36 protein-coding genes and 4 tRNA genes (1 of these 40 running past the window's edge) are annotated in these 57,671 nt (G+C 62.6%); 26 read left to right on the top strand and 14 right to left on the bottom strand.

The window, feature by feature from the left end:
• Positions 1-1,108: the 3' portion of an HDOD domain-containing protein gene (locus V6M87_RS24180; protein ID WP_332879230.1), read on the top strand. 431 nt of this gene lie to the left of the window's left edge; 1,108 of the gene's 1,539 nt are visible here — the last part of the coding sequence; the start codon falls outside the window, past its left edge; it ends in the stop codon at positions 1,106-1,108.
• A gap of 187 nt (positions 1,109-1,295) precedes the next feature.
• On the opposite strand, the gene V6M87_RS24175 is transcribed toward V6M87_RS24180, so the two are convergent.
• The gene (locus tag V6M87_RS24175; protein ID WP_332879229.1) at positions 1,296-4,541 is read right to left on the bottom strand and encodes an EAL domain-containing protein; all 3,246 of its coding nucleotides are present in this window, start codon (positions 4,539-4,541) and stop codon (positions 1,296-1,298) included.
• 174 nt (positions 4,542-4,715) lie between these two features.
• Between V6M87_RS24175 and V6M87_RS24170 the strand changes: the two genes are divergently transcribed.
• From V6M87_RS24170 to V6M87_RS24100, 15 genes are all read left to right on the top strand, one after another.
• Positions 4,716-4,800 (top strand) — tRNA-Tyr (locus V6M87_RS24170).
• Between the two features lie 40 nt (positions 4,801-4,840).
• Positions 4,841-4,914, top strand: a tRNA-Gly gene (locus V6M87_RS24165).
• A 34-nt stretch (positions 4,915-4,948) separates the two neighbouring features.
• Positions 4,949-5,023: transfer RNA gene (locus V6M87_RS24160), tRNA-Thr, on the top strand.
• Between the two features lie 80 nt (positions 5,024-5,103).
• A complete protein-coding gene (tuf, locus tag V6M87_RS24155) occupies positions 5,104-6,303 on the top strand; it encodes an elongation factor Tu (RefSeq protein WP_332877721.1) in 1,200 nt (399 codons plus the stop codon).
• A 129-nt stretch (positions 6,304-6,432) separates the two neighbouring features.
• A tRNA-Trp gene (locus V6M87_RS24150) sits at positions 6,433-6,508 on the top strand.
• A gap of 37 nt (positions 6,509-6,545) precedes the next feature.
• The gene (secE, locus tag V6M87_RS24145; RefSeq protein ID WP_332879228.1) at positions 6,546-6,935 is read left to right on the top strand and encodes a preprotein translocase subunit SecE; all 390 of its coding nucleotides are present in this window, start codon (positions 6,546-6,548) and stop codon (positions 6,933-6,935) included.
• The gene (gene nusG / locus V6M87_RS24140) at positions 6,935-7,600 is read left to right on the top strand and encodes a transcription termination/antitermination protein NusG (RefSeq protein ID WP_332879227.1); all 666 of its coding nucleotides are present in this window, start codon (positions 6,935-6,937) and stop codon (positions 7,598-7,600) included. Before secE ends, nusG begins: the two co-directional genes overlap by 1 nt.
• 108 nt (positions 7,601-7,708) lie before the next feature.
• Positions 7,709-8,140, top strand: coding sequence for a 50S ribosomal protein L11 (gene rplK, locus V6M87_RS24135; RefSeq protein WP_332879226.1), 432 nt, complete (start codon positions 7,709-7,711; stop codon positions 8,138-8,140).
• On the top strand, positions 8,140-8,835 hold the full coding sequence (rplA, locus tag V6M87_RS24130; protein WP_332879225.1) for a 50S ribosomal protein L1: 696 nt from the start codon (positions 8,140-8,142) through the stop codon (positions 8,833-8,835). The genes rplK and rplA overlap by 1 nt, the downstream gene beginning before the upstream one ends.
• 266 nt (positions 8,836-9,101) lie before the next feature.
• Entirely contained in the window at positions 9,102-9,650 is a 549-nt protein-coding gene (rplJ, locus tag V6M87_RS24125; protein WP_332879224.1) for a 50S ribosomal protein L10, read from the top strand.
• Positions 9,651-9,722: 72 nt separating this feature from the next.
• Positions 9,723-10,094 carry a 50S ribosomal protein L7/L12 gene (rplL, locus tag V6M87_RS24120; RefSeq protein ID WP_332879223.1) on the top strand — a complete coding sequence of 124 codons (372 nt, stop codon included), beginning with the start codon at positions 9,723-9,725 and terminating at the stop codon, positions 10,092-10,094.
• Between the two features lie 239 nt (positions 10,095-10,333).
• On the top strand, positions 10,334-14,440 hold the full coding sequence (gene rpoB / locus V6M87_RS24115; protein ID WP_332879222.1) for a DNA-directed RNA polymerase subunit beta: 4,107 nt from the start codon (positions 10,334-10,336) through the stop codon (positions 14,438-14,440).
• Between the two features lie 167 nt (positions 14,441-14,607).
• Positions 14,608-18,849, top strand: a complete 4,242-nt coding sequence (gene rpoC / locus V6M87_RS24110; protein WP_332879221.1) for a DNA-directed RNA polymerase subunit beta' — start codon at positions 14,608-14,610, stop codon at positions 18,847-18,849.
• Positions 18,850-19,095: 246 nt separating this feature from the next.
• On the top strand, positions 19,096-20,103 hold the full coding sequence (locus V6M87_RS24105; protein ID WP_332879220.1) for an alpha/beta fold hydrolase: 1,008 nt from the start codon (positions 19,096-19,098) through the stop codon (positions 20,101-20,103).
• Positions 20,104-20,212: 109 nt separating this feature from the next.
• Positions 20,213-21,286, top strand: a complete 1,074-nt coding sequence (locus tag V6M87_RS24100; protein ID WP_332879219.1) for a phospholipase A — start codon at positions 20,213-20,215, stop codon at positions 21,284-21,286.
• Positions 21,287-21,340: 54 nt separating this feature from the next.
• On the opposite strand, the gene V6M87_RS24095 is transcribed toward V6M87_RS24100, so the two are convergent.
• Positions 21,341-22,123, bottom strand: a complete 783-nt coding sequence (locus V6M87_RS24095; RefSeq protein ID WP_332879218.1) for a DUF2145 domain-containing protein — start codon at positions 22,121-22,123, stop codon at positions 21,341-21,343.
• A 2-nt stretch (positions 22,124-22,125) separates the two neighbouring features.
• Positions 22,126-22,551: a hypothetical protein gene (locus tag V6M87_RS24090; protein WP_332879217.1), complete on the bottom strand. Its 426-nt coding sequence runs from the start codon at positions 22,549-22,551 to the stop codon at positions 22,126-22,128.
• A gap of 236 nt (positions 22,552-22,787) precedes the next feature.
• Here V6M87_RS24090 and V6M87_RS24085 point away from each other — a divergent pair, with 236 nt between their 5' ends.
• From V6M87_RS24085 to sodC, 3 genes are all read left to right on the top strand, one after another.
• On the top strand, positions 22,788-23,042 hold the full coding sequence (locus tag V6M87_RS24085; protein ID WP_332879216.1) for a hypothetical protein: 255 nt from the start codon (positions 22,788-22,790) through the stop codon (positions 23,040-23,042).
• Positions 23,043-23,077: 35 nt separating this feature from the next.
• Positions 23,078-25,543, top strand: coding sequence for an SEL1-like repeat protein (locus V6M87_RS24080; RefSeq protein ID WP_332879215.1), 2,466 nt, complete (start codon positions 23,078-23,080; stop codon positions 25,541-25,543).
• A 92-nt stretch (positions 25,544-25,635) separates the two neighbouring features.
• Positions 25,636-26,163: a superoxide dismutase [Cu-Zn] SodC gene (sodC, locus tag V6M87_RS24075; RefSeq protein ID WP_332879214.1), complete on the top strand. Its 528-nt coding sequence runs from the start codon at positions 25,636-25,638 to the stop codon at positions 26,161-26,163.
• Between the two features lie 186 nt (positions 26,164-26,349).
• On the opposite strand, the gene V6M87_RS24070 is transcribed toward sodC, so the two are convergent.
• From V6M87_RS24070 to V6M87_RS24055, 4 genes are all read right to left on the bottom strand, one after another.
• Entirely contained in the window at positions 26,350-27,978 is a 1,629-nt protein-coding gene (locus tag V6M87_RS24070) for a M28 family peptidase (protein WP_332879213.1), read from the bottom strand.
• Positions 27,979-28,033: 55 nt separating this feature from the next.
• Complete coding sequence (locus tag V6M87_RS24065) at positions 28,034-30,304, bottom strand: M28 family peptidase (RefSeq protein WP_332879212.1); 2,271 nt, start codon at positions 30,302-30,304, stop codon at positions 28,034-28,036.
• A gap of 11 nt (positions 30,305-30,315) precedes the next feature.
• A complete protein-coding gene (locus tag V6M87_RS24060; RefSeq protein ID WP_332879211.1) occupies positions 30,316-31,287 on the bottom strand; it encodes a S41 family peptidase in 972 nt (323 codons plus the stop codon).
• 74 nt (positions 31,288-31,361) lie between these two features.
• Positions 31,362-32,018, bottom strand: a complete 657-nt coding sequence (locus V6M87_RS24055; protein ID WP_332879210.1) for an energy transducer TonB — start codon at positions 32,016-32,018, stop codon at positions 31,362-31,364.
• A gap of 179 nt (positions 32,019-32,197) precedes the next feature.
• On the opposite strand from V6M87_RS24055, the gene V6M87_RS24050 reads away from it, so the two are divergent.
• From V6M87_RS24050 to V6M87_RS24035, 4 genes are read left to right on the top strand one after another with little or no spacing between them, the layout of a single operon-like run.
• Complete coding sequence (locus tag V6M87_RS24050) at positions 32,198-32,848, top strand: response regulator transcription factor (protein ID WP_332879209.1); 651 nt, start codon at positions 32,198-32,200, stop codon at positions 32,846-32,848.
• A 6-nt stretch (positions 32,849-32,854) separates the two neighbouring features.
• Positions 32,855-33,751, top strand: coding sequence for a hypothetical protein (locus V6M87_RS24045; protein ID WP_332879208.1), 897 nt, complete (start codon positions 32,855-32,857; stop codon positions 33,749-33,751).
• A complete protein-coding gene (locus V6M87_RS24040) occupies positions 33,748-35,250 on the top strand; it encodes a HAMP domain-containing sensor histidine kinase (protein ID WP_332879207.1) in 1,503 nt (500 codons plus the stop codon). Before V6M87_RS24045 ends, V6M87_RS24040 begins: the two co-directional genes overlap by 4 nt.
• A 27-nt stretch (positions 35,251-35,277) precedes the next feature.
• Complete coding sequence (locus V6M87_RS24035; RefSeq protein WP_332879206.1) at positions 35,278-36,966, top strand: M14 family zinc carboxypeptidase; 1,689 nt, start codon at positions 35,278-35,280, stop codon at positions 36,964-36,966.
• 68 nt (positions 36,967-37,034) lie between these two features.
• Here the strand turns inward: V6M87_RS24035 and V6M87_RS24030 are convergent, their stop codons facing one another.
• Genes V6M87_RS24030 through V6M87_RS24020 form a run of 3 tightly spaced genes read right to left on the bottom strand, consistent with a single transcriptional unit; the run spans position 37,035 to position 40,487 of the window.
• On the bottom strand, positions 37,035-38,837 hold the full coding sequence (locus V6M87_RS24030) for a DUF885 domain-containing protein (protein ID WP_332879205.1): 1,803 nt from the start codon (positions 38,835-38,837) through the stop codon (positions 37,035-37,037).
• Positions 38,837-39,961: a branched-chain amino acid ABC transporter substrate-binding protein gene (locus V6M87_RS24025; protein ID WP_332879204.1), complete on the bottom strand. Its 1,125-nt coding sequence runs from the start codon at positions 39,959-39,961 to the stop codon at positions 38,837-38,839. Before V6M87_RS24025 ends, V6M87_RS24030 begins: the two co-directional genes overlap by 1 nt.
• A gap of 46 nt (positions 39,962-40,007) precedes the next feature.
• Positions 40,008-40,487, bottom strand: a complete 480-nt coding sequence (locus tag V6M87_RS24020; RefSeq protein WP_332879203.1) for an Lrp/AsnC family transcriptional regulator — start codon at positions 40,485-40,487, stop codon at positions 40,008-40,010.
• A gap of 91 nt (positions 40,488-40,578) precedes the next feature.
• Between V6M87_RS24020 and V6M87_RS24015 the strand changes: the two genes are divergently transcribed.
• The 3 genes from V6M87_RS24015 (at position 40,579) to V6M87_RS24005 (ending at position 52,712) form a co-directional block, all read left to right on the top strand.
• Positions 40,579-42,096, top strand: a complete 1,518-nt coding sequence (locus V6M87_RS24015) for an aminotransferase class V-fold PLP-dependent enzyme (RefSeq protein ID WP_332879202.1) — start codon at positions 40,579-40,581, stop codon at positions 42,094-42,096.
• Positions 42,097-42,286: 190 nt separating this feature from the next.
• Positions 42,287-51,055 carry a GH36-type glycosyl hydrolase domain-containing protein gene (locus tag V6M87_RS24010; protein WP_332879201.1) on the top strand — a complete coding sequence of 2,923 codons (8,769 nt, stop codon included), beginning with the start codon at positions 42,287-42,289 and terminating at the stop codon, positions 51,053-51,055.
• Between the two features lie 124 nt (positions 51,056-51,179).
• Positions 51,180-52,712, top strand: coding sequence for a CehA/McbA family metallohydrolase (locus V6M87_RS24005; RefSeq protein ID WP_332879200.1), 1,533 nt, complete (start codon positions 51,180-51,182; stop codon positions 52,710-52,712).
• 159 nt (positions 52,713-52,871) lie between these two features.
• Here the strand turns inward: V6M87_RS24005 and V6M87_RS24000 are convergent, their stop codons facing one another.
• The 4 genes from V6M87_RS24000 to V6M87_RS23985 all read right to left on the bottom strand — a co-directional run.
• Complete coding sequence (locus V6M87_RS24000; protein WP_332879199.1) at positions 52,872-53,135, bottom strand: PAAR domain-containing protein; 264 nt, start codon at positions 53,133-53,135, stop codon at positions 52,872-52,874.
• Between the two features lie 35 nt (positions 53,136-53,170).
• Positions 53,171-54,646: a virulence factor gene (locus V6M87_RS23995; protein ID WP_332879198.1), complete on the bottom strand. Its 1,476-nt coding sequence runs from the start codon at positions 54,644-54,646 to the stop codon at positions 53,171-53,173.
• On the bottom strand, positions 54,643-56,868 hold the full coding sequence (locus V6M87_RS23990) for a T6SS effector phospholipase Tle3 domain-containing protein (protein WP_332879197.1): 2,226 nt from the start codon (positions 56,866-56,868) through the stop codon (positions 54,643-54,645). The genes V6M87_RS23995 and V6M87_RS23990 overlap by 4 nt, the downstream gene beginning before the upstream one ends.
• A gap of 44 nt (positions 56,869-56,912) precedes the next feature.
• Positions 56,913-57,671 (bottom strand): DUF2345 domain-containing protein (locus V6M87_RS23985; protein ID WP_332879196.1); only part of this gene is annotated, 759 nt, incomplete at its 5' end.

Below are 57,671 nucleotides of genomic sequence, written 5' to 3'. Positions count from 1 at the left end.
CCCGTTCCAGGGTGTCGAAGAAGCGTCGATCGGCGCGCTGTTCAAGAACCTCGGGCCGCTGCTGGTGGCCTCGCACGAGCACGAGCGTTACCGTGAAATCAAGCAGCTGATCGCGGGCGGGAAACATACACCCGGGCAGGCGTCGCAACTCATCCTTGGCTGTAGTTATGAGGCGCTGGCCGAAGCGGTGCTGGCCGAGTGGAAGATTCCGGACGTGATCGCGCGCTGCCTGTCCGCCTTGCCGAGCGGCGTGCTGAAACCGGCGGCCAGCCGGGGCGAGTGGATGCGCCTGGCGGCGTCCCTGTCGTTCGACGTGGCTTTGCTGCTGGGCCGTGCCGTCTCGCCAGGCAAGACGCCGGAAGGGCGGGCCTTGCTGCTGCGCTACGGCGGCGCACTCGGCCTGGATGAGGCAAAGCTGGACGAATTGTTCAGCGCGGTACAAGCCGATATGTCGGCGCTGCTCGAAAGCATGAACCTGGAACCGGCGCGCCACTCCGAACCGGAACATGGCTTACCCAACGTGCTGCTGCTGGCAACCATGGACAGAGGCGGCGACTTGCCGGTCGGTTTTTATCCCAGCGGCAAACCGTACAACGCCAGCGAACTGTTGCTGGCCGGCGTGCAGGATGTGACGCAGATGCGCGCGTCGGGACAGGGCAAGGTCAACGAGGTCGTCCTGGCGGTGCTGGAAACGCTCTACAGCAGCATGGGTTTTCGCTTTGCCACCGTGTGCCTGCGCGACGCCCGTACCGGCCAGTACCGGGCGCGGCTGGCGTTTGGCGCCGACGACGCCAGGCTGCGCACCGGGTTCACGTTCCCGGTAAGTTCCTCGCGCGACCTGTTTCACTTGGCCATGGAAAACAATGCGGATTTGATGATTGCGGACGCCACCGGCACCAAGATCCGCGATTTGCTGCCGGCGTGGCACCGCGCCCTGCTGCCTGATGCCGCCAGCTTCATCGTGCTGCCGCTGGTGGTGGGCAAAGTGCAGCTGGGTCTGTTTTACGCGGACCGCACCAGACCGGCGCCGGAGGGCGTGGCGCCGGAAGAAACGGCATTGATCAAGGCGCTCAAGGGGCAGGTATTGGTCGCGTTGGCGCCGGGGTGATTGTGTGCATCGCGATGTCTTTATCGCTCATCTGCAGCGTGTGAGTCGTCATCCCGGCGCAGGCCGGGAGCCATAAGCCGCTTGCGACTTCGGGTAGTCAGCATGGGCCCCGGCGTTCGCCGGGGTGACGTTTTGCACGCGCCGGGGTGACGTGCTTCAACCGCCGTGGTGAACGCAAACATGTACGTCACTCCACCTCCACCCGCTCCCGCATGAACTCGCAGAAATCCCACTGCGGCATCGGCCTGGCAAACAGAAAACCCTGCGCCTCATCGCCCTGTTTGTCGCGCAAAAAATCCCACTGCGCATCCGTCTCGACGCCCTCGGCCACCACCGCCAATCCCAGCGAATGCGCCAGGGCAATTGTCGCAGCCACAATCACCGCATCGTTCGGATTGGTCTCGATATCCTGCACAAAACCCCGGTCGATCTTGATCCGGTCGATGGCAAACAATTTCAGATAGGCCAGCGACGAATACCCGGTCCCGAAATCGTCGATCGCCAGCGTGAAACCGCGCGTGCGCAAGTCGCGCAACAGCTGGCGGGTGTGTTCCGGATCCTGCATGGCCGCCGTTTCCGTGATTTCCAGTTCCAGCAGGGTCGGGTCGATGTGGTGCTGCTCCAGCAACTGGTCCAATCTGGCCAGCAGCGCGCCGCCGCTGAACTGGCGCGCCGACAAATTCACTGCCAGGCGCAGGCGGCTCATGCCGTTGCCCAACTTTTGCCAGTCGTCGAGCAAATCCATCGTGCGCGCCAGCACCCAGTCACCCAGCGGCAGGATCAGGCCGCATTCTTCGGCGATGGGAATAAACCGGCTCGGTTCAATGGCGCCCATCTCGGGATCCATCCAGCGCAGCAGCACCTCGGCGCCCACCACGCGGCCGCTGTGGATATCGACCTGGGCCTGCAAATAGATGTCGAAGTCGCCATGTTCGAATGCCGCCCACATGCGGTTTTCCAGCATCAGGTGTTCATGCGTGGCGGCGTTCATCGCCTCCGAAAAAAACTGGAAGTTGCCGCGCCCTTCGCGCTTGGCGGCGTACATGGCGGTGTCGGCGTGGCGCAGCAGGGTGGCGCTGTCTTCGCCATCGTCGGGGTACATCGCCACGCCGACGCTGGCGCCGCTGTGAACGTTGGCGCCGCCCAGCTGGTACGGGTTCGACAGCGATTGCACCAGCCGCACGGCGATCTGGGTGACGCTGTCCGGGGTCAGCGGGCCGCCCAGCACGATGATGAATTCGTCGCCGCCCAGGCGCGCCAGTGTATCGACGTCACGCAGCAGGTCGCGCATGCGGTTGGCGGCGGCTACCAGCAACTTGTCGCCCGCTTCGTGGCCCTGCGAATCGTTGATCTTTTTAAAATGGTCGAGGTCGATGAACAGCACCGCCAGCGGGGTACGCATGCGACGCGCGTGCGCCAGTTGCTGCTCCAGGCGCAGGTTCAGCGCAAACCGGTTTTCCAGACCGGTGAGGGCGTCGGTGTGGGCCAGCCGGTGGATGTCGGCCTGCGAACGCTGCTGTTCCGTCAGGTCGCGCAGGATGCAGACATACAGGTATTCGTGCGGCATCAGTACGCGGCTGACCGACATATCCACCGGAAAGCTGGCGCCGCCGCGCTGCAGTCCGGTCTGGATGCGCTCGCCGGCGGGATCGCGCGCCAGGCGCTGCAGCAATTGCACGAGAGTTTCATCCGCGGGCGGCGGCACCAGTGCCGAGAGAGCCAGTCCCGGCAAGAGCTGCGGCGGATAGCCGAACAGCGCGGCAGTGGCGGTATTGGCCGACACCAGCATGCCGTCGCGGTCGACCGTGACGATGGCGTCGGCGGCGTTGTCGAGGATCGCTTGCAGGCGCGCCTCGCGGTCGCGCAGGCGCGCGGTGCGGTCCAGCACCAGCGCTTCGATCTGGGCCCGCTCGCCGCTGATGAGCAGCATCAGCGCACCCAGCAGGCCGGTCATGAGCAGGCCGCCGGTCAGCACGCTCCAGCTGGCCCAGCCGCCGGCCTGCAGCAGGGCGGGCGCCGTGGGCGCAAAGCGCAGCAGGTAGCGCCGTCCGCCGTAGGTGAGTGCAATGCGGAACACCTCGTCGTCCGCGGCCACGCTGGCCGATTGCGTCAGGGTCAGTGGCACACCCGGCTCGGTGACATCGGCCAGCTCCACGGCCGCCTCGTCGAAGTCGGCGCGTCGCATGGCCTGGCGCACAAACTCGTCGCCTGCCATGACCAGCATGACCTGCGCATCGGGTTCCTCGCTGGTGCCGATCGACTTGAACAGGAGGATGCCGGGACCTTCTCCCGTGACCAGCAGAACCGGCGCACTGGCGACCGCGCGGCCGCTCGCTTCGGCCTGGCGCAGCGCACGCAGACGGGAGGGAAAGCGCAGGAAGTCGAGGCCCAGCACGCTCGAATTCGTCGGCGGCATGATGTAGGTCAGCGGAAAATAATCGTCATGCTGCCGGGCCGGCGCCAGTTTGCCGTCCGCACCCGGCTCGCGGATGGTGAAGTCGGGCGGCCCCTGGCGCCGTACCCAGGCTTCGAACGCGCTGCGCTCTTCATCGCGCACGTAGGCGGCCCAGTTGATGCCCCGCAGTTCGCGCCGGTTATCGATGTAGCCGCCGGCCACCACCATGAAGCGGTCGCGCTCGAGGCGGTTGCCGGCGTCGCCCAGCGAACGCGCGAGGGTGCCGACGAATCGTTCGTGTTCATAAAACTCGCCCTGCATGATGTCGCCTGCCTGCTGGGCTTTCAGGCGGAAGGCCTGCAACTGTTGCCCGCGTTCCCATTCGACGGCCATCTCGAACATCGCGAACACCGACCCGGCCAGCAGCAGCAAGGGTACGGCCACCAGCCCCTTGCGCCGCCGCCACAAGGCACGCGGTTCGCCGCAGACGATCCATACCAGGGGCGCGGCCAGCAGCACACCGATGCTGTCGCCGGTCCACCAGCTGAGCCAGGTGCTCCATTGCGCACTGCGAGGTACCAGGCCAAGCAGCACGAGTGCCGGCACGGCGATCGTCGCGCTGATGGCGCAAACCAAGGGCGTGAGCATGAGAAAGCGCAGCACGTCACGCCCCGAGTCAATGGCCGGATGAATCCAACGGCGCACCTGGCCAGCGCCCACCCAGGCTTGCAGCGTCGAGCCGAAGGTGATGGCGGCGGCGGCGACGATCGTGGCCGCGCTGACGGGCGTGGCGAGGCCTAGCCAGACATCCAGCAAATTGAGCAGCAGGGCACCGAGCGCCACGCCCGGCAGGATGCGCCAGCCAGCCACGACGGTGAGGGCCAGCCCGACGCCTGCTGCGGGAAACAGCGGCACGGCAGCACCGGCCGGCAAGTCAAGCAGTTCGCGCATGGCGCGGGTGGCAAGATAGCTTGCCACCACGATCAGGTTGGCGAAAAAAATGCGCCACCACGGCCAGCGCGCCGGATCGGCGTTCATTTGAAGCCTCCATTTGTCGATTTTTTCAGAAACTTTCGAAACGACCCTTGCATACTGCGCCTCCCTGCCGTTACAATTGCGCCCCGAAGCAACACCAACTGTTTGAATTGGATCAGATCCATTTGAAATAGTTGACAGTATTTTTTGTGTGCTTCATACTCTGCGGTTCCTCGCGGAGGGGTGGCCGAGTGGTTAAAGGCGACAGACTGTAAATCTGTTCTCTATGAGTACGCTGGTTCGAATCCAGCCCCCTCCACCAAGTTTTTTGCATGATGATGTAGCGGTAAGTGAAGTACCTCGCGGGTGTAGCTCAATGGTAGAGCAGAAGCCTTCCAAGCTTACGACGAGGGTTCGATTCCCTTCACCCGCTCCAGTGTCATGCAATGCATGTAGTGCATCGCAATAAAGCCCTTTTAGCTCAGTGGTAGAGCACTCCCTTGGTAAGGGAGAGGCCACGTGTTCAATCCACGTAAAGGGCACCAGAATTGAGTATAGATAGTTCCGCAGCATAGTCATCGATGGCCCGGCGTTCTGGGCAAAACACATTCGTTAGGAGTCTAAAATGGCAAAAGGTAAATTCGAACGGACCAAGCCGCACGTCAACGTCGGCACCATTGGTCACGTTGATCACGGCAAGACCACCCTGACGGCTGCAATCGCCACCGTTCTGTCGAAGAAATTCGGCGGCGAAGCTAAAGCATACGACCAGATCGATGCTGCACCAGAAGAAAAAGCGCGCGGTATCACCATCAACACCGCCCACGTCGAGTACGAAACCGCTGCACGTCACTATGCACACGTTGACTGCCCAGGCCACGCCGACTATATCAAAAACATGATTACCGGTGCTGCCCAGATGGACGGCGCGATCCTGGTTTGCTCCGCAGCTGACGGCCCAATGCCACAGACCCGCGAGCACATCCTGCTGGCCCGTCAAGTTGGCGTTCCATACATCATCGTGTTCCTGAACAAGTGCGATCTCGTCGATGACGAAGAGCTGCTGGAACTGGTTGAAATGGAAGTGCGTGAGTTGCTGTCGAAGTATGAATTCCCAGGCGACGACCTGCCAATCATCAAAGGTTCGGCACGTATGGCACTGGAAGGCGACACTGGCCCAATGGGCGAGCAAGCCATCATGCAACTGGCCGATGCCCTGGACACCTACATCCCTGAGCCAGAGCGCGCAATCGACGGCGCCTTCCTGATGCCAGTGGAAGACGTGTTCTCGATCTCCGGTCGCGGTACCGTGGTAACCGGTCGTGTTGAGCGCGGCGTCATCAAGGTCGGCGAAGAAATCGAAATCGTCGGCATCAAAGACACCGTCAAAACCATTTGCACCGGCGTGGAAATGTTCCGCAAGCTGCTGGACCAGGGTCAAGCTGGCGACAACGTCGGCCTGCTGCTGCGCGGCACCAAGCGTGAAGATGTGGAGCGGGGTCAAGTTCTGGCCAAGCCAGGTTCGATCAAGCCACACAACCATTTCACCGGCGAGATCTATGTGCTGTCGAAAGATGAGGGCGGTCGTCACACCCCATTCTTCAACAACTATCGTCCACAGTTCTACTTCCGTACGACTGACGTGACCGGTTCGATCGAATTGCCAGCAGACAAAGAAATGGTCATGCCAGGCGATAACGTGTCGATCACCGTCAAGCTGATCAACCCGATCGCGATGGAAGAAGGTCTGCGCTTCGCTATCCGTGAAGGCGGTCGTACCGTCGGCGCCGGCGTCGTTGCCAAGATCCTGAGCGACGGTAAGTAATATCGGACGGGACGGCGCAGGCCATCCCTGATGAGTTCGGACGCAACACACGCTGCGTCCAAAAAATCACTATTTGCCAGTGGTCGGCAAGTGCTGGTAAAATAGTCGATTCAACTGAAAAGTTTACGTAGGGACGTAGCTCAATTGGCAGAGCGTCGGTCTCCAAAACCGAAGGTTGGGGGTTCGATGCCCTCCGTCCCTGCCACCGATTCTGGTGCAGGGCACCGAAAGTAAATAAAAGTATGTCTAATCAATCCGTGCAAACCGTCAGCACCTCGAATGACAAGTTCAAGGTCGTCCTGGCGGCCGTTGCCATGATTGCAGGTGTCGTCGGGTTTTTCTACCTGAAGGGCCAGAACAAACCAGCTTTGATGTGCGCAGGCGCACTCGTGGCTGGTTTAGTTATTGCTCTCCTGCTTTTATGGGCTTCCGCCACCGGTCGCGACTTCCTGAATTTCGCCAAAGAGGCCGTCCGCGAGACCAAAAAAGTCGTCTGGCCGACGCGCAAGGAAGCAACGCAAATTACCCTGGTGGTATTTGGCTTCGTGCTGGTGATGGCCCTGTTCCTGTGGGGTACGGACAAGCTGCTTGAATTTTTGTTGTACGACGTGATTCTGGGTTGGAAACAATAATGAGCGAAAATGTGCAAGAGAACACTGGCGAAGAGCCAGTCGTAGACGCTCCCGAAGATCAGGAAGCGGCCAGCGCGCCGGTGCCTGCTGAATTGCTGCCAGAAGCTGCTGCACCGGTGAGTGTTCCCGTCAGCAACAAGCGCTGGTATGTCGTTCACGCCTATTCCGGCATGGAAAAAAGCGTCATGCGCGCCCTGACCGAGCGCGTTGAACGCGCCGGCATGCAAGAACAGTTCGGCCAGATTCTGGTGCCGGTCGAAGAAGTCGTCGAAGTCAAGAATGGCCATAAATCGGTCACCGAGCGTCGCTTCTTCCCGGGCTACGTATTGGTCGAGATGGAAATGACCGACGAAACCTGGCACCTGGTGAAAAACACCGCGAAAGTCACCGGTTTCATCGGCGGCAAATCGAACAAGCCAACCCCGATTCCTGCGCGCGAGATCGACAAGATCATGCAGCAGATGCAGGAAGGTGTTGAGAAGCCACGGCCGAAAGTGCTCTACGAAGTGGGCGAGCAAGTCCGGATCAAGGACGGCCCGTTCACCGACTTCAACGGCAACGTCGAAGAAGTCAACTACGAAAAGTCGAAGGTACGCGTTTCTGTTACAATCTTCGGCCGCGCGACTCCAGTAGAGCTGGAGTTCGGGCAAGTAGAAAAAGTATAAACGCTCCCGGAGCGTCGCAGCGATAAGGCGGAATCCGGAACAGAGGAGCCCCGCCAGAGCAATAGCGTTGGTGGGGCGCTACTACTCAAACCAAGATAGGAGCCAATCATGGCAAAGAAAATCATTGGTTTTATCAAGCTGCAAGTAGCAGCTGGTAAAGCAAACCCATCCCCACCAATCGGACCTGCACTCGGTCAGCGCGGCTTGAACATCATGGAATTCTGCAAGGCGTTCAACGCCCAGACCCAGGGTCTCGAGCCAGGCATGCCTATCCCGGTCGTGATCACCGCGTTCGCAGACAAGTCGTTCACCTTCGTGATGAAGACGCCACCTGCAACCTACCTGATCAAAAAAGCTGCCGGTATCACCAAAGGTTCGCCGAAGCCACATACCGACAAAGTCGGTTCGCTGACCCGCGCCCAAGCTGAAGAAATCGCAAAAACGAAACAGCCAGATCTGACCGCTGCCGACATGGATGCTGCAGTGCGCATCATCGCCGGTTCCGCGCGTTCGATGGGCATCACGGTGGAGGGTATCTAATGGCCAAGCTGTCCAAACGCGTCAAGGCGATCAAAGCCAAAGTTGACCGCAACAAGTCGTACGCCTTCGATAGCGCTGTTGTGCTGATCAAAGAATTCGCTACCGCCAAGTTCAACGAGTCGATCGACGTCTCGGTGCAACTGGGTGTGGACCCAAAGAAATCGGACCAGGTTGTGCGCGGCTCCGTCGTGCTGCCAGCTGGCACCGGCAAAACCGTTCGCGTTGCTGTGTTCGCAACCGGCGAAAAAGCTGAGCAGGCTCGCGCCGCTGGCGCCGACATCGTCGGTATGGAAGACCTGGCCGAGCGCGTCAAAGCCGGCGACATGCCTTTCGATATCGTCATCGCTTCGCCAGATACCATGCGTATCGTCGGTACCCTGGGCCAGATCCTGGGACCACGCGGCCTGATGCCTAACCCGAAGGTCGGCACCGTCACCCCTGACGTCGCTACCGCGGTGAAAAACGCCAAAGCCGGTCAGGTTCAATACCGTACCGACAAGGCAGGTATCATCCACGCCACGATCGGTCGTAAATCGTTCGCTGATGCAGACCTGAAGTCGAATCTGGTCGCTCTGATCGATGCACTGAACAAAGCCAAGCCAACGACCTCGAAAGGCGTGTACCTGCGCAAGATCGCTCTGTCGTCGACCATGGGCGCCGGCGTTCGCGTCGACCAGGGTTCGCTGTCGGCTTAATAGCACTGAATTAAGTCCTCACGGTTTTTCGTGGGGCGCATCTTTGGGCTGGTCGGGGTTTTCCCGGCCAGACAATCAAAGACCGTTGGGCCGAAGCCGCAGTCAGGTGGAGGTTAATAGAACTTACCCAACGCAGATGGTGTACCCGAGCAAGTTTTGTAGTCCCGCTGCGTGAATTCATCCGCCCAGTTGTACTTCTTGACGTCGGACGCCGTTGTTCGAACCGATGCAAGGCATTTGCCGCGCATTATTTAAGGAGGTTGACCGTGGGTCTCAATCTGAATGACAAAAAAGCTGTCGTCGCTGAAGTTTCCGCAAAAGTAGCAAGTGCGCAAACGATCGTCGTAGCTGAGTATCGTGGCATCCAGGTTGGTCACTTGACGCAACTTCGTGCCAAAGCGCGTGCCCAAGGCGTGTACCTGCGTGTGTTGAAAAATACGCTCGCTCGTCGCTCCGTTGAAGGTACGCAGTTTGCATCCCTCGCCGATGCCATGACCGGCCCGCTGATCTACTCGATCTCGGACGATGCCGTTGCAGCAGCTAAAGTCATCGCTGACTTCGCTAAAACCAACGACAAGCTGGTCATCAAGGCAGGTAACTACGCAGGTAAACAGCTCGATCTCGCAGCTGTTACCGCGTTGGCAAGCATTCCATCCCGTGACGTTCTCATCGCGCAGTTGTTGGGCGTGATGCTGGCTCCGGTTTCGGGCTTTGCACGTGGTCTGGCTGCTCTGGCAGCGAAAAAAGGCGAAGGCGCCGCACCAGCAGAAGCCGAAGAAGCTCCTGTTGCTGCAGAAGAAGCCCCAGCAGCTTAATTCCCTCCGGGAATCAAGCAGCTTTTTTCACAAGTACCAACCCTACACACACTAAAATATTTGGAGTTTCAAATGGCAATTAGCAAAGACGACATCCTGAGCGCAGTATCCGAAATGTCCGTCATGGACCTGAACGAACTGGTCAAAGCTTTCGAAGAGAAATTCGGCGTTTCCGCCGCTGCAATGGCTGGTCCAGCAACCGGCGGCGCTGCTGCTGCTGTTGTTGAAGAGCAAACCGAATTCAACCTGATCCTGTCGGATTTCGGCGCGAACAAGGTTTCGGTCATTAAAGCAGTTCGTGAAATCACCGGTCTGGGCTTGAAAGAAGCGAAAGACCTGGTCGATGGCGCGCCTAAGACCGTTAAAGAAGCAATCTCGAAAGCAGACGCAGAAGCCGGCAAGAAAAAGCTGGAAGATGCAGGCGCCAAAGCCGAGATCAAGTAATAGCATTAACAAAGGGCGCAAAGCATCGCGCCGGAGTCAAAGCTTGCGGTTCTTATCCGAAAGGAAAGGAATTGAGCTTTGGCTCTTTTGTCGTCCCTGCAGCAAATGTCAGAGCAGCTCAGCAGTACGGTTGTCCATCTTATCATCTGGCGGGCAGTTCGAGAATTGAGGCATGCCCAGTGGTCCGCGGCACGGGTCATGCCTGAATTCTCATCCTTTCTGTCACTCACGGAGTGTCCATGCACTACTCATTTACTGAGAAGAAACGCATTCGCAAATCATTCGCGAAGCGCGCCAACGTTCACAACGTTCCCTACCTTCTGGCTACCCAGCTGGAATCCTACGAGAATTTCCTGCAAGAGAGTGCTGGCCCGACTACTCGCAAGAATGATGGCCTGCAGTCGGCTTTCACCTCGATTTTCCCTATCGTGTCGCACAATGGTTTTGCGCGCCTCGAATTCCTGTCGTACGTGCTCGGTGAGCCAGCGTTCGACGTCAAGGAATGCCAACAGCGTGGTCTGACGTTCGCGTCGCCACTGCGCGCCAAGGTTCGCCTGGTGATTCTGGACAAGGAATCGCCAACCAAACCGGTTGTCAAAGAAATGAAAGAGCAGGAAGTGTACATGGGCGAATTGCCGCTCATGACCACCACCGGTTCGTTCGTTATCAATGGCACCGAGCGCGTGATCGTGTCGCAGTTGCACCGTTCCCCGGGTGTGTTCTTTGAACATGACCGCGGCAAAACGCACTCGTCCGGTAAATTGCTGTTCTCGGCACGGATTATTCCGTACCGCGGCTCGTGGCTGGACTTCGAGTTCGACCCGAAAGACATTTTGTTCTTCCGCGTCGACCGCCGCCGCAAGATGCCAGTAACGATTCTGCTCAAAGCCATTGGCATGACGCACGAACAGATCCTGGCGAACTTCTTCGTATTTGATAATTTCAAACTGCGCTCGGAAGGCGGCGAACTCGAATTCGTCGCTGAACGCCTGCGCGGTGAAGTTGCGCGTTTCGACATCGTTGACAAAGACGGCAAAGCCCTCGTCACGAAAGACAAGCGTATCAACGCCAAGCACGTGCGCGACATCGACGCAGCTGGCATCAAGCACATTTCCGTGCCTGAAGACTACCTGCTCGGCCGCGTGCTGGCTCGCAACATCGTCGATCCGGACACCGGTGAAGTCATCGCCAACGCGAATGACGAACTGACCGAAGACCTGATGGGCAAGCTGCGCGACGCTGATGTGTCCGAAATCCAGACCTTGTACACCAACGATCTGGACCAGGGCGCCTACATTTCGCAAACCCTGCGCGCTGACGACACCGCCGACCAGATGGCCGCCCGTGTTGCCATCTACCGCATGATGCGTCCAGGCGAGCCGCCAACGGAAGAATCCGTCGAAGCCCTGTTCAATGGTCTGTTCTACAGCCCTGAACGCTACGACCTGTCGGCTGTCGGCCGCATGAAGTTCAACCGCCGCATCGGCCGCGATGAACTGATCGGCTCGATGACGCTGTCGAACGAAGACGTCCTGGCTGTGATCAAAATCTTGGTGGAACTGCGCAATGGCCGCGGCGAAGTCGACGATATCGATCACCTGGGTAACCGTCGCGTTCGTTGCGTCGGCGAACTGGCTGAGAACCAGTTCCGCGCCGGTTTGGTCCGTGTTGAGCGTGCTGTCAAAGAACGCCTCGGCCAGGCCGAAGCGGACAATCTGATGCCGCATGACCTGATCAACAGCAAGCCGATTTCGGCTGCGATCCGTGAATTCTTCGGTTCGTCCCAGCTGTCGCAGTTTATGGACCAAACCAACCCGCTGTCGGAAATTACCCACAAGCGCCGTGTATCGGCGCTGGGACCCGGCGGCTTGACGCGCGAACGTGCTGGCTTCGAAGTGCGCGACGTGCACCCGACCCACTACGGCCGTGTCTGCCCAATTGAAACGCCTGAGGGACCGAACATTGGTCTGATCAACTCGCTGGCTCTGTTCGCCCGCCTGAATGAATACGGCTTCCTGGAAACCCCGTACCGCAAGGTCGACGGTTCCAAGGTGACCGATCAGATCGATTACCTGTCCGCTATCGAAGAAGGCCGTTACATCATCGCCCAGGCGAATGCAACGGTGTCCGGCGAAGGCGTGCTGGTCGATGAACTGGTGTCGGCTCGTGAAGCTGGCGAAACGATTCTGGTCTCGCCAGAGCGCATCCAGTACATGGACGTGGCCCCAGGCCAGATCGTGTCGGTTGCAGCTTCCCTGATTCCGTTCCTCGAACACGATGATGCGAACCGCGCATTGATGGGTGCCAACATGCAGCGCCAGGCCGTTCCTTGCCTGCGCCCTGAAAAAGCACTGGTCGGTACCGGTATCGAACGCACCGTGGCAGTCGACTCGGGTACCACCGTGCAAGCATTGCGCGGCGGACTGGTGGACTACATCGATGCAGGCCGTGTGGTGATTCGCGTCAACGACGCCGAAGCGCAAGCCGGCGAAGTCGGTGTCGATATCTACAACCTGATCAAGTACACCCGTTCGAACCAGAACACCAACATCAACCAGCGTCCGATCGTGCAAGTTGGCGACCGCGTGGCGAAAGGCGACGTCATTGCTGACGGCGCGTCGACCGACCTGGGTGAATTGGCGCTGGGTCAGAACATGCTCGTGGCGTTTATGCCATGGAATGGTCTGAACTTCGAAGATTCGATCCTGATCTCGGAAAACGTCGTCAAGGACGATCGCTACACCTCGATTCACATCGAAGAGTTGTCGGTGGTTGCCCGTGACACCAAGCTGGGCGCCGAAGAAATCACCCGTGATATCTCGAACCTGGCCGAGAACCAACTGGCTCGTCTGGATGAGTCGGGTATCGTCTACATCGGTGCTGAAGTGCAAGCCGGCGACACGCTGGTCGGTAAAGTCACGCCAAAAGGCGAGACCCAGCTGACGCCTGAAGAAAAGCTGCTGCGCGCAATTTTCGGCGAAAAAGCTTCCGACGTAAAAGATACGTCGCTGCGCGTGCCGTCGGGCATGGTCGGTACCGTTATCGACGTGCAAGTGTTTACCCGTGAAGGCATCGTCCGCGACAAGCGCGCCCAGCAGATCATCGATGATGAGCTGAAGCGCTATCGCCTCGACCTGAACGACCAGATGCGTATTGTGGAAGGCGATGCCTTCCAGCGTCTGGAGCGCATGTTGATCGGCAAGATCGTCAACGGCGGTCCAAAGAAAATGGTCAAGGGTACGGCAATCACCGCTGACTACCTGGCGGACCTGGACAAGTACCACTGGTTCGACATCCGCCCTGCGGATGACGATGCTGCCACCGCCCTGGAAGCGATCAAGGAATCGATCGCCGAGAAGCGTCACCAGTTCGACCTGGCCTTCGAAGAGAAGCGCAAGAAGTTGACCCAGGGTGATGAGCTGCAACCAGGCGTGCAGAAGATGGTCAAGGTTTATCTGGCCGTGAAACGCCGCCTGCAGTCGGGCGACAAGATGGCCGGTCGTCACGGTAACAAAGGTGTGGTTTCGCGCATCGTGCCAGTGGAAGACATGCCGTTCATGGCCGACGGAACGCCTGCCGACGTGGTGTTGAACCCGCTGGGCGTGCCATCGCGGATGAACGTTGGTCAGATCCTGGAAACCCACTTGGGTTGGGCTGCAAAAGGCCTGGGCCTGCGGATCGGCGAAATGCTGCAAGCGCAAGCGAAAATCCAGGAACTGCGCAAGTTCCTGGCCCAGATCTACAACGAAACCGGCAAGTCGGAAGATCTCGATAGCTTCAGCGATGAAGAAATCATGACCCTGTCGAACAACCTGAAAAAGGGCGTGCCGTTTGCGACCCCAGTGTTCGATGGCGCCCATGAGTCCGAGATTCACCGCATGCTGGACCTGGCTTACCCTGACGCGATCGCTGCCAAGCTGGGCATGACCCCGTCGAAAAACCAGGTCACGATGTACGACGGCCGCACCGGCGAAGCTTTCGAGCGCAAGGTCACCGTTGGCTACATGCACATGCTGAAACTGCATCACCTGGTTGATGACAAGATGCACGCGCGTTCGACCGGTCCTTACTCGCTGGTGACGCAGCAGCCACTGGGCGGTAAAGCCCAGTTCGGTGGCCAGCGTTTCGGTGAGATGGAAGTGTGGGCACTGGAAGCGTACGGCGCATCGTATGTCTTGCAGGAAATGCTGACCGTGAAGTCGGATGACGTGAATGGCCGTACCAAAGTGTACGAAAACCTGGTCAAGGGCGATCACGTCATTGAAGCAGGCATGCCGGAGTCGTTCAACGTGCTGGTGAAAGAGATCCGTTCGCTGGGTATCGATATCGACCTCGAACGCAACTGATCCTGTAGTGCGAGCGCTAACTGTTAGCGCTCGAACCGTCCTCCCGGCGCAGGCCGGGATCCATACCGCTTCTGATCAGAGGTGATATGGGCCCCGGCCTCCGCCGGGGTGACGGTGGTAATGCTGACGGAATGACGTATTTAAGTATTAATCACCTGGAGTGATACATGAAAGCACTGCTCGATCTATTCAAGCAAGTACAGACCAACGAGACGTTTGACGCCATCAAGATTGGCCTCGCGTCGCCCGAGAAAATCCGTTCGTGGTCCTACGGCGAAGTAAAAAAGCCGGAAACCATCAACTACCGTACCTTCAAGCCTGAACGCGATGGCCTGTTTTGCGCCAAGATTTTTGGCCCAATCAAGGACTACGAGTGCCTGTGCGGCAAATACAAGCGCCTGAAACACCGCGGCGTGATCTGCGAAAAGTGCGGCGTTGAAGTCACGCTGGCCAAAGTGCGCCGTGAGCGCATGGGTCACATCGAACTGGCGTCGCCTACTGCGCACATCTGGTTCCTGAAATCGCTGCCGTCGCGTCTGGGCATGGTCCTGGACATGACGCTGCGGGACATCGAACGCGTGCTGTACTTCGAAGCATACGTGGTGACCGACCCAGGCATGACCCCGCTCAAAAAGAGCCAGATCATGTCGGAAGACGACTACGCCGCCAAGTACGAAGAGTACGGCGACGACTTCACCGCATTCATGGGCGCCGAAGGTATCCGTGAGCTGCTGCGCTCGATCGACATTCACCGCGATGCTGAAGCCCTGCGCGTGGAACTGAAAGAGTCGAAGTCCGAAGCGAAGATCAAGAAATACGCCAAGCGCCTTAAAGTGCTCGAGGCATTCCAGCGTTCGGGCATCAAGCCGGACTGGATGATCATGGAAGTACTGCCAGTGCTGCCGCCGGAACTGCGTCCGCTGGTACCACTGGACGGCGGCCGCTTTGCGACCTCCGACCTGAACGACCTGTATCGCCGCGTGATCAACCGTAACAACCGCCTGAAGCGTTTGATGGAGCTGCGTGCTCCGGAGATCATCACGCGTAACGAAAAGCGCATGCTGCAAGAAGCGGTCGATTCGCTGCTGGACAACGGCCGTCGCGGTAAAGCGATGACCGGCGCCAACAAGCGTCCGCTGAAATCGCTGGCTGAAATGATCAAGGGTAAAGGCGGCCGTTTCCGTCAGAACTTGCTGGGTAAGCGCGTCGATTACTCGGGTCGTTCGGTCATCGTGGTCGGTCCACAGCTGAAACTGCACCAGTGCGGCTTACCGAAACTGATGGCTTTGGAACTGTTCAAGCCATTCATTTTCAACAAGCTGGAACTGATGGGCTTGGCTACCACGATCAAGGCCGCTAAAAAGCTGGTGGAGATTCAAGAGCCGGTCGTCTGGGACATCCTGGAAGACGTGATTCGCGAACACCCGGTCATGCTCAACCGTGCGCCTACGCTGCACAGGCTCGGTATTCAAGCATTTGAACCTGTCCTGATTGAAGGCAAGGCCATCCAGTTGCACCCACTCGTCTGCGCGGCGTTCAACGCCGACTTCGATGGTGACCAAATGGCTGTGCACGTACCGCTGTCGATCGAAGCACAGATGGAAGCGCGTACGCTGATGCTGGCGTCGAACAACATCCTGTTCCCGTCGAACGGCGAGCCGTCGATCGTTCCTTCCCAGGATATCGTGTTGGGTTTGTACTACGCGACCCGCGAAGCGATCAATGCAAAGAACGAAGGCATGTTGTTCCCTGACGTGTCGGAAGTCATCCGCGCCTACGACAACAAGGAAGTCGAACTGACCTCGCGCATCACTGTGCGTATCGTCGAATTCCCGAAAAACCTCGAAACCGAAGAGTTCGAGCGCACCGTTACGCGCTACGAAACCACGGTTGGCCGTGCGATTCTGTCGGAAATCTTGCCTAAAGGCCTGCCATTCAGCGTGCTGAACCGCGCCCTGAAGAAGAAAGAGATTTCCAAGCTGATCAACACGTCGTTCCGCAAGTGCGGTCTGCGTGCCACGGTGGTGTTCGCCGACAAGCTGATGCAGTCGGGCTTCCGCCTGGCAACGCGCGCCGGTATCTCGATTGCCGTTGACGACATGCTGGTACCACCGCAAAAAGTCACGCTGATCGCCACCGCCGAAGCCGAAGTGAAACAGATCGAGCAGCAGTACGCGTCGGGTCTGGTCACCGCTGGCGAGCGTTACAACAAGGTCGTCGACATCTGGGGCAAAACGTCCGATGAAGTCGGCAAGGCCATGATGGACCAGCTGAAAGTCGAAGACGTGGTCCGTCGCGATGGCACTCAAGGCACCCAGGAATCGTTCAACGCGATTTACATGATGGCCGACTCGGGCGCGCGTGGTTCGGCAGCCCAGATTCGCCAGCTCGCTGGTATGCGTGGTCTGATGGCGAAACCGGATGGCTCGATTATCGAGACGCCGATTACGGCGAACTTCCGCGAAGGCCTGAACGTGTTGCAGTACTTCATCTCTACCCACGGTGCCCGTAAGGGTCTGGCGGATACGGCGCTGAAGACGGCAAACTCGGGTTACCTGACCCGTCGTCTGGTCGACGTGACGCAAGACCTGGTGGTCATCGAGGACGATTGCGGTACCTCGAACGGCACCCACATGAAGGCCATGGTCGAAGGTGGTGAAGTCATCGAGCCGTTGCGCGACCGTATCCTCGGCCGTGTTGCTGGTCAGGACGTCGTCAATCCGGAAACCCAGGAAACTGTGTACCCGGCCAACACCCTGTTTGATGAAGACATGGTGGAAGACATCGAGCGCATGGGCATTGACGAAGTCAAAGTCCGTACGCCATTGACCTGCGACACGCGCTTCGGCCTGTGCGCACTGTGCTACGGCCGTGACCTCGGTCGCGGCTCGCTGGTCAACACCGGTGAAGCAGTCGGTGTGGTCGCAGCGCAGTCGATTGGTGAGCCAGGTACCCAGTTGACCATGCGTACGTTCCACATTGGTGGTGCGGCATCGCGTGCAGCAGTGGCGTCGTCGGTGGAAGCGAAGTCGAACGGTACCATCCGTTTCACCGCCACCATGCGTTACGTGACCAACGGCAAAGGTTCCCAGATCGCGATTTCGCGTTCCGGTGAAGTGCTGATCACGGACGACCATGGTCGTGAGCGCGAGCGTCATAAAGTGCCGTACGGCGCGACGCTGGCAGTCAAGGATGGCATGATCGTCAAGGCCGGTACGGCTCTGGCAACATGGGATCCATTGACCCGTCCGATCATTACCGAGTACGCCGGTATGGTGCGTTTCGAAAACGTGGAAGAGGGCGTTACCGTTGCTCGCCAGGTCGACGAAGTCACTGGCCTGTCGACCCTGGTTGCGATCGATGCAAAACGTCGCGGTTCGCTGACCAAGACCTTGCGTCCGCAAGTGAAACTGATCAACGACCAGAACGAAGAAGTCAAAATCGCCGGCACGGAACACAGTGTGGCAATTGGCTTCCAGGTCGGCGCGCTGATCATGGTCAAAGATGGCCAATCGGTATCGGTCGGCGAAGTGCTGGCACGTATCCCGACCGAATCGCAGAAAACGCGCGACATCACCGGTGGTCTGCCGCGTGTTGCCGAGCTGTTTGAAGCGCGTTCGCCGAAAGACGCCGGTATGCTGGCAGAAGTCACGGGTACGGTTGCGTTTGGTAAAGAAACCAAAGGCAAGCAGCGTCTGGAAATCACGGACATGGACGGTGCCAAGCACGAGTTCCTGATCACCAAGGACAAGCAAGTGCTGGTCCACGATGGTCAAGTCGTGAACAAGGGCGAGATGATTGTGGACGGCCCGGCCGATCCACAGGACATCCTGCGTTTGCTGGGTATCGAAGCGCTGGCCCGTTACATCGTCGACGAAGTGCAGGACGTGTACCGTTTGCAAGGCGTGAAGATCAACGACAAGCACATCGAAGTGATCGTGCGTCAGATGCTGCGCCGCGTGCAGATCGTGGAAGCAGGCGATGCGAACTACATCGTCGGCGAACAGGTCGAGCGTTCCGAGTTGCTGGATGAAAACGACCGCGTCAATGCGGCCGGCAAGATTCCTGCAACCTACGAAAACGTGTTGCTGGGTATTACCAAGGCATCGCTGTCGACCGATTCGTTCATCTCGGCCGCATCGTTCCAGGAAACCACCCGCGTCCTCACCGAGGCAGCAATCATGGGCAAGCGCGACGGTCTGCGCGGCCTGAAGGAAAACGTCATCGTCGGCCGCCTGATTCCTGGCGGTACCGGTCTCGCGTTCCACCGCGCCAAGAAGGAAAAAGAAGTCTGGGAAGCCGAAGAGCGTGCAGCCCTGCTGCAGCAAGAGAAGGCCAACATGGCTTCCGAACTGCAAGCCATGGAAGACCAGGCGCAGGCAGCAACCCATCAGGAAGACGGCGAGTAATCGTTGTTGGACTGAACAAAAAACGGCACCTTCGGGTGCCGTTTTTTATGGATGTGCGGTTGGTAACGCTCCGCTCAAGTAATGAGCAAGCTTGCTTCGAGACCGTCACCCCGGCGCAGGCTGGGGCCCATATCACCGTCGCGTGGTGAAGATGGAGGCAGGCACCGCTAGCTCTGCCATTTGTTGTTCAACGGTGCGCCCGTAGTGCATCGTTTAAAGTGAGCGGATCAGCAAACTGGAGCCCTCATGAACCGTACAAGCCTGTTCGCCGCCGCCATTCTCAGCACCATTGCCATCACGGCCCATCCCGCCGACGAGTCGTCATACGGCCCTGAACTCGAACGTTTTACGTACCCTTACCCCGTCAAGCAATTCCAGTTCACCTCGCAGGGCACTGCCCTGCACATGGCCTATATGGACGTGCTGCCGACCGGCGCCGCCAACGGCCGCACTGCCGTCCTCCTGCACGGCAAAAACTTTTGCGGCGCCACCTGGGACGCCACCATCAAGGTAATGACCGGCGCCGGCTACCGCGTCATCGCTCTTGATCAGATCGGCTTCTGCAAATCGAGCAAACCCGCGCACTACCAGTACACCTTCCAGCAGCTGGCGGAAAACACCCACGCTCTGCTCGAATCCATCGACATCGAGCGCGCCACCTTCGTCGGGCACTCCACCGGCGGCATGCTGGCCGTGCGCTACGCCTTGATGTTCCAGCAGCAAACGGAGCAGCTGGCCCTGGTCAACCCGATCGGCCTGGAAGACTGGAAAGCGCTTGGCGTGCCGTCGCTCGGCGTCGACAAGTGGTACGCGCGCGAACTGGCGCAGACGGCAGACAAAATCCGCGCCTATGAAAAATCGACCTATTACGGGAACAAGTGGAAGCCGGAATATGAACAGTGGGTGCAGATGCTGGCCGGCCTGAATCGCGGCCCCGGCAAGAATGTCGTCGCGTGGAACTCGGCGCTGCTATATGACATGATCTACACGCAGCCGGTGGTCTATGAATTCCCACAATTGAAGGTGCCGACCCTGCTGCTGATCGGCCTGAAGGACACCACGGCAATCGGCAAAGACGCCGCGCCAGAGGCAATCCGGCCGACGCTGGGCAAATATGCCGAGCTGGGCAAACGCGCCGCGCGTGCCATTCCAGGCGCCACCCTGGTGGAATTTCCCGACCTGGGCCACGCGCCGCAAATGCAGGATCCGGACGCATTCCATGCGGCCTTGCTCAAAGGTCTGGCCGCCAAATAGGCAACGCGACGCAGCCTGCATGGATCAGGTGACGAAATACAATAACGCGCGCAAGTAAATCGCAAGATTCGCTATACTCTTGCGATTCCACAACGTAACGCAGTTCAAAATGACCCTTATCAAACGCATCTCCCTCTCCGCGCTCCTGTTGTCCGCGGCCCCCGTCTACGCCGGCGACCTCGAACAGGCGCTGCTGCGCTGCTCGGTACTGGGCGATGTCAGTGCCCGTCTGGGTTGTTTTGACGCCATTGCCAAGGACGCCGCCACACCTGTCGCCGATGTCGCGCCACCTGGCACGCCGGTGCTCGCTACCTCGGCAAAAACCAGCCCGACTGCCGCACCGCAAACCGCCGTCGAAAAAACCGTCGAGCTGGCTAACAAGCCGCCTGAAACACCGATTTCGCGCATGGAGCAGGACTGGGAACTGGTGCCGTCGGCACGCCGCGGTCGCTACAACTTCCGCCCTTACCGCGACAGCTATTTGTTGATCGCCAACTTCAGCACGACGACCAACGACCAGCCATTTGCCGACGTCCAGCCGACCGGTCTGAAGTCGAAGCGGATTGAACTGGCCTACCAGCTCAGCTTCAAGACCAAGCTGCTGGAAGGCATCGGCGACACGCCGATCGACTTGTGGGCTGCCTACACGCAGCAGAGCTTCTGGCAGGCGTACAACCGCGCTGACTCCAGCCCGTTCCGCGACACCAACTACATGCCCGAAATGATGCTGGTTGTGCCGATCAATAAGTCGGCTGGCCCTGCCACCTTGCGTTATGCCAGCCTTGGCGCGGTTCACGCGTCGAACGGCCAGAGCGGCGCCTTGTCGCGCAGCTGGAACCGGATGTATGCAGAGTTTGGCGGCGACGCCGGCAAATTCGGCGCCACCATGCGCGTCTGGAAACGCCTGGACAACGCCAAGTCGGATAACGACAACATCGATATCACCGATTTCATGGGCCATGGCGACCTGCGCGTCACGTACAACAACGCTGGAAATGAATTCTCGGCAATGGTCCGCCGCAACTTCAGCACCAGCAAGGGCGCCGTGCAGGTCGGTTGGGCTTTCCCGGTGGCGACCAACCTGAAGGGCTACATCCACGCCTTCGGCGGCTACGGCCAGAGCCTGATCGACTACAACTACTCGCGCAAATCGATTGGTGTCGGCGTGCTGATGGACCTGTAAATCGACAGGCAGTAAAAATAAAAAGGACCGTTCGCGGTCCTTTTTTTATACTGTTTATTTAATATCGATGTCACTCGACCCGTGGTCGACCTGGTGCACGAAGCGCACCACCGACTCCACCGTTACCGCATCGATCTGTCCGGCCATGCGCCGGTCGAAGGGCTGGTCGTCGAAGGCGATATTGGCGCGGAACATGCGGCCGCCCAAACGCGTCATGGTCGGTATCCGCAGCGTGATCGGCTGATAATTTGCCAGCTTCAACCAGGCCTGCGCTTGGGTGCGGTCGGCAATGGGAAACTCCGACATCGCCGCCGCCCAGCTCTCAAGCAGCCACTGGTTCGAGTTCTGGTATGTCGTCGCAAACGGATAGGCCAGCATGTTGTAGCGCGGCGAGTGCATGCGCAGCGGCGTGTTCGAGGCCAGCATGGCCGCCAGGCGCTGCTGAACGGCCGGACTCGGCACCACGATGCGCGCTTCGTACGAAAACATCCCTCCCAGGAAGAAGTTACCGAGGCCTTCGTTGTACAGGGTTGACGCCGCTGTGCCGCACTCGTTCAGTTCATGCACGACGAACCAGCGTCCCTTCGGATGGTCGCGCCAGGCGAACGCCATGTGCGAATAGCGCATGCCGTACTTCGACAAATCCTGGCCGGCGCGTGCGATGAGGACGACCTGCGCATCGGTTTGCTCCAGCGCGGCGCGGGTGCGCTGCGCCAGCGCCATGCCGTCGATGAAATCGCGGGCCTGTGGCTTCGTCTCTGCACAGGCATTGCCCGCGTGGGCGGCTCCGCCGACAAGGCTGGCGGCCAGCACGAAAACGGCGAGGAGAGGGCGCACGATCACCCTCCCACGCGCGAGTGATGTAACAGACTGCGGCCGATCTCGTTCGGCACGAAGGCAATCACCTGGCCTGCCGCGACCAGCACGTAGCCGGTCGACACCGCCATCACGACGACCGACGCACCCGCGACCAGCGACGCGCCTTCGATTGCCTTGCCGGACAGGCGCAGCGTGGCGCTGGCCGCATTCGACGCGCCGGCCAGCACGACCATGCTGGCGTCGCCCACCACCTGCACACTCTCGACGATGATCGTGCCGGACGCCGCCACTGGCGACAGCGAACCGTAGACCACCGTCGCAGAACCCTGCACCATCTGGCTCGACGCGTTCGACAGGGCGGCGGACCCTTGGTCACCGCTGGCCTGGGCTTGTGGCATCAGGCCGCAGGCCATGCAGAACAGCAAGGCGGGAAACATCGTTTTCATGGTCGTGCTTTCGGAGGAATGCCGGGTTGGCATATGCATGATCGGCGTTTCACCTGACGCCAACAAGCGAGATGAGCAAGTATCGCAAGATGCTACTCGCGGTAGCGCGGATTGCGCCGCACTCTCCGCTAATCGCCCATGGGGAATACCGAAAAGGATCTGTATCCGGGCGATGGGCCCCGTGCTGTCTTGTTGTTATTTGGAAACATCAATCAACAGAAAACCAATGAGCGCATGTGAGCAAGGCACTTCCATCATGCACACTGCGCGCAACGGCAGACGGCGAAGCCTGCGCCAACCTGAAAGTGGCGACCGCGCAGGCCGAGTCGCTGAAGATTCAGAATGCCGCGCTGGCGCAGCACAACGACGTCCTTGAATTGCGCCGCATCGAAGTGGAAAAAGTGAAGGCCGAGCGCTGGGACGGCAAGCTGCCGGAAAATATCTATGCCGGGGCGCCGATTCCGTTCCTGGATGTGGGCAAGACCAAGTAATATTGCTGGCCGATCCGACCTGCCAGGAGCCCGCATTGATACGCCCACTCGCCACGATCATCTTCCTGCGCCAGTTGCTGGTCGTGGTGCCGCTGCTGGCCGGCATCGCCACCTCCGCCCACGCCACCTTGCCCGATCAGCGCGCGCGTGCTGATCGAGAAACGGCCGCCGTCGTCGCGGCGGGATGGCGCGCCTATCTGGGCCAGGGTGGCCCCAGGGACGACGCCACGGCGGCGCGCCTGTTCTTCAGCGCATCCGAACAAGGCAGCGCCGCCGGCATGTACGGTCTGGCGTTGTGCTACCGCCACGGACGCGGCGTGGAGCGCAACCTGCCGTGGTCCGATGCGCTCATGGCAAGGGCCTTGAAACTGCATGACGCCGATGCCCAGGTCAACGCGGGAGAAGTCGCCGCAGCGGACGGCAAGCCCGCCGTCGCGCTGGACTGGTTCACACGCGCCGCGCAGCAAGGTAACAGCGACGGCATGTGGCATCTGGGCCGCCAATACCTGCCAGGCGGTATTGCACCGGCCGATCCCGTCAGGGGGATGAACCTGTTGCGCCAGTCGGCTGATCTCGATAACGCTATCGGCATGTACTACCTGGCCGTGGCGCTGCGCGAGGGGACGGGCGCGGCGCCGGATCCTGTAGGCGCGCGCGCCTGGTTTGCCCGGTCGGCGCAATCCGGTGACGCCGACGCGCGCCTCGAGCTGGCCGGGATGCTCGCCGACGGCGAAGGTGGCGACCCCGATGAAAACCGCGCCGTGCAGCTGTACCGCGTCGGCGCGGCCGAGGAACATCTGGATTCCATGTTCGCGCTGGCGCGCTGGTACATCGCCGGCCGTGGCGTTCACCAGGACTTTGCAGAGGCGCGCCGCTGGCTGGAAAAAGGCCTGGAGCGGGGCGACCGGCGAGCCATGTTCCTCCTGGGTCTACAGGCCATGTACGGCCAGGATCGGCCGATCGACAAGCCTGCCGCGGCGGCACTGTTCGCACGCGCCGCTGCACTCGGTCATGCACGGTCCATCTACTTGCTGGGTGTCTGCATGGAAGACGGCGAAGGCGTTCCGCGCGACTTGGCCGGCGCAGCCCGCCAGTACCAACGCGCGTCCGAGGCAGGCGAGGCCGATGCGACGGTTGCCTTGCTGGCGATGCAGCTGGCTGGCCTTGGCATGCCGGCGGCGCGCGCCGCCGCGGAGGCAGCCATTGACAAGGCGGTGGCCGCTGGCGAGACGGTGCAGATGCTGAAACTGGCCGTGCTGCTGCTGCAGCGCCGCGAAGATGGCGATGCTGCCATTGTGGCCAGTCGGGCATTGACCGCGCCTGCGCCGGCCGCCGCGCGTAACTCGCGCGCATTTGCCGAAGCGCTGGCCGGACTTGGAACCGCCTATTACCGCCGTCAGCATCTGGAGCAGGCCGGCACGCACTTGCGCGCCCATCTGGCGCTGCTGGAGCGTTTGCCAAATGTACCGCCCGACGAGCTGGCAGCGGGCCTGGAGAAGCTGGGTGACCTAGTCAGCCAGCAGGACCGTTACGACGAAGCGTGGCAGTTATATGCGAGGGCGCTGAAGTTGCGCCGGCAGGCAAAAGGCGAGCACGATGCCGGCGTGGCCGACGCATATGGCAACCTGGCCGATGTTCTGTCAGCGCGCGACCGGCTGGCTGACGCGCAAGCATACCGGCACCGCAAACTCGAGATCTACGAGGCGATCTTCGGCGTCAACGCTACCCAGACCGCGCGCGCCCGCGCACAACTGGCGCAAACGATGTACATGGCAGGCAACTACCGGGCTGCCCAGCCGTTGTTCGAGGCGCGCTTAAGCGTTCTCGAAGCGACAGTCGGCAAGACCCACCCCTCGCTAAGCACGCCGCTCAATAACCTGGCCTACAACGATCTGGCGCTGGGACAGTATGCGGAGGCGGAGCTGGTACAAAGGCGCGTGCTGGCACTGTCACAGGCGAACGAAAAATCTCCCAGCCACCAGCTGGCCTCGTCGTTGAACGGTCTGGGTGCCGTGTTGACGGGCGCCGGCAAGTTCGCGGAGTCGGAAACCATGCTGCTGGCCGGTCTGGCAATGCGCGAGGAAGTGCTGGGCAAGGACCACTACGATGTCGCCATCAGTCTGACCAATCTCGGCAAACTGTACATCGCCACGGGCCGCTATGGCGCGGCCGACGCCGCGCTGGCGCGGGCCCGACCGATCATCGAGGCGGCCAGCGGCATGGAGCACTCGGAGGTGGCGGTCATCGAATACGAACAGGGCCGCAGCGACTACAAACAGGGCAAGCATGCACGGGCCGAACAACGGTTGAAGCATGCACTGGCGGTACGGCTGCGCACGCGCCCTGGCCACCCTGACACCGCGCAGACTGCCGCGCTGCTGGCCACGTTGTACCGCGAACAGGGCAATGAGGATGCAGCCCTGCGTGTGGAGGCAGATACGAACGCTGCGGCGAAACAGGTGCAGGCGGGAACCGTCGCGCTGGACAACGCAGCCGGCTGACCAGCGCGGCGCGAATCAATCGTGCGCGCCTGCTGCGCTAGAATGGATCGGGCAGAACACCATTCCGATCCACACTCGCACGGAGGAAGCTCATGAAAAAACAATGGATGAACGCAGCCCTGCTAGCCGCAGCCTGCATCGGCGGCAACGCCATGGCCGCCGAAGGAAGCGCGACCTTGAACCTGCTCACCGAAGCCGGCAACGGCAAAGCGGTCGGTACGGTGACCATCACAGAGACGAAATACGGCCTGGTGTTCACGCCAGAGTTGACTGGCTTGCCGCCAGGCTTGCACGGCTTCCACGTGCACGACAAGGGCAGTTGCGCCCCGGGTCCGCAGGACGGCAAGACCGTCCCTGGTCTGGCGGCAGGCGGTCACTACGATCCGGCCAACACCAAGAAGCACGGGCTGCCATGGGGCGACGGGCACATGGGTGATTTGCCGGGGCTGGTGGTCGATGCCAGTGGCAATGCAATGAATCCGGTGCTGGCGCCGCGGCTGAAATTCGCCGACGTCAAAGGCCGCGCGCTGATGGTGCACATGGGTGGCGATAACCACTCGGACCAGCCGGCGCCACTCGGTGGTGGCGGGGCGCGAATGGCCTGTGGGGTGATTCAGTAGTCAATGCGGTAGATAAAAGCAGAAATCGTTTCGCTAATATCTTCCACACCAAAAATGAACGTCATCCCGGCGAAGGCCGGGACCCATAGCACGTCTTCAGGACGCCGACGCTTGCAATGCTACTCAAGGGATATGGTATCCCGCCTGCGCCCGGGTTTTCGATTAACTCGCGCTTGACGCGCAGTCTTACTGCTTCTCTTCCCGGACCTTCCCCAGCGGCTCGCCTGCTTTCCACTTCGGCATCGCCGCTGCATTCGCCACCCGCTGCCCCAGGTTCAGCGTGAACTGCGCCTGCTGCACCATGCCTGCGAAGTTCCAGGTCGGATCGAATTCATCGGTCACCTGGTGATACTTCGGCGAATAGGTCTTCTGCTTCGCATCGGACGCCGCCTTGTCGGCTAGCCAGTCACGCCCGCCACCAATCGAAAACGCCGGAATGCCTGCCTTGGCGAAGCTGAAATGGTCGCTGCGGAAGTAGCCGCCCGACAGGTCCGGCCGGGCATCGGCAATGCGCATGCCCATTGCCTTGGCCGTGGCCACGGCCATCGCACCGAGCTCGGTACGCTCGCTGCCGGGGGTGCTGATGTCGTGCGTCGGGCCGACGAAGTTCAGGCTGTCGAGGTTCAGCGCGGCCGCGGTTTTGGCGGCCGGCCACAGTGGTTTCGCTGCATATGCCGCGCTGCCCAGCAGGCCCTGTTCTTCGGCGGCCACCCACAGGAACATCTGGCTGCGTTTGGCAGGCGCCTTGACCGCTTCCTGCGCCATCGCCAGCAAGGCGGCGGTGCCCGACCCGTTGTCGACCGCGCCGTTGTAGATGGTGTCGCCGCTGGTGCCCTGCTTGCCGAGGTGGTCCCAGTGCGCGCTGTAGATCACCACTTCGCTTTTCAGTTTGGGGTCAAGGCCCGGCACGATACCTGCCACGTTGAACTGGTCGACCGGGCGTACCACGGCGCGCGCTTCGCCTTTGACTTTGGCGTTCAGCACGACCGGCTTGAAGGCCTTGTCTTCGGCGGCGGCGCGCAGTTGGTCCAGGTCCTGGCCTCCGGCTTTGAACAAAGCGCGCGCGGTGGCATCGTTCATCCAGCCTTGCATGCCGGTGCCGAGATCCGCGTCAGCCAATTGAAAACGCTCGGCCATCCAGCTGTTCTGGACCACGCTCCAGCCGTACGAGGCCGACGCATCGGTGTGAATCAGCAGCACGCCGGCAGCGCCAACGCGTGCGGCTTGTTCGAATTTGTAGGTCCAGCGACCGTAGTAGGTCAGGCCTTTGCCGTTGAAGCGATTCGGTTCGGCGGCGGTTGGCTGCGGGTCGTTGACCAGCATGACCAGCACTTTGCCTTTCATGTCGACGCCCTTGTAGTCGTCCCAGCCGCCTTCTTCCGGCGCGACGATGCCGTAGCCGACGAAGACCAGCGGCGCTTCGAAGGTGTGGTTCGCCTGCGCATCGCCGGGGCCCCATACCCAGTCTTTGCCGTAGGTGGCGGAAAGGGCGGCGCCACCGGCTTCCAGCACCACGCTGCTGTCCGCTGGAGATGCCTTGACGCCCGCGATTTTCACCAGCTGACGAAAGCTGGTGCCGTTGGCGGGCTGCAGCCCGGCAGCCAGCGCCTGCGCTTCGAGATAGGCGACCGTCAGGTCGCCGCCGCGCTGGCCGGTGCCCCGGCCTTCCATCAGGTCCGACGACAGGAAGGAAAGATGCCCGCGCAGCGGCGCTTCGTGGACGACCGGGGGTACGACCGCATTCGCGGCAAAAGCGGCGGAAGCCGAAAACGCAAGCGCCAGGCTGGCGGCGACGATAGTGAACTTCATTTTCATGGAGACCTGCTACGGAGAGTTGATCGAATAAACGCTCCGTATTGTAGGCCATCGCCTATCTGAATAGCAGCGTGTCCGACGCGATGGTCAGGCCGGTCAGCGGCGTCAATACGGGCTTGAGCGAGGGTGGGCGCGGCGGTAAATCCTGTTCGGGCAGACCGGGAATTTTCTCCTGTACGCGCACATAAAAATTCTCGCTGCCCCCTTCCATGTCGATCGCGAAATGCAAGGGCTGATCCTGCATGCCATACAGCGACAGCGCCCAGTTGCGGCTTTTATGACCCGTCAGCAGGCGCCCGTTGACGCTGGTGCGCACCGGCTTGCCGCGCTCGATCCACAGCTCGATATTCGGCGCACGGTTCTGCGAATGCATGGTGAACTCAACATGGCGATGGACCTCGCCGTCGTCCTTCAGCACGGCGATCTGCGGAAAGGCGAGGGCCGTCTTCGGCGCCGGCGCGTACCACAGCGGGTGGCTGCCATGGCCGAACACTTCGGTGAACACATGCGGCCCGCTGGCGTTGGCGAACACCTGGCGCGTCCAGGCGTCCAGCTGTTTTGGGTGCATCAGCCAGTACGCGCGCCACGTCACCTGGTCCTTGTAATACACCAGCGGGTTCGGTTCCGGCAGCGCACTTCGAAACGGTGTCGCGCTGCTGGCCACCGCCATGCAGGCCAGGGAGGCCAGCGCCAGGGTGCGCACCACGTAGCGCCGCGCCACCGCCGCCAGCAGCATGATGGCGCCACCGAGGAGTAGCGCGAGCAGCAGCAGCGGCAGGTTCATGCGCGACAGCGACATGACGCAGAAGGCTTCGCGGATGGCAGGCGTGAGCAGGAAGACGGCAGGCGCCGCGCCGGCGAGCAGGATCCATACGCCGCCCGCCTGCACGCGGCGCCAGTACAAGGCGCCGAGCGCGCTCAATATCGCAAACATCGGCCACACCAATGCGTAGCTGGCGCCCGGCAGCCAGGCACTCAAAACGAGCAGGCCGAGCGCCATGCAAACCAGAGCGCCGAGGGCGGCCGCGGTTGCCCCGATGCGGCGTTGCAGGCGCCGTTGCATGGCAATGAAGGCGGCGCTGCAAAACGCGGTGCAGGCCAGCTGGTACCAGCCATCGCGCTCGCTGATGCCTTGCCAAAGCGGCTCATAGCCGTCGTGGGTCGGCAGCATTTGCCACGCGACCCACGCGGCGGCGGCCATGACGGCCGAGATGAGCGCGTAGCCGAACACGCCCTTGAGCAGCGCGATGGCGTCGACGCCGCTGCGCTGGATACCCAGGCACGCCACGCCGAACAGCAGCAGGCAGGCCAGCCGTGTGAACGGCCAGACGGCACTGTCCGAGTAATGCACCACGCCGACGTGTGGCAGCGTGAAATAGACCTGGCCGGCAACGCCGTTCTGGAATCCGCTGCCGGCGAAGTGGCGTGCCAGGGCCAGCATGGTGTCGCCTTCGTGCTGCAACATGGCGCGATCGAGCCGCTCGGCCGTGTCGCCGCTGCCACGCGGGCCGGTGTAGCCCTCGACATTGGCAAACTGTAGCAGCGGCACGCGCAAGTTCGCCAGCGGCCCCACCGGCACGGCGTGCGGCATCAAGGGATACACGGCGCGCATCAGGGACGAACCACGCGCACGCGGCGCGTGCGCGGCCCAGCCGTCGATGGCGGCGCCGTCGGCGCCGGCGCTGTCGTATAACACCAGCGGGCCGCGGTTGCCGGCGTTGTCGAACTTGAGCACCATGCCGACCTGTTTCGCCCACGGATGCTGTTCGACGAACCCCTGCGCGCCCATGCCGTGCTGCGCCTGCGCGTCGGCGAACAGCACGATGAGGTCCTGCGCCAGCGCGGGCGCCGCCTGCAGTGCGCGCAGCGTCTCGACCAGCGCTGCGGTGGAGGCCCCGCCATGGGCCGCGCCGGCGGACGTGGCCAGGCTGTCGTAATGCGTCGCCAGCAGCAGCGCCGGCCGGCCCGGCGTGGTGCCTGGTTTGCGCACGACGACGTTGTGCACCACCGCCAGCGTGACGTGAACATTGGCCAGCTGGTCGGTCTCGTTGTGCTGCACGGTCGCGCTTTGCACCTGCGGATCGAGGCCGAGCGCGCGCAGTTGCGCCACCAGGTAGGCACGTGCCTGCGCGTTGGCGTCGCTGGCCAGCGGGCGCGGTGCCTCGGCCAGCACAACGACGTGGCGCATGGCGCGCGCGGCCGAGAAGCTGGTGGCCGGCGCAGTTGCGGGCGCGGGCGGCGCCAGCGTGGGACTGAGGGCCAGCCATGCCAGCGCAACGAGCAGAAAGAGCGCCGCGATGGCAGGCAAAATTCGTGGGGTGGGCATGGCGATCCTTCTTAAAGTTCTTTTAACATCGCGAGCAGCGCCGAGCGCCCCATCGGCGTGGTGACGTGGGCCAGGCGGTCCTGCAATATGTGGCGCTTGGCTTCGCGCAAAGCGTCGCTGCGGGTGACAAGGTCCGGCACCACGCCGCCCGGCCAGCCGGTGCGTGTCAATGGCAGGGTCACGCGCGCATCGGGAATGTGCACGGCCAGATAGTCCACGATTGGGTAGGCGCGGCTCGCGCTGGCCAGCCCCGCGCTGCGGCTGCCGACCACGGCGGCGCGCTTCCAGGCCTGCATGGCAAACGCGAAATTCTCCGCTTCCATGCTGGTGCGCGGGCCGATCAGGATAGTCAGCTGTTCCAGGTAGGGCTGCGCCGCCAGTTGCGGAAACGCCCAGCGCGCCTCCGTGCTGCCGTCGCGGCGGGCCAGGTTGGCATAGTGAATCGGGCGGTCGACGACATAGCTGGCGAGCAGCTGCAAACCGTCGGCGTCGCCGCCTTCGTTGTTGCGCAGGTCGATGATGATGGTCTTGCTGTCGGCCAGTTTGCCGAACGCCTTGGCATAGCGTTTGGCCGAGCGGTCTGGCGCGATGAAGCTGGTTACGTCGATGTAGCCGATATCGGCGGCGATTTTGGTGTAGCTGTCGACGCCGGCGTGGTCGCGCAACCGGCGCCACCACGGCAGGGCGGTGAGCGGCGTGACGCGCAGGTGGGCATCGTGTGAGGCCTGCAGCAGGTCGCTGGACAATCGCTGTGCCAGAGCGGCGTCGTCACGAATGGCGTGATAATCGCCGGCCCGTTCGCGCGCGCGCAGCAGGGCGCCGATGCGCCGCGCCGCGGCCGCATCGATGTAGTGCGTTTCGATTTGCGTGGCCAGGGCGGCGATGGCGGCGCGCCGTTCACTGGCGCCGAGCCGGTGCGGCGCGTCGCCGCATGCGGTGCCGAACATGACCAGCGCGAGCAGGAAAAATCGTCTGGTCGGCATCGAGACTCCATATCAGGGGCTAAAAAAACCCCGCCCGGCTGCGGCGGGGCGGGGAAAAGGAAAGCTGGTTGTACCTATTCGAGCGACCACACGTAGGCGAGCTGGGTCCAGCCGGCTTGTGCAACGTCGCCCAGCATGGCGGGCTTGAATCTGCATTGCGACAGCGCGCTCAGCGCAGCCCGGTCCAGGTCGCGAAAGCCGCTGGAGCGCTCGACGCGCGAACCGGTCACGCGGCCATCGACGCCCACCAGCAGCGCGAGCGTCACGGTGCCGCTGTCGCCATTGCGTGCAGCCTGCGCCGGGTAGGCCGGCTTGGTGCAGCCATCGAGCATGGCGGCCGTGCGCACGGCAGCGACGCCCGTGCCTGCGTGTGTCGTTGGCGTGATGGCGGGGCCGGGCGGCTGCGTGGGCGGCAGCGGCTCGCTGGTGGTCGTGGTCGTCGTCACCGTATTCGTCAGCGGCGGCGTCGTGACCGGCAGTTCGACCACCGGTACGACGATGCGCGGGGCGGGCAGGGGCGGCGGGTCAGGCAGGTTTGCCGTCGGCGGAGTAACGACCGGCGGATCGATGTTCGGCACCAGCTGAATATCCGCCGTCTCGGTTGGCATCGACAACAGCTTGGTGTTCATGGTCTTGACCAGGCCGATCCCGAGGATGAGATGGAAAACGACGACCACGGCGAGCTTGGTGGTTTTGCTGCCGGATGCATGGGGTGCGTGTGCGAAGTGCATGGCGATCTCCTCGGTTTGGAATCAATGTAGAACAAATATATGCTACAAGATAGCAATTGAAAAGACATTTTTATAGCAATTATTCCGCTTGTTGCTGTGGATGGGTGCGAGATTGTATGGAGGGAGGGCGCTTCGATGTCCTATAATCATTGCTACCTGATAGCAATCGAGTGCATCCCATGACGACATTTACAACCCCCATCCGCGTCCTGCTGGCCGACGACCACCCCATCGTTATGACCGGCTTTGCCATGTCGCTGGCGGCCGAGGGCCTCGACGTCGTTGGCCAGGCGCGCACCCCGGCCGAAGCCATCGCGCTGTATGCCGAATTGCAGCCGGACGTTGCGATCCTCGACATCCGCTTCGGCACCGAACTGACCGGCCTCGATGCGGCGCACACGATTTTGAAAGCCGATCCGGACGCGAAGCTGATTTTTCTGAGCCAGTTCGACCAGGACAGCCTGATCAAGGAGACCTACCGCCTCGGCGCGCGCGCCTTCGTCACCAAGGATTGCGACCCGGCCGACCTGGCCACTGCCGTGCGCCAGGCCCATGCGGGCAAGCTGTACTTCCTGCCGCAGATCGCCGAGCGCCTGGCCAGCATGGCCGTGCATGGCGACGTGTCGCCGCAGTCGCAGCTCGATGAACGCGATCTGGCCGTGTTCAAGTTGATGGCCGAGGGTCTGACCAATGCCGAAATCGCCGACCAGCTGAATTTGTCGACCAAAACGATCAGCAATATCAGCCAGTCGGTGAAGGAAAAGCTGGGCGTGCACCGTCCCGCCTACATCACCAAACTCGCCGTCAAGCACGGCCTGATCGAGCCGTAAGCGCCGATGCGCACCTGGCTCGCGCGTGTCGCGCCTCTCGCGGTGATGCTGGCCTGTGGCGCAAGCGGCTTGGCCTGCGCCGCGCAGAAGGACAGCACGCAGGGCTACCGTTTCCAGATCGTCACCGGTGACGACAGCAGCGTCACGCGGCGCATAGCCGACGATCTGTATAAACGGCTGGTGCCGACCTTCACCGGTTTTCGCACCGAACTGGCCCAGCGCCGGCGCCTGGTGCTGGTGGCAATCGGTCCCGCCGCCCTGCGCGACGCCGCCTTGCGGCCGTGCGACTGCGTGGTGATTGCGGCATTCACGTCGAGCCAGGTGTGGCGCGATGTGATGGCGCAGGTGACGCCCGCGCGCGCCGCGTCGATGACGGCGGTCTACGCCGAGCCGGCGCCGGCCGACCAGCTGAAACTGATCGCGCTGCTGTATCACCGGCCCGCGCGGGTGGCGGCCATCGTCGCCGATCCACGCTTTTTTGCCGGCCCGCTGGCCGGCGCTGCCGACTTGTATGCATTCACGGAAGGCGACGACATCAACCGCCTGCTGAACCGCATCGCGCAAACCGAGGTGCTGCTGGCGCTGCCCGACAACGCCGTCTTCAATGCCGAAAACATCCGCAACATCCTGCTCTCGACCTACCGCCACAAGCAGGCCGTCATCGGCTTTTCCAGCGATATGGTGCGCGCCGGCGCGCTGGCGTCGACCTATTCCGATATCGACGACATCAACGTACAGGTGGCCGAGACGGTGGCGCACTTTGTCGCCACCGGAGACTTGCCCGCGCCGCAGTTCCCGCATTACTTTCGCACCGTCGTCAATGAAGGCGTGGCCCGTTCGCTCGACGTGACGGTCGATGGTGCCGCGCGCCAGTTCGCGCGCCGGCCGCCAGCGTTGCCATGAGCTGGGGTTTCTGGCGCAACTGGAGCATCGGCACGCGCATGGCCTGCATCGCGATGCTGCCGGTGGTGCTGCTGTTCGCTTCCTTCATGGGTTATTCGTGGTATTCGCACCGCATCCAGGTGGACGAGGAACTGGCCGAGCGCGGGCGCGTGCTGGCGCGCGCGCTGGCCGAGACGAGCGAATACAACGTTATTTCCGGTAACCTGTCCGACCTGCGCCTTACCATTCGCGGCCTGGTGCAGTCGGACGCCAGCATCTACCGCGTCGACATCGTCGACAGCAGCGGGCACGGCCTGGCCAGCGTGGTGTCCGAGACGGCCCTGGCGCCGCAGCGGCTGCAATACGGCGCGCCGATCCGCAAGCAGGTCATCTGGATCAATCTGTTCTCCGACAACGGCACGCCGCACATCACTGCCCCGTCCGACATCCGCCCGCCCACGGTCACCACCACCAATGTCGGGGAGGTGCGCGTGACGATGTCGCCCACTTACCTGCTCGGCAAACAGGCGCGGCGTTTTCGCGTCGAACTGGCCATTGCCGCACTGGCGCTGGCAGCGTCCGGCGTGCTGGCGTTCCTGCTCGCGCGCAGCCTGGCGGTGCCGCTGCAAGAGGCCATCCACGCCTTGCGCGCGATCCGCGGCGGGAACTACAAGGTCAAGCTGCCGGTCAGTACCGGCGGCGAGGTGGGCGATTTGCAGGCGTCGATTGGCGACATGGCGATCGCGCTGAACCTGTCCAAGCAGGACCTGGAAAACAAGGTGGCCGAGCGCACGCGCGACCTGCTCGCCTCGCGCAACGAAGCGCTGCGCGCCGACGCGGACAAACGCAAATTGATCCAGAAGGTGAACTCCATCGTTGAAGACGAGCGCAAGAGCATCGCCATCGAAATCCACGATGAACTCAATGCCTCTCTGATCGCCGCGCGCCTGGAATCGCAAAGCATCGCGGCACTCGCAGGGAAATTGAATGCAGCGACGCCGGCGCCCGAGATCGAGGAGATCCGTCTGAAAGCGCAGGCCATCACCAAGCTCACGCTCGACCTGTACGCCAGCGGCCGGCGCCTGGTGCGGCGCCTGCGTCCGGAAGTGCTGGAGATGCTCGGCCTGCATGGCGCGGTGGAAGAGATGCTGCGCCATTACGACAGCGGCTCCGGCTGCAGTTTCACGTTTCACTCGGAAGGCGATTTTTCGCGCCTGGGCCACGACCTCGCCATTTCGGCCTACCGCATCGTGCAGGAAGCGCTGTCGAACGTGATGAAGCATGCCCATGCCGCGCATGCACAGGTCAGCCTGGTACTGCAGGACGATGTGTTGCGCATCGCGGTGGCGGACGATGGCGCGGGCTTCGATCCCGTGCTGTCCTCGGAAGGCATCGGCATCATCGGCATGCGCGAGCGCGTGTACGCGCTGGCGGGCACGATGGCGGTCCACTCGACACCGGGCGCTGGTACGGAAGTGGGGATCGTGCTGCCCCTGGAAGACCGAGTTAATGTATCGTAGCGGTCTAGATTTTCGATGGAGCTGACGATGACCACCACTTTGCAAACGCCGTTCGAGGCGGGCAACCAGAACCAGACCACCACCTGGGATGCATGCATCGCCTGGTACCAGGACCTGGCCGAGCGCTTCCCGCACATCCTGCGCTTCGCCGTCATCGGCGCGTCCGACGCCGGCCTGCCGATCCATGCTGGCGTGGTCAGCGCCGACGGCGAATTCGACCTGGCCGCCATCAAGAAGGCCGGGCGAACCGTCTTCTTTAACAACAACGGCATCCACCCTGGTGAACCGGAAGGCGTCGACAGCTGCATGGCGCTGGTGCGCGATTTCTGCCAGCAGCCTGACCTTCTGTCTGCGCTGGGCGAGACCGTGTTCCTGTTCATCCCGCTCTACAACGTCGACGGCAGCATCAACCGCGCCAACACCTCGCGCGTGAACCAGGATGGCCCCGAGCAGTTCGGCTTTCGCGGCAACAGCCGTCACCTCGACCTGAACCGCGACTTCGTCAAATGCGACACCTTGACCGCGCAGGCGTTCAACAAACTGTTCACCGCGTGGGACCCGGACGTCATGGTCGACACGCACACCTCGAATGGCGCCGACTATCCGTACACGATGACGCTGATCCACACCCAGGCCGACAAGCTTGGCGGCGACCTGGGCGACTTTTTACGTGACACCATGCTGCCGGCGATGTTCGGCGAAATGGACCGGCGCGGCTGGCCCACCTGCCCGTACGTCAATCCGGTCAAGGACAGTCCCGACCACGGCATCGCCGAGTTCCTGGAAACGCCGCGCTTTTCGACCGGCTACGCGGCCTTGCATCACACGATCGGCTTCATGCCCGAGACGCACATGCTCAAATCGTTCGCCGACCGCTACGCCTCGATGCGCGCGCTGGTGGAAACCGCGCTGGCGTTCACCGTCGAACACGGCCGCGAAATCCAGGCGCTGCGCCGCATTACGCGCGAACAGGGCCGCACGCGGCGCGAGTGGCCGGTGCACTGGGCGATGGATGAGGCGAATCCATCCCGGTTCCGCTTCAAGGGCTATGCGGCGAAGTACAAGGCCAGCGTGCTGGGGAACTATTCGCGCCTGTGGTACGACCGCAGCGAGCCGTGGGAACGCGAGATCGCCTATTACAACCGCTTTCCGGCCGACGTCACCGTGTCGGTGCCGCGCTACTACGTGGTGCCGCAAGCCTGGCGCGAAGTGATCGAGCGGCTGGCGTGGAATGGCGTGCGCATGGAGCGGGTCGATGCGGACCATGTCGTCGAGGCGTCCTACTATCATGTGAACGGCGTGTCGTCGCGCGCGCATCCGTACGAAGGCCACATGTTCCACGACGACGTGCAACTGGAAAAGCGCCGCGCCCCTGTCAAGCTGCAGGTGGGCGACTACCTGGTGCCGCTGGACCAGGATGCGGCGCGCTATGCGATCGAGATGCTCGAGCCGCAGGGACATGACAGCTTTTTCCGCTGGGGCTTCTTCAACAGCGTGCTGGAGAAGAAGGAAGCGTATTCGGACTACGTGTTCGAGGATACCGCGGCGGCGCTGCTGCTGGAAGAACCCGGGCTGGCAGACAAATTCGCGGCGTGGAAAACGGCCAATCCTGCGCTGGTGTCGAACCAGGAGGCGGTGCTCGATTTTGTGTTTGCGAACTGCGCGCGGTATGCGGAACCGGAGTGGAAGCGGTATCCGGTGTTGATGCTGGATTGATTGCACCGCCAACGTTCGCGCCGTCATCGCGACGCAAGTCGGGATGACGTGTTGGTGTGGTAGCGCCGTTATTTGTTAGCCGCAATCCACCGATCCACCTTCGCCTCCAGCAACGCCAGCGGCAGTGTCCCTTCCCCCAGCACGACCTCATGGAACGCCGGCAAACTGAATTTCGCGCCCAGCGCCGTCTCGGCCCGCTTGCGCAATTCGACGATTTTCAACGCCCCGATCTTGTACCCCAGCGCCTGCGCCGGCCACGCCATGTAGCGCTCCGTTTCGCTGCGCGCAATCGACTCGGGATAGCCCAGCGTGTCGCGCATGTACTGGATCGACTGCTCGCGCGTCCACCCCTTCGTGTGCATGCCCGTATCGACCACCAGCCGCACCGCGCGCAGCATCTCGTCGTTCAGGTGGCCGAAATAATCTTCCGGTTTGTCGAACAGCCCCATCTCCTTGCCCAGGGTTTCCGCATACAGCGCCCAGCCTTCCGTAAAGGCGTTGTTGCCACCGAACAGGCGGAAGTTCGGCAAATGCAGTTCCTGCATCAGCGCGATGTGGAAGTGGTGGCCCGGCTGGCCTTCATGCAGGAACAGCGTCACCATGCCGGTGCTGCCGTATTCTTTCGGGTCGTTCACCACCGACCAGAACACGCCTGGACGCGAGCCGTCGACGGCCGGCGGAGAATAGTGGTCCGATGCCGTGGCGCGCGACAGTTCTGGCTCGAGGCGCAGGTCGAGCGGCGTTTTTGGGCGCAGCGAGAACAATGCAGGCAGCTTGGTTTTCAGCTGCGCATCAAGGTCGCGGTAGACGGCAATGACTTCCTGCTCGGTCTTGAACGGCTTGTATTTGGGCTGCGACAGCACCCACGTCGGCAGGCCGGCAGCAGGGCCGGTGTAGCCCATTTTCGGGCCGGTCTTCGCGTACTCGCCCTGAATACGCGCGACTTCGGACAGACCGGTCGCATGGATCTGCTCCGGCGTGAGGCTGGTCGTGGTCTGGCTGGCAACCCGCGCCAGGTACCAGTCAGCGCCTTGGGGCAGGGCGCTCCAGCCGGTGCTGGTGCGCGCCGCCGGCAGGTAGTCGGTTTCGAGGAAGGTCGCCAGGCGCGCCAGGGCCGGATTGAGTTTTTTGGCGATGGTGTCGCTGTAGGCCTGGGTCAGCGCGCGCTGGTCGGCCGCCGTGAAGGTCTTCGGCATATTCGTGATCGGGGCGTAATATGCACTCGCCTCCGCCGAGCTGGCCGCCAGTTTTTTAAACTGCGGCAGGCTTGAAATAACGATGGCTTTCGGCTGCACGACGCCAGTGCGCATGCCTTCGCGCATATTCGCAATCGCCTGGTCGATCCATGGTCCCAGCTGCGCCAGGCGGTTCAGGTACGCCTTGTAGTCGCGCACCGTCGTCAGTGGCTGCGAGCCTTCGCCGCCGGCGTAATTGGCCAGCGTGACCGGCAGGCTGTCCATCTGGTTAAGCGGCAGCAGGTGCTCCGGGAAGGCTTCGAAGCGCAGCGCCATGGCCAGCTCGTAGTTGAGGATGTCGTAGCTGGTGCGGTCGCGCTGGACCAGCTGCTGCGGCGCAATCGCGTGCAGGCGCTTCAGATAGCCGCGGTACAGCGCAAACTGTTTGGCGCGCACGGCGGGCGCAATCGACATGCCGAGTTGATCTGCAAACCGGTTATCGCCATTTTCGCTGGCCGATACCGGGTCGAATTTCGCCTGCGCGTCGTAGTATTCGTCGGCCAGGGCATTCAATTTTTTGCCGGCGGCGTCAGCCACTTGCGCGCTCACTTTTGCGGTGGCTGGCGCCGCGCCCGCAGGGGCAAAGGCAAATGACAAGGCCGCGCCGATGGCGCACAGTTTAAAAATTGGATTCATCAATAGCTCGCGAGAGGCGCCAGGGCGCCGTTGGTAAAGGTGTAGACGGTGACCGCCGTTTTCTTCAGGTTGCCCTGCGCATCGTAGCCGTAGCTGCCGACCACGCCCTGGTGGGTGCTGGCGCGCAGCTGGGCCGCAACGGCTTTCGTGTCGACCGACTTGGCGGCGCGGATGGCCTGGGCGATGAACATGGTCTGGTCATAGAACGATGGCGCATACACGTCGGCGTCGCGATTAAAACGCTTGCGATAGCGCTGCTGGAATGCCGGACCGTCGGACTGCTTGGCCAGGATGGCGCCGGCCTGCGCGCAGCGGACATTGTCGCCGACGGCGTCGCCGCCGAGTTTGGCCATCTCCGGACTGCATAGCGTGTCGCCGCCGAGCAGTTTGGCGTTCAGCCCGAGCTGCTTCATCTGGCGCGCCATCGGTGCGCCTTGCGGCGCGTAGCCGCCGAAGAAAATCGCATCGACCTTTTTCGCCTTGAATGCAGTCAGGATGGCGGCAAAATCGCTGGCCTTGTCGGTCGTGAATTCGTGTCCGGCAATCGTCAGGCCGGCGGTCTTGGCCTGGCGCTTGAATTCGGTGGCGATGCCCTGGCCGAACGCGGTGCGGTCGTCGATGACGCCGACGTTTTTCAGTTTCAGTTCCTTGGCTGCATACGATGCCATCGCGCCGCCCACCTGCAAATCGCTGGCGACAATGCGGAATACATTGCTGTAGCCGCCCTGGGTGATCTTCGGATTGGTGCCGACGGTGGACATCAGGATGCCCGCTTCGCTGTAGACACGCGAGGCGGGAATCGCCACGCCCGAGTTGTATGGGCCAAGCACGAATTTGACGCCGGCATCGGCAAATTTTTGCGCGACGTTCACGCCGGCTTTCGGGTCGCCCTGGTCGTCTTCCGACACCAGTTCGAATTTCAAGGTATTGGCGCCCAGGGTGAGCTTCTGTGCATTGAGTTCTTCCACTGCCAGGCGCACGCCATTTTCGTCGTCCTTGCCGGCAAAGGCGTTGGCGCCGGACAGTGGGCCGCTCACGCCAATTTTGACGATTTGTTCGGCTGCCAGCGCAGGCGCCGAAAGCAGCAGCGCTGCGAGCGCCAGCGGCGCGTAAATATGCTTCATTGAGATAGTCTCCTGAGTGGACGAACGCGCGCAATCATCGCATGAATTACACCCCATGCGCGACCAGTTCCAGTGGCAGCGCGCTGGTCGATTTGATCTGCTCCATCGAAAACGCCGACGACACCCCGGTCAGCTTCGCCGTGCGAATCAGCTTTTTATAGAACAGGTCATAGCCCTCGATATCGGTGGTGACGACTTTAAGAAGATAATCGACGTCGCCGCTCATGCGGTGAAATTCCTGCACTTCGGGCAGCGCGATGACGGCGGCCGCAAAGCGCGCCAGCCATTTGTCATCGTGCTCGCTGGTGCGCACGCTGACGAACACCGTCACCGGCAAGCCGACTTTTTTGCGGTTGACGACGGTCACGCGGCTTTCGATGTAGCCTTCTTCTTCCAGCCGGCGTACCCGCTTCCAGCACGGTGTACTGGACAGGCCGACCTTCTCGCTGACGGCGGCAATCGACAGGGTGGCGTCGGCCTGCAAGGCGGCCAGAATGGCGTAATCGAAGTGGTCAAGTTGATTCATGCTAAATCTGCCAAATAAATAGATGATTCATACTATATCACTGCTTCATTGTGAATAATTTGGGATATTTGGCCCCGTACCAGCCGCTACCATGGACGGCATGATTTATCTCGACGCCAACGCCACCTCCCCCATCCTGCCGGCCGCAAGTGCCGCCGCCCAGGCCACCCTGTCCGCCAACTTCGGCAACCCCAGCAGCACTCACGCGGTGGGTTTGCGCGCCCGGGCCATGTTGGACGCCACCCGTGCCTGCGCGCGGCGCGTGCTTGGCGCGAGCGATGGCCGGCTGTTGTTCAATAGCGGCGCCACCGAAGGCATCCAGACTGCGGTGCTGTCCACCCTGGTCGATTTGAAAGCGCGCGGTGCGACCGGCGGCCTGCTGCTGTACGGCGCCACCGAACACAAGGCCGTGCCGCAAGCGCTGGCGCACTGGAACGCGATCCTCGGCACTGGCTGCGAAGTGCGCGCACTGCCGGTCGACGCCAACGGTCAGCACCGCCTCGACATCCTGCGCGAGTGGGCGCCACAGGCACGCCTGGTGTGCACCATGGCGGCCAATAATGAAACCGGCGTGGTGTCCGACCTGGCCGGCATCGAGCAGGTCCTGCAGGGCAGCCGCGCATTGTGGATGGTCGACTGCGTGCAGGCGCTCGGCAAACTGCCGCTGGAACTGTCGCGCACCCGCATCGATTACGCCCCGTTTTCCGGCCACAAGCTGTACGCGCCGAAAGGCATCGGCATGCTGTACGTACGCGCTGGCGCACCGTTCACGCCATTGATCGCCGGCGGCGGGCAGGAAGACGGCCAGCGCTCCGGCACCGAAAACACGGCCGGCATCGCCGCCCTTGGCGCGGTGCTCGATGCCTTGCTGGCCGGCGGCACCTTCCACGACCACGCCACGCTGGAGAATTACCGCGACCGCCTGGTCGACGCGCTGGTGGCCGCCTTGCCCGGCCTGGTGTTCAATATGCCGTTCGCGCAAGCGCTGCCGACCACGCTCAATTTTTCGGTGCCGGGGCGCTCCAGCGGCGACATCGTCGACCTGTTCGACGCCGCCGGCATCCAGGTCAGCGCCGGCTCGGCGTGTTCGTCGGCCAAGGCCGCGCCCAGCTACGTGCTCGAAGCGATGGCGTTGCCCGACTGGCGCGCCGCGTCGGCCGTGCGCCTGTCGTTCGGCCCGGCCGTCGATGAAGCCTTCATCGACGCGGCCTGCGCGCGCATCGGGCATTGCGGGCGTGCGCTGGCCGGCTGCAGCGTCAGCGCCACCCGCGACGTGTACCCGCACGATATCGAGCCTGCCGCCGTCCTGCAGCCGGCACAATGGGCCGCTTTCTTTGCCGACCATCCCGATGCGCAACTGGTCGATGTGCGCGAAACCTTCGAGCACGCTGCCGGCGCCGCCACGCTGCGCGGCCGCGCCCTGTATTCGGCGCCGCTGTCGCGCCAGGGCGAATTCGTGCCGGCCTGGCTGGCCGAGCAGGACCACGCGCTGGTGTTCGTCTGCCGCAGCGGCAAGCGCAGCGCACGCGCCGCCGCTACCTTGCGCCATCTTGGCCGCAACCGGGTTTATCATCTGGCCGGCGGCTTTGCGCTCGCAGGGGAAGCATAGACATCCATAAAAGCGGGACCATTCACGCTTCTGTACGCTAACGTACAGTGACGAAGGTGATGATGTTTTAGCATGGTCGTAGCCGTGCGTTCTTGCGCGCCATAGTGTGCTTTCGTGGATTGCCATAGCGACCAAGGGTCGATGCGCCGTCCTGCGCAACGGTTACACCCGACATCACCGAGGTCTCCTGTTGAACAAAGAATCTGACATCGTCCTGGACGCGCCCGACGCGCCACTGAATATTCCTTCCACCATTGCGCGCAAGGGCAGCCCGGACGACGAAGCGCCGCTGCGCTCCGAATTGTTCAGCGCCGCCCAGATGTCGGCCCACGGCCGCCGCCTGGCCGGCTGGCACCAGCTCAGCGCCCAGGGTGGCCCCGACCGGCTGCTGTCGCGCCTGACCGACAACGCCCACGTCATTGCCAGCGCCAGCGCCGACCTGACCCGCGCCGCCAAAGCCGGCATGCGGCTGGCGCCTGCCGCCGAATGGCTGCTCGATAACTTTTATCTCATCGAAGAGCAGATTCGCACCGCGCGGCGCCACCTGCCGAAACACTACAGCCGCGAGCTGCCGCGCCTGGCCAACCCCGGCATTGAAGGCACGCCGCGCGCTTATAAACTGGCGCTGGAGCTGATCTCGCACGGCGACGGCAAGATCGATCCCGAAAGCCTCACGCGCTTCGTTGCGTCATACCAGGAAACCGCGCCGCTGCGCCTGGGCGAACTGTGGGCCATTCCGATCATGCTGCGCCTGGCCCTGATCGAAAACCTGCGCCGCGTGGCGGCACGTCTTGACGAACACCTGGTCCAGCGCGAGCTGGCCAACAGCTGGGCCGACCGGATGGTCGAAACGGCCGAGACCCGGCCCGGTGACCTGATCCTGCTGGTGGCCGACATGGCGCGCGCCGTGCGCCCGATGGGGTCGAGCTTTGTGGCCGAACTGCAGCGCCGCCTGCAAAGCCAGAACCCGGCCTTGACGCTGGTGATGCAATGGGTCGGCACGCGCCTGAACGACGAGGGACAAACCATCGACGGCCAGGTGCAGGCCGACATCGGCCAGCAGTCGACCGACCAGGTTTCAATCAGCAACAGCATCGGCAGCCTGCGCTTGTTGACGACCGTCGATTGGCGCGAGTTCGTCGAAACCATGAGCGCCGTCGAGCAGACCCTGCGCCTGGACCCGTCCGGCACCTACGGCCGCATGGATTTCGCCACGCGCGACCATTACCGCCACGTTGTCGAAACGCTGGCGCGCACCTCACCATACAGTGAAATTGAAGTGGCCGGACACGTTCTGGCCCTGGCCGGCGAACTGCGCGAAACCGCGCAGGGTGGGCTTGACGGCCGCACTCGCCACGTTGGCTACTATCTGATCGGCTCGGGTCTGCCCACCTTACGCAAGCGCCTGAAGGCGAAATACAGCCTGGGCGGCACGCTGCGCCACACCGTGACCGAACACCCGCTGGCCGGCTACCTGGGCGGCATCGCGCTGTTGACGGCCATGTTCACGGCTTCGGTCGTCATCCACGCCCGCGACGGCGGCGCCGAGACCTGGCTGATGGTGCTGGTCGGCGTGCTCGCCGCAGTCGGCTCGAGCCAACTGGCGCTGGCGCTGGTGAACTTCATGGCCACGCGCCTGGCCAGCCCGCATCCCTTGCCGCGCCTGGATTTCAGTCATGGCATTCCATCCGATGGCGGCGCCATGGTGGTGGTGCCAACCCTGATCTACAGCCAGAAAAATGTCGATACCCTAGTCGAGGCGCTGGAAGTGCGCTTCCTGGCCAACCGCGATTCGAAACTGCGTTTTTGTCTGCTGACCGACTTCACGGACGCGCCGCGTGAAACCATGCCGGACGACGCCGAACTTGCCGAGCAGGCCAGAGCCGCAATTGCCGCGCTCAATGCCCGCTACGGTTTCGACGACATTGTCACGATGGGCGAGGAGGGCGAAGAACAAGTCACCTCCACCGTGCGCGTCGAGCCGTTTATTTTGCTGCACCGCCCGCGCATCTGGAACGACAGCGAACAGGCCTGGATCGGCCGCGAACGCAAGCGCGGCAAGCTCGAGGACATGAACGCCTTCCTGCGCGGCGGCGCGCGCGAGCGCTTCAGCGTGGTCGAAGGCAGCCTCGAAGGCCTGGCGAATATCCGCTACGTCATCACGCTCGACGCCGATACCCAGCTGCCGCGCGACGCTGCGCGCCAGTTTATCGCCACCATGGCGCACCCGCTCAATCAACCGCAGCTCGATCCCACCGGCACCCGCGTGGTGGAAGGCTACGGCATCCTGCAGCCGCGCGTGTCGACCGCGCTGCCGCACGAAAACGCCTCGCGCTACGAACACCTGTGCGGCGGCGAACCGGGCATCGACCCGTACACCCGCACCGTCTCGGACGTCTACCAGGATTTGTTCGGTGAAGGCTCGTTTGTCGGCAAGGGCATTTACGATGTCGACACCTTCGAGCACGTGCTCGGCAATCGCCTGCCCGACAATACCGTGCTCTCGCACGATTTGCTGGAAGGTTGTTACCTGCGCGCCGGCTTGCTGTCCGACGCCCAGCTCTACGAATCGTACCCGAGCAGATACAGCGACGACGTCAGCCGCCGCCACCGCTGGATCCGCGGCGACTGGCAACTGGCCGGCTGGCTGCGCGGCACCGTCCCGGGGCCGGAAGGAAAACGCCTGCCGAACCGCTTGTCGGCGCTGTCGCGCTGGAAGCTGTTCGACAACCTGCGCCGCAGCCTGGTCGCGCCGGCATTGACCGTGTTGCTGGTGCTGTGCTGGGCCACGCTGATGGCGCCGGCCTTCTGGAGCGCGGCGATCCTGTCGGTGTTCCTGCTGCCGGCCATCATCGGCTCGCTGATCGGCCTGGCCGACAAGGGTCACGACATGCCGTGGGAGCAGCACCTGATCAACTGGTCGGAGGGCGCCCGCTCGGCCTTCGGGAATGCCCTGCTCGACCTCGCATTCATGCCGCACCAGGCCTGGTACAGCGTGGACGCCATCGTGCGCACCGGCTGGCGCATGCTCGCCTCGCACCGCCACCTGCTCGAATGGCGCGCGTCGACGCTGTCGCGCTCGAGCACCGATTTGACCAGCAACGTGCGCAATATGTGGTTTGCGCCGGCGCTGGCCGTGGGCGTCGCCCTCCTGCTGTCGTTCGAGAATCCGTACGCGCTGTTCCCGGCCGCGCCACTGCTGCTGCTGTGGTTCCTGTCGCCGGTGCTGTCGTGGTGGATCAGCCGCCCGATCGAACGCGCGGTTGCCCAGTTGAGCAAGCCGCAGACGCTGTTCCTGCATGTGCTGGCCCGCAAAACCTGGAATTTCTTCGAAACCTATGTTGGGGCGGAAGACAACTGGCTCCCGCCCGACAATATGCAGGAGCATCCAACCCACGTCGTCGCGCACCGCACCTCGCCGACCAATATGGGCATGGCGCTGCTGGCCAACCTGACCGCCTGGGACTTCGGCTACATCGGCGGCGCCGAACTGCTGCGCCGCACCACCGATACCCTGGACACCATGGCCAAAATGGAGAAATACCGCGGCCACTGGTACAACTGGTACGACACCCGCACGCTTGAGCCGCTGATGCCGCGCTACGTGTCGGCGGTCGACAGCGGCAACCTCGCTGGCCACCTGCTGACGCTGGCCGCTGGCCTGAACCAGATGGTGGACCGGCCGATCGTCGGCAACCAGCTGCTCGACGGTATCCGCGACACGCTCGATGTGCTCGAGAGCTTCGCCACCGCAGCGGTGCTCAAGGCCGCCCCGGCCCTGCGCACCGAACTCGATGCCTTGCGCGCGCTGCTCGCAGACGAACAACGGGCCCGCACCGATACCTTGCCCGGCTTCGCCGACAACCTGGCCGCCCTCGCGCGCCAGGCCGACGCCATTGCCGCCAGTCTGCCGGCCAATGCCGACGCCCTTCTGCGCGAATGGAGCAGCCGCCTGGCCACCCATTGCGCCACCGCGCACGCCGAAATCCTGACGCTCGCGCCATGGATGCGCGCGGCGCAGGAACATGTCATCGATTCGAGCCTGACGCGCATTCCAACCCTGCGCGAACTGGCCGAATTCACGCCTGCCTTCAGTACCGCCACCGACCTGGCGCCTGCCGAACGCCAGCGCCAACTGGTGCTGGCCCAGCTGGTCGCAGAAGGCAGCGCTACGGCGCGCGTGCGCATCGCCCGCCTGGTCGAACTGGCCGAGCAGGCGCGCGAAGACGCCCAGATGGAGTTCGGTTTCCTGTATGTCGAGGACCTGAAATTGCTGGCGATCGGCTACAACGTCACCGACCGGCGCCTGGACAACAGCACCTACGATCTGCTCGCCTCGGAAGCCCGTCTGGCCAGCTTTGTCACCATCGCCCAGGGCCAGCTGCCGCAGGAGCACTGGTTTGCGCTCGGCCGCAACCTGTGCCTGGTGGGTGGCGAACAGCTGCTGCAATCGTGGAGCGGCTCGATGTTCGAGTACCTGATGCCGCTGCTGGTGATGCCGACCTTCAGTAACACCTTACTTGACCAGACCTACCACGGCATCATCCGCGCGCAGGCCGATTACGGCCGTAAGCGCAACGTCCCGTGGGGTATTTCGGAGTCGGGCTACAACACCATCGACGCGTCGATGAATTACCAGTACCGTGCGTTCGGCGTGCCAGGCACGGGCCTGAAACGCGGCCTGGGCGACGACCTTGTCATCGCACCGTACGCCACCATGATGGGCTTGATGGTGGCACCGGAACTGGCCACCGAAAATCTGCAGCGCATGGCCGATCTCGGCTTCATGGGCCGCTACGGCTTTTATGAAGCCATCGACTACACCGCCGCGCGCCTGCCGCGCGGCCAGGATTTCGTGGTCGTGCGCTCGTTCATGGCGCACCACCAGGGCATGGGTTTCCTCTCCCTGTCGTACCTGCTGCACGAGCGCCCGATGCAGCGCCGCTTCGAGTCCGACCCGCTGTTCCAGGCCACCATGCTGGTCTTGCAGGAGCGCGTACCCAAGACCGGCGCGTTCGAATCGGCCAGTGTCGAAACTGATGTGCTGCGCAACGCGAAAGCCGATCCGGATACGCCGATGCGCGTGATCACCGCGATGGCCACTGCCCACCCCGAAGTGCAGCTGCTGTCGAACGGCCGCTACAACGTCATGGTCAGCAGTGCCGGCGGTGGTTACAGCCGCTGGAAAGACATGGCCGTCACGCGCTGGCGCGAAGACGGTACCGCCGACGACTGGGGCAATTTCTGCTATGTCCGCGATGTGGACAGCGACGCTTACTGGTCGACCACGTACCAGCCGACCGCCGCCAAGCCCGATTTCTATGAAGCCGTGTTCTCGGAAGGCCGCGCGGAATTCCGCCGCAGCGACAACGGCATCGAGCTGCACACGGAAATCGTCGTCTCGCCCGAAGACGACATCGAACTGCGCCGCACCCGCATCCTCAACAAGTCGAACCAGGTGCGCACCATCGAAGTGACCAGCTTTGCCGAAGTGGTGATGGCGCCGGCCGCGGCCGACAATGCGCATCCGGCCTTCAGCAAACTGTTCGTGCAGACCGAGATCCTGGCGTCGCGCAATGCCATCCTGGCCACGCGCCGTCCGCGCGAGAAGGACGAGCAGGTGCCGTACCTGCTGAACCTGATGACAGTGCACGGCGGCAGCAGCGTCGACGTCTCGTTCGAAACCAGCCGCCCGGCCTTCATCGGGCGCGGCTACAACGCCATTTCTCCGGCCGCGCTGCGCACCGGCGGCGCGCTCGGCGGCGCGGATGGTTCGGTGCTCGACCCGATCGTCTCGATCCGCCGCACGCTGCGTCTGGAACCCGACGAAGAAGTCGTGCTCGACATCGTCCTGGGCATGCACGACACCCGTGACGGCGCGATTCACCTGGTCGACAAATACCAGGACCGCCACCTGACCGACCGTGTCTTCGAACTGGCGTGGACCCACAGCCAGGTGGTGCTGCGCCAGCTGAACGCAACCGAGACTGATGCTCAGATGTACAGCCGCCTGGCGGGCAGCGTGCTGTATCCGAACGCGCTGCTGCGCGCCGACCCGAGCATCGTGGCGCGCAATAACCGCGGCCAGTCGGGCCTGTGGGCGTATGCCATTTCCGGCGACTTGCCGATCGTGCTGATGCACATCCGCGATGCCGCCAATATCGAACTGGCCAGAGAACTGGTGCAGGCGCACGCGTACTGGCGCCTGAAAGGTCTGGTTGTCGATTTGGTGATCTGGTACGAAGACACGTCCGGCTACCGCCAGGCGCTGCACGACCAGATCATGAGTCTGATCGCTTCCGGCGCCGACGCGCAGTCGCTGGACCGCCCGGGTGGCGTGTTCGTGCGCCTGCTCGACCAGATCCCGCAGGAAGACCGCGTGCTGATGCAGTCGGTCGCCCGCGTCATCATCAACGATACCGCCGGCAAGCTCACCGACCAGATCCGCCGCGCCAACAACGTCAAGGCGGCGCCGCTGCCGTTGCTGGTGCCGAACCAGGAACGCGAGCCGTTCATCCACCGCGCTCCCGTGCTGGCCATGCCCGAGACCCTGCTCGACAACGGCATCGGCGGCTTCAGTCCGGACGGCCGCGAGTACCTGATCCGCACCAGCGCGACCTCCCGCACGCCGGCACCATGGTCGAACATCCTGGCCAGCCCGGTGTTCGGCAGCGTCATTTCCGAAAGCGGCCAGGCCTACACGTGGAGCGAAAATGCCCACGAATTCCGTCTCACGCCTTGGGAGAACGACCCGGTCTCGGACAAGGGCGGCGAAGCGTTTTATATCCGCGACGAAGAAAGCGGCAGCTACTGGTCGCCGACGGCCTTGCCGGCGCCATCGGGCGCCGACTACCTGACGCGCCACGGCTTCGGCTACAGCCAGTTCGAACACACCGCGTACGCGATCAATTCGACCTTGCGCACCTTCGTTGCGCTCGACGCGCCGCTGAAATACGTGGTCATCACGGTGCGTAACGATTCGAACGTCACCCGCACCCTGTCGGTGACCGGCTATGTCGAATGGGTGATGGGCGATTTGCGCGCAAAATCGGCCATGCACATCGTCACCGAGCGCGATGCCGACAGCGGCGCGCTGTTTGCCCGCAATGCCTACAACAGCGATTTTTCCAGCCGCGTGGGCTTCTTCCACGTGCATGGCAAGGAAACCGCATTTACCTGCGACCGCACTGAATTCGTCGGCCGCAACCGCAGCCTGGCCAATCCGGCCGCGCTGGGTCGCACCGCCATGTCCGGCAAAACTGGCGCTACGCTCGATCCGTGCGCGGCGCTGCAGGTGGCCTTCACGCTGGCCCCGGGCGAGTCGCACGAACTGGTATTCCTGCTCGGCGTCGGTGGCCGCCGCAACCAGGACACCAGCGGTATCGTCAAGCGCTACTCGGGTTCCGAGCCCGCCGCCGACGCATTCGCGCAAGTGCGCCGCTATTGGGACGAAACCCTGGGCGCGCTGCAGGTGTCAACGCCGGAGCCCGCGCTCGACGTGCTGGCCAACGGCTGGCTGATGTACCAGACCATCGCGTGCCGCATGTGGGCGCGCAGCGGTTACTACCAGTCCGGCGGCGCTTACGGCTTCCGCGACCAGTTGCAGGATGCAATGGCGGCGGTCCACACCCGTCCTGAAATCCTGCGTGAGCACTTGTTGCTGTGCGCTGCGCACCAGTTCTCGGAAGGCGACGTGCAGCACTGGTGGCATCCGCCCTCAAACCGGGGCGTGCGCACGCGCTGCTCGGACGATTACCTGTGGCTGCCGCTGGCGGTGTACCGCTACGTCAGCACCACCGGCGACATGTCGGTGCTGTCCGAAACCGCGCCCTACCTGGAAGCGCGGCCGCTCAAACCGGAAGAAGAGTCCTACTACGACATGCCGGGCGCATCGCATGAAGTGGGCGACCTGTACCAGCACTGCGTGCGCGCCATCAAGCACGGCCTGCGCTTCGGCGAGCATGGTTTGCCATTGATCGGCACCTGCGACTGGAACGACGGCATGGATCGCGTCGGCAACCACGGCAAGGGCGAATCGGTCTGGCTGGGCTGGTTCCTGATCGACGTGATGCAGCGCTTTGCCGAAGTGGCCGACAACTATAACGACAGCCACTTTGCGTCCACGTGCCGCGCAGAAGCCGAGAAGCTGGGCGCCAACATCGAGAAGAATGCGTGGGACGGTGAGTGGTATCGGCGCGCCTACTTCGACGACGGCACGCCACTGGGTTCATCCACCAACGACGAATGCCAGATCGACTCGATCTCGCAGAGTTGGGGCGTGCTGTCCGGCGCGGCGCCGGCCGAGCGTGCGGCCAGCGCCATGGCGCACGTCGACGCGCGCCTGGTGCGGCGCGACTCCGGCATCGTGCAGCTACTCGATCCGCCGTTCGATGACGGCAAGCTCAATCCGGGCTACATCCGCGGCTATGTGCCGGGCGTGCGTGAAAACGGCGGCCAGTACACCCATGCCGCCATCTGGACTGCGATGGCCTTCGCCCACATGGGCAATGGCGCGCGCGCCTGGGAGCTGCTGCGGATGATCAATCCGGTCAACCACAGCACCAACCCGGAACAGACGGCGATTTATAAAGTCGAGCCGTATGTGGTCACGGCCGACGTGTATGCGGTGGCGCCGCATGTAGGCCGCGGTGGCTGGAGCTGGTACACCGGGTCGGCCGGCTGGATGTACCGCCTGATGGTCGAGTCGCTGCTGGGCTTTGGCCGCCATGACGACAAGCTGGTGCTCACGCCCCAGCTGCCGGACGGCTGGCCGGGCTTCTCGATGGAATACCGCCATGGCAGCGCGACGTACGCGGTGGACGTCAAACTGGCGGAGCATGCCTTGATGCTGGTCGACGGCCAGCTGGTCGCCGGCAACGAAGTGACGATGGTCGACGACGGCAAGCGCCACACCGTGGAATTGCGCGTCGTGGGTCCCGTGATTGCACTGGGCATGTGATTGATTTCAAAGGGGAAATCCAACTTGCGCCGTCGTTATTATTTATCAAATGAATAATAGCGACGGCGGGTAGCAAAGCGCCTCGGCGCAAACTGGGCGTGAATGCAATTGCAATAATTGCATCATGAAAGCGCCCATCGTCCTGCTGCTTTTCCCGCTGCTGGCCTGCGCGGCCGGCCCTTCTCCCGACCACAGTGAATTCGAGGCGACCTTGTTCGCGCCGTACCGCGCGCCGCCGTCCGGCGCGCGCACATTCACGCTCTCGTTCGACTATCCCAAACTGCCAACGCCGCTGGTGGCCACCTGGCGCCTGGATCTGTCACGCGCCGGCGTGCCGGTGGCGCAATGGCATGGACAAGTGACCTTGCACGGCGCACCCGTCGAGGCAAAAGTGGACTGGGCCGGGGCGACGCAAGCGGGCATCTACACGGTGCGCCTGACGGCTGGCGTGGGGGGCGGCGATGCGGTGCAGGAATGGGAGGTGGCGGTCGGCGTGCCCATCGCCGCGCTCGCGCCGGCGGCGCGGGCAGCAGCGCTGCCATGGGATATCTACCTGGGCAACCTGCACAGCCAGGCCAACGACAGCGACGGCGGCGCGGCGCTGGACAGCTGCCACAGTGCGCAGCCGCCGCAAAGCGCGCCGTTCGGCCCAAAGGACGCGTACACGTTCGCGCGCGGGCGCGGGCTCGATTTTCTGCTCACGTCCGAACACAACCACATGTTCGATGGCTCGACCGGCACGAATGCCGACGCCGATCCGGAGACCGCGCGCGCCCGGTTTCATGGCGGCCTGGCCGAGGCCTTCCGCTTTACCGCGGCGCACCCCGGTTTCCTGGCGCTGTACGGCCTGGAGTGGGGCGTGATCGCGAATGGCGGCCACCTGAACATCCTTGACAGCACCGAGCTGCTGGGCTGGGAACGCGGCAAGGATGGCGCCGCCATCGCCGATACCTGGACCGCGCGCAGCGACTACGCCGGGCTGTATCAGCTGATGCGCGCGCGTGGCTGGACCGGACAGTTCAACCATCCCGCGTCGACCGGCCAGTTCGTGGTGAACGGCGTCCCGCTCGGCTATACGCGTGACGGCGACGCCGTGATGGCCTTGTGCGAAGTGGTCAACACCAATGCGTTCTCGAGCAACGACAGCGAAACCGAAACCCGGCGCAGCAGTTTTGAAGCCGCCTGCAACCAGGCGCTGGAAGCCGGTTACCACGTGGCGTTCAGTAGCAACCAGGACAACCACTGCGCCAACTGGGGCGCGGCCTACACCAACCGCACCGGCGTGCTGCTGGCGCGCGGCGCGCCGTTCAATCGCGCCACCTTCATGGATGCAGTGCGCGCGCGGCGTGTGTTCGCCACCATGGACAAGACCGGACAGCTGGTCTTGACGGCGAACGGCCACGTGATGGGCGAACGGTTTACCAACAACGGCGCGCTGACCTTGACGGCGCAATTTATCAGCAGCGCCGGCAAGCAGGCGGCCAGTTTCAAATTGATGGAAGGCGTCCCGGGGCGCAACGGGACGGTGTCGGTGCTCAGCGAGCTGGCCAGCTTCACGTTCACGCCGGTGCCGGGCGAGCATTTCTACTATGCGCGGGTGACGCAGGATGACGGCAATATCCTGTGGTCGGCACCGATGTGGGTGACGCAAATGTAGCCGACGCAGTCCACCTCTTGCCAATATTATCCTGACGAAAGCCTCAGCGCCGCCATAGGAATCGGCGGCATCGCCCGCCCGGGCCACACGAACCAGGCGATGCCGCGCCGCTTGAACAGGTGTTGCAGGAAGGCCCAATCGGACTCGTTATCCTGGCGGCTAACGGCGGGCGCTGTTCGACAAGGTGGAGATCAACAGCGCGCCGCAATCGGCCTTATGTCCCGCGAACGCCACCGGAATGCCGTCGATGAGCACCTCGGGATCACCCTCGGCGATTCTGCATACGCCATGACCGGGTAATGGACAGCTACACAGATCACCCTTGCGGGCAATTGCCACACCCATCGCCTTGCTATTTGGCGAAGCCGATATCACCTTCCCGCCATGGCTGGTAGGGTCATTCAAACGTATTACATTGCGCATGGTCTTCTCCTGTAACGTTTCTGTTGCCCCGGCTATCAATCCGAAAAACCCTGCATGCGAAACGTGGCATCGTGCCGGATGCCCCACCACATCAGATAGGCATGGTTTTCGCCGCGCGCCCGGAACCACGGCTTGTCCGCAACGATCGGGCGCACCGTTTCAGGCGGCGTGACGAGCACGGCGGTGGCGTGTGCCGGGTCGGTGGTGCCTGCCACCAGCACGTTCTTGCCGAAATGGTTGGCGTAGGCAATGCCCAGCGCGACATTGGTCAGTGCGGTACCCGCACCCATTTCGCCGAGTATCGAGGGCGTGTTGAAGGTCTGCTTCATGTAATCGAAGACGGGCACATCCAGCACCAGCACGTGGGCCAGGTGACGCATGCGGTCGCCGGAATCCGGGTGGCTGATGTTCGCGTCGTGGATCACGTAGCCCATCTCGGGCACGGTTTTGTTTGCGTTGGCCGCTGCAGTAGCAAGTGTTGCGTGCCAGGCTTCGACGACGGCGGCGCTGCGGTCCTTTGCGGCGAATTTGGCAGTAGCGTTGTCGACCGGACGGCCAATCCAGGCCAGCGCATCGCGCGCGGTTTTGTAGTTGGGGCCGGCCAGTACGAGCAGCACCATGTTCTCGTTGAGCTGGTCTTCCTTGGGCGGGTAACTGGGTGAGTCCCAGTTCATGGCCCAGACGGTTTGGTCGGGATGCGCCTGCAAATAGTCCAGCGCTGCTGTCAGCGAGGTAAAGCCTGCATTTGGGCCACCCATGGTGACCCGCACGTCAGGCAGGGTGCTGCGCGACCAAGCTGTGGGAAAGCGGGGATTGCCAATCAAGAAGCATTTTCTGATCGTCTCGCTCAGATATTTCGCCGCAGCGACGGGTTCGAGCCTGCCGTTCGGCAACGCGTATTCGACATGAATGCCCGCCAGTTCACGCCGCGTGGTCTTGTCCTTCAGCGAATGGGCATTGTAGAAGTAGCGAGAGCTGGAGAAATAAATATCATAGAACCGATCGATCAGTTCACTGACATACTTTTCATGAAAACCCTCGAAGGTTTCGCTTCCTCCGTTGCCGGCAGCCAGTCCGCCGATCGCCTGAAGCTTGGCATACTTTTGGGGTTTAGTCCGTACCATGTCATCGTTCTCATTGGGTGCAGCCACGCCCAGCGTCCACAACAACTGCCATTCGGTCGGGTAGTCCCGCCGTTGCAGGGGATTGAGCCACTGCACGCCGACCACTTGCGCCATGAAGGGAGGAGGAGGCGCGGCTGCTACCGGTGCGGCTGGAGCTGCGGCGGCCGCTGCGGGCGGCCCGGCACAGGCGCTCACCAAAGCCAGCGTGGCGATGGCAACGAGCGCAGGCATAGCAAGAAAGCGTTTCATTATTTCTCCATTGGACAGAATATGGCTCGATTCGGCGCTGGCCAACCAGGCAAGCAAGAGTGCTGTGCCGGCCGCGAGCAGGAAGGCAAGAAATGCCCATGCGATGCGACGTGGGCGGCTGTTGATCAAAGACCTCATGCGTTGTTTCCCCTTTGCGAAAGTGGGCGCCGTGGCCGCGCCGGGCTCTCGCGCACATCCACTATCTTGTCGGGCATGCGCCCATCGCTGTCAGCAGCATTTGCCCAGTCGAATACAGATTGTTCGCCGAACAATCCCTTCCCAAAATATTCCACGAAAACCTTGTTTGGATCATCCTTGTCCAATCCATTCAGAAAACGCCAGTCCGCAGCGATTCGCAGCGTGTGCATATCCTTGTCCCGAATGTGACAGTGCCCAATGGCGACGTCATAGGCCAACGCCTTTTGCGCATGCATGGGATTGGTCATGATGGTCGAGTGGTCGGTGGCATGCGTGTCGACGGTGGCCGCCAGGAACGTCTTGATCTTCTTGTTGCGCCACGCTGTGTAGTCGGCGCTGGCCGATTCGGGGTTGTCTTCGGCGTCCACGTGTTGCGCAGTTTTTGCAACGAGCCCCTCGCGCCTTGCCTGCATGCGCAGGCGCGCGTGGTCTTCGTAGCGCAGGGAACTCTCCGTGCCGGCATCGCCCATCGCCGCGTCGGTTGCTTCGCGCGCCCCACCGGGTTTGGATGCAATCGGCTGGTCGCCTGCGTACGGGTCGCCGGCGTCGCGTACGCGATCCTTGTCGCGCGCCTGGCCGGGCGCGTCGTAATGCTGGTCGAAGGCATCGGTGGCGGCGCCGTAGCGCACTGCCTGCGGCTTGAACGGCGCGGGCAGGTTGGGGGCGTCGAGTGGAATTGCCCACTCCTTGGCAGGCACCGCGTTGATCCGGATACCGGCCAGCGCCACCGTCGCGATCATGACAGGCGACGTCACGACGGTAAGAATTTTGCCCACGATGCGGCCCTTGTTCGCGTCGAGCCCCTTCGCCACCGAGTAGCGCGCTTTCATCGATTCCGGTACCCAGAATTGCGGGCTGCCCGGTCGGGGCTGTCGATAGTGGTTGGTCCAATAATGATACGTGCCCTTGGCGCCGACGGTATGCCCTTGCGCGAACACGCGCTGGCAGAAGATGCCCCTGCCGCCAGCGGCATCGATTTCATCCGGGTTGAGACCGCGCCAACCGATTCCCACCACGGCCGTCGACGAGATCACCTGGTCATGCGGATTGCAGTACAAGGTCACGCGCCCGGTCGTAGTGGGGCGGATGCCGTAGCCGTACGCGCTGCGGTCGGTGGCAATGTGAAAGCCGTGGGCGTCGTTCGCCATGAACCGGTCGATGTCTTCGGCGTCCTGCGGACGCGAAGCAGGCTGGCGGATGATGTCGAAAAAGGCGCGCAGGGTGCCGATCCGGGCTGCGAGGCTCTGGCGGCCCGTGCCGCCCTGCCGATCCTTCGCGCTGCCCGCGCTCCAGTTCTCGGTAAAATTCGATTCCGCCAGGCTGTACGGGGGATTGCACAGCACATAGGTGTCGGCCACGCAGCGTCCGGCCACGCCGGCCGAATCCTGCGCCTGGGGCAGGGTGTCGCCAAGGAAGGCTGCCGCCATGCCGACCATATTGCCCTGGCTGTGGCAGACGATGGTGATCGGAACGTCCGCCTGGCACCGGCGGATCGATTCGACCAGCCTGGCCAGGCGCAGCGCGGCCAGCACGTAATACGGGCGTGGCGGGCAACTGAAGACGATGCGGTCGCTGGTCGGGTTCAGGTGTTCGATCTGCACCCAGAGGAGCAGGTTGTCCGAAATACCCCCGGTCCACAGGTCCGGCAGCGACGTGCAGCCATTGGCGAACGGCCCGCCGCCCCAGTAATTGTGCTCGTTCAGGTAGATGCCTTCGCCGAACTCCTGCAATTCCTGCACGCTGGCCTTGTAGCCCCAGCGGAAGTGGATCACGGGCGAGAAGTGCTCGTTCTCGCCGATGAAATTTTTATGGTTCATATCGGGATTGACGAACCCGTCGGGTGTCAATTCCGGCAGGTAGTTTGCCGGGGTCAGCTGTCCACCCTCGGCCGTGGCGTAAGCCATATGTTCGTCGCAGCGCTTGAGGCGTTCGTTCAGGCCCGCGCACAGGCCTTGCTCTGCTGCCGCATACCATTCGCCATCGGAATTGACGCCGTGCACGAAGATAACGATGCCGGGTAGCGGTTCGCGCATGATCACGTCGAGGTAGCCGCCATTGAGCCACGTCACGCCGGTTTTGCTACCGAGGAAAATACCTTTTCCCCCGTAGCCTGTCAGTTGCGGCGCTCCCGGAAAGGTACCGCTTGATTCTGGATCGCTCATTGTCTCTCCTTGCAAATCAAGAAAGGCGTTGTGCCGCGTGTGCCTCAGCGCCGCGGCGCACGGAAGGTCGCCACCAGCTGCTGCATGCGGTCAGCTTCGGTCCTGCCTGCTGCACCGGCGGCGTCGGTGGTGCCTGGCACTGGCGGGGCGCCGTCGCGTTGAAGGCCAAGTTCCATGTCCTTGACGGGTTGGCCATCGCTCCCGCGCAGCAGGCGCGGCGTGCGCGCGAAACTGCCTTCACTAAACGTGGGCAGCTCGGCGGTCTTGCTGGCAGGGCCGTCCCAGTGGTGACCTGCGGTCTTGACCTGCATCGGACCTGGACCGCCGATTTCTGGCGCGCCATCCTTCAGGCTGAGGTATGCGCCAGCGGAATTGATCAGGACGATGTCTTCGGCCATGATGATGACGCGGCCTTTGGCACTGATTTTGACGTCTTTGGCCGCGTCGATCTGGGTGCTGTCGTGTTGGCTTTGCATCAGCAATTTGCCGTAATTCGCAATCACGGTCAGCCCTTCCTGCTGGGCAAACAGCGAAACACTCTTGCCAGCTTTGACGTTGAAGCGCTGCCCGGCGGTCAACTGCAAGTGTTGCTGGGCGACCGTGTCGATATTGGTTGCAGCGTAGCTGACGATCGCTTGCGACGTGGCGAAGCCGATACCGCCCGGCGCCGTGAGTCCGATGACCGGCGCGCCGCCGTCATGTTCCTCGGTGCCGTCGGCGCGGTGATAGCGCACGGTGCCGGCGGCGTTTTGTGGCAGGCGCAACTGCTCGACGAACAGCACCAGGGTGTGCACCGGCGCGCC

Source organism: Massilia sp. S19_KUP03_FR1, assembly GCF_036688685.1.
Taxonomy (GTDB): domain Bacteria; phylum Pseudomonadota; class Gammaproteobacteria; order Burkholderiales; family Burkholderiaceae_D; genus JALYUM01.
The sequence above is the reverse complement of the archived record's forward strand: the minus strand, read 5'-3'. Positions and strand labels throughout refer to the sequence as shown.

What these genes read in the sequence shown, in the direction of transcription:
- V6M87_RS24175 (WP_332879229.1), bottom strand. Translation starts at nt 4,541, where the DNA reads ATGAACGCCGATCCGGCGCGCTGGCCGTGGTGGCGCATTTTTTTCGCC.
- tuf (WP_332877721.1), top strand. Translation starts at nt 5,104, where the DNA reads ATGGCAAAAGGTAAATTCGAACGGACCAAGCCGCACGTCAACGTCGGC.
- secE (WP_332879228.1), top strand. Translation starts at nt 6,546, where the DNA reads ATGTCTAATCAATCCGTGCAAACCGTCAGCACCTCGAATGACAAGTTC.
- nusG (WP_332879227.1), top strand. Translation starts at nt 6,935, where the DNA reads ATGAGCGAAAATGTGCAAGAGAACACTGGCGAAGAGCCAGTCGTAGAC.
- rplK (WP_332879226.1), top strand. Translation starts at nt 7,709, where the DNA reads ATGGCAAAGAAAATCATTGGTTTTATCAAGCTGCAAGTAGCAGCTGGT.
- rplA (WP_332879225.1), top strand. Translation starts at nt 8,140, where the DNA reads ATGGCCAAGCTGTCCAAACGCGTCAAGGCGATCAAAGCCAAAGTTGAC.
- rplL (WP_332879223.1), top strand. Translation starts at nt 9,723, where the DNA reads ATGGCAATTAGCAAAGACGACATCCTGAGCGCAGTATCCGAAATGTCC.
- rpoB (WP_332879222.1), top strand. Translation starts at nt 10,334, where the DNA reads ATGCACTACTCATTTACTGAGAAGAAACGCATTCGCAAATCATTCGCG.
- rpoC (WP_332879221.1), top strand. Translation starts at nt 14,608, where the DNA reads ATGAAAGCACTGCTCGATCTATTCAAGCAAGTACAGACCAACGAGACG.
- V6M87_RS24105 (WP_332879220.1), top strand. Translation starts at nt 19,096, where the DNA reads ATGAACCGTACAAGCCTGTTCGCCGCCGCCATTCTCAGCACCATTGCC.
- V6M87_RS24100 (WP_332879219.1), top strand. Translation starts at nt 20,213, where the DNA reads ATGACCCTTATCAAACGCATCTCCCTCTCCGCGCTCCTGTTGTCCGCG.
- V6M87_RS24090 (WP_332879217.1), bottom strand. Translation starts at nt 22,551, where the DNA reads ATGAAAACGATGTTTCCCGCCTTGCTGTTCTGCATGGCCTGCGGCCTG.
- sodC (WP_332879214.1), top strand. Translation starts at nt 25,636, where the DNA reads ATGAAAAAACAATGGATGAACGCAGCCCTGCTAGCCGCAGCCTGCATC.
- V6M87_RS24070 (WP_332879213.1), bottom strand. Translation starts at nt 27,978, where the DNA reads ATGAAAATGAAGTTCACTATCGTCGCCGCCAGCCTGGCGCTTGCGTTT.
- V6M87_RS24065 (WP_332879212.1), bottom strand. Translation starts at nt 30,304, where the DNA reads ATGCCCACCCCACGAATTTTGCCTGCCATCGCGGCGCTCTTTCTGCTC.
- V6M87_RS24060 (WP_332879211.1), bottom strand. Translation starts at nt 31,287, where the DNA reads ATGCCGACCAGACGATTTTTCCTGCTCGCGCTGGTCATGTTCGGCACC.
- V6M87_RS24055 (WP_332879210.1), bottom strand. Translation starts at nt 32,018, where the DNA reads ATGCACTTCGCACACGCACCCCATGCATCCGGCAGCAAAACCACCAAG.
- V6M87_RS24050 (WP_332879209.1), top strand. Translation starts at nt 32,198, where the DNA reads ATGACGACATTTACAACCCCCATCCGCGTCCTGCTGGCCGACGACCAC.
- V6M87_RS24045 (WP_332879208.1), top strand. Translation starts at nt 32,855, where the DNA reads ATGCGCACCTGGCTCGCGCGTGTCGCGCCTCTCGCGGTGATGCTGGCC.
- V6M87_RS24040 (WP_332879207.1), top strand. Translation starts at nt 33,748, where the DNA reads ATGAGCTGGGGTTTCTGGCGCAACTGGAGCATCGGCACGCGCATGGCC.
- V6M87_RS24035 (WP_332879206.1), top strand. Translation starts at nt 35,278, where the DNA reads ATGACCACCACTTTGCAAACGCCGTTCGAGGCGGGCAACCAGAACCAG.
- V6M87_RS24030 (WP_332879205.1), bottom strand. Translation starts at nt 38,837, where the DNA reads ATGAATCCAATTTTTAAACTGTGCGCCATCGGCGCGGCCTTGTCATTT.
- V6M87_RS24025 (WP_332879204.1), bottom strand. Translation starts at nt 39,961, where the DNA reads ATGAAGCATATTTACGCGCCGCTGGCGCTCGCAGCGCTGCTGCTTTCG.
- V6M87_RS24020 (WP_332879203.1), bottom strand. Translation starts at nt 40,487, where the DNA reads ATGAATCAACTTGACCACTTCGATTACGCCATTCTGGCCGCCTTGCAG.
- V6M87_RS24015 (WP_332879202.1), top strand. Translation starts at nt 40,579, where the DNA reads ATGGACGGCATGATTTATCTCGACGCCAACGCCACCTCCCCCATCCTG.
- V6M87_RS24005 (WP_332879200.1), top strand. Translation starts at nt 51,180, where the DNA reads ATGAAAGCGCCCATCGTCCTGCTGCTTTTCCCGCTGCTGGCCTGCGCG.
- V6M87_RS24000 (WP_332879199.1), bottom strand. Translation starts at nt 53,135, where the DNA reads ATGCGCAATGTAATACGTTTGAATGACCCTACCAGCCATGGCGGGAAG.
- V6M87_RS23995 (WP_332879198.1), bottom strand. Translation starts at nt 54,646, where the DNA reads ATGAGGTCTTTGATCAACAGCCGCCCACGTCGCATCGCATGGGCATTT.
- V6M87_RS23990 (WP_332879197.1), bottom strand. Translation starts at nt 56,868, where the DNA reads ATGAGCGATCCAGAATCAAGCGGTACCTTTCCGGGAGCGCCGCAACTG.